At 61.7% G+C, this 57,438-nt stretch carries 45 protein-coding genes and 1 tRNA gene; 27 read left to right on the top strand and 19 right to left on the bottom strand.

The window, feature by feature from the left end; translation table 11 throughout:
* Window positions 1–4,989 (bottom strand): beta strand repeat-containing protein (locus tag AC1RS8_RS13575; protein ID WP_493162842.1); only part of this gene is annotated, 4,989 nt, incomplete at its 3' end.
* 89 nt (window positions 4,990–5,078) lie between these two features.
* Window positions 5,079–5,366 (bottom strand): PilZ domain-containing protein, encoded by a 288-nt coding sequence (locus AC1RS8_RS13570; protein WP_057715226.1) that lies wholly within the window; start codon window positions 5,364–5,366, stop codon window positions 5,079–5,081.
* Window positions 5,367–5,678: 312 nt separating this feature from the next.
* Here AC1RS8_RS13570 and AC1RS8_RS13565 point away from each other — a divergent pair, with 312 nt between their 5' ends.
* The 3 genes from AC1RS8_RS13565 to AC1RS8_RS13555 all read left to right on the top strand — a co-directional run bounded on the left by AC1RS8_RS13565 (window position 5,679) and on the right by AC1RS8_RS13555 (window position 9,488).
* Complete coding sequence (locus tag AC1RS8_RS13565; protein WP_493162840.1) at window positions 5,679–6,236, top strand: LuxR C-terminal-related transcriptional regulator; 558 nt, start codon at window positions 5,679–5,681, stop codon at window positions 6,234–6,236.
* A gap of 170 nt (window positions 6,237–6,406) precedes the next feature.
* Entirely contained in the window at window positions 6,407–8,215 is a 1,809-nt protein-coding gene (locus AC1RS8_RS13560; RefSeq protein WP_493162838.1) for a monovalent cation:proton antiporter-2 (CPA2) family protein, read from the top strand.
* A gap of 175 nt (window positions 8,216–8,390) precedes the next feature.
* Complete coding sequence (locus AC1RS8_RS13555; protein WP_489340466.1) at window positions 8,391–9,488, top strand: DNA alkylation repair protein; 1,098 nt, start codon at window positions 8,391–8,393, stop codon at window positions 9,486–9,488.
* 132 nt (window positions 9,489–9,620) lie between these two features.
* Here the strand turns inward: AC1RS8_RS13555 and AC1RS8_RS13550 are convergent, their stop codons facing one another.
* Window positions 9,621–10,523 carry a LysR family transcriptional regulator gene (locus AC1RS8_RS13550; protein WP_407515932.1) on the bottom strand — a complete coding sequence of 301 codons (903 nt, stop codon included), beginning with the start codon at window positions 10,521–10,523 and terminating at the stop codon, window positions 9,621–9,623.
* Window positions 10,524–10,655: 132 nt separating this feature from the next.
* On the opposite strand from AC1RS8_RS13550, the gene AC1RS8_RS13545 reads away from it, so the two are divergent.
* Both AC1RS8_RS13545 and AC1RS8_RS13540 read left to right on the top strand, forming a co-directional pair.
* A complete protein-coding gene (locus AC1RS8_RS13545) occupies window positions 10,656–12,302 on the top strand; it encodes a GMC family oxidoreductase (protein ID WP_489340465.1) in 1,647 nt (548 codons plus the stop codon).
* Window positions 12,303–12,519: 217 nt separating this feature from the next.
* Window positions 12,520–14,142: an MFS transporter gene (locus tag AC1RS8_RS13540; RefSeq protein WP_057715232.1), complete on the top strand. Its 1,623-nt coding sequence runs from the start codon at window positions 12,520–12,522 to the stop codon at window positions 14,140–14,142.
* 127 nt (window positions 14,143–14,269) lie between these two features.
* Here AC1RS8_RS13540 and AC1RS8_RS13535 read toward each other — a convergent pair whose 3' ends face one another.
* The 4 genes from AC1RS8_RS13535 to AC1RS8_RS13520 form a co-directional block, all read right to left on the bottom strand.
* Window positions 14,270–16,750, bottom strand: a complete 2,481-nt coding sequence (locus AC1RS8_RS13535) for a TonB-dependent siderophore receptor (RefSeq protein ID WP_489340463.1) — start codon at window positions 16,748–16,750, stop codon at window positions 14,270–14,272.
* A gap of 105 nt (window positions 16,751–16,855) precedes the next feature.
* Window positions 16,856–17,806, bottom strand: coding sequence for a FecR domain-containing protein (locus AC1RS8_RS13530; RefSeq protein WP_489340462.1), 951 nt, complete (start codon window positions 17,804–17,806; stop codon window positions 16,856–16,858).
* Window positions 17,803–18,324, bottom strand: a complete 522-nt coding sequence (locus AC1RS8_RS13525) for a sigma-70 family RNA polymerase sigma factor (RefSeq protein ID WP_057715235.1) — start codon at window positions 18,322–18,324, stop codon at window positions 17,803–17,805. The genes AC1RS8_RS13530 and AC1RS8_RS13525 overlap by 4 nt, the downstream gene beginning before the upstream one ends.
* 177 nt (window positions 18,325–18,501) lie before the next feature.
* Complete coding sequence (locus AC1RS8_RS13520; RefSeq protein WP_090454941.1) at window positions 18,502–18,870, bottom strand: DUF427 domain-containing protein; 369 nt, start codon at window positions 18,868–18,870, stop codon at window positions 18,502–18,504.
* A 255-nt stretch (window positions 18,871–19,125) separates the two neighbouring features.
* Here AC1RS8_RS13520 and AC1RS8_RS13515 point away from each other — a divergent pair, with 255 nt between their 5' ends.
* The 3 genes from AC1RS8_RS13515 to AC1RS8_RS13505 all read left to right on the top strand — a co-directional run bounded on the left by AC1RS8_RS13515 (window position 19,126) and on the right by AC1RS8_RS13505 (window position 22,501).
* Window positions 19,126–21,072 (top strand): DNA topoisomerase III, encoded by a 1,947-nt coding sequence (locus AC1RS8_RS13515; protein WP_057716625.1) that lies wholly within the window; start codon window positions 19,126–19,128, stop codon window positions 21,070–21,072.
* A 72-nt stretch (window positions 21,073–21,144) separates the two neighbouring features.
* Entirely contained in the window at window positions 21,145–21,648 is a 504-nt protein-coding gene (locus AC1RS8_RS13510) for a GNAT family N-acetyltransferase (protein ID WP_489340461.1), read from the top strand.
* A gap of 523 nt (window positions 21,649–22,171) precedes the next feature.
* The gene (locus AC1RS8_RS13505; protein WP_032829393.1) at window positions 22,172–22,501 is read left to right on the top strand and encodes a hypothetical protein; all 330 of its coding nucleotides are present in this window, start codon (window positions 22,172–22,174) and stop codon (window positions 22,499–22,501) included.
* 125 nt (window positions 22,502–22,626) lie between these two features.
* Here AC1RS8_RS13505 and AC1RS8_RS13500 read toward each other — a convergent pair whose 3' ends face one another.
* Window positions 22,627–24,129 (bottom strand): aldehyde dehydrogenase family protein, encoded by a 1,503-nt coding sequence (locus tag AC1RS8_RS13500; protein WP_489340460.1) that lies wholly within the window; start codon window positions 24,127–24,129, stop codon window positions 22,627–22,629.
* 285 nt (window positions 24,130–24,414) lie between these two features.
* Between AC1RS8_RS13500 and AC1RS8_RS13495 the strand changes: the two genes are divergently transcribed.
* The gene (locus tag AC1RS8_RS13495) at window positions 24,415–24,921 is read left to right on the top strand and encodes an HvfX family Cu-binding RiPP maturation protein (RefSeq protein WP_090454938.1); all 507 of its coding nucleotides are present in this window, start codon (window positions 24,415–24,417) and stop codon (window positions 24,919–24,921) included.
* Between the two features lie 68 nt (window positions 24,922–24,989).
* On the opposite strand, the gene AC1RS8_RS13490 is transcribed toward AC1RS8_RS13495, so the two are convergent.
* Window positions 24,990–25,964: a nitrilase-related carbon-nitrogen hydrolase gene (locus AC1RS8_RS13490; protein ID WP_489340459.1), complete on the bottom strand. Its 975-nt coding sequence runs from the start codon at window positions 25,962–25,964 to the stop codon at window positions 24,990–24,992.
* A 101-nt stretch (window positions 25,965–26,065) separates the two neighbouring features.
* A complete protein-coding gene (locus AC1RS8_RS13485) occupies window positions 26,066–26,998 on the bottom strand; it encodes a GlxA family transcriptional regulator (RefSeq protein ID WP_489340458.1) in 933 nt (310 codons plus the stop codon).
* Between the two features lie 158 nt (window positions 26,999–27,156).
* Here AC1RS8_RS13485 and AC1RS8_RS13480 point away from each other — a divergent pair, with 158 nt between their 5' ends.
* A complete protein-coding gene (locus tag AC1RS8_RS13480; RefSeq protein ID WP_218498282.1) occupies window positions 27,157–27,819 on the top strand; it encodes a glutathione S-transferase family protein in 663 nt (220 codons plus the stop codon).
* 106 nt (window positions 27,820–27,925) lie between these two features.
* Here AC1RS8_RS13480 and AC1RS8_RS13475 read toward each other — a convergent pair.
* Window positions 27,926–28,000, bottom strand: a tRNA-Gln gene (locus tag AC1RS8_RS13475).
* A 321-nt stretch (window positions 28,001–28,321) separates the two neighbouring features.
* Between AC1RS8_RS13475 and AC1RS8_RS13470 the strand changes: the two genes are divergently transcribed.
* On the top strand, window positions 28,322–28,750 hold the full coding sequence (locus AC1RS8_RS13470; protein WP_057715243.1) for a hypothetical protein: 429 nt from the start codon (window positions 28,322–28,324) through the stop codon (window positions 28,748–28,750).
* A gap of 104 nt (window positions 28,751–28,854) precedes the next feature.
* Here AC1RS8_RS13470 and AC1RS8_RS13465 read toward each other — a convergent pair whose 3' ends face one another.
* The 3 genes from AC1RS8_RS13465 to AC1RS8_RS13455 all read right to left on the bottom strand — a co-directional run bounded on the left by AC1RS8_RS13465 (window position 28,855) and on the right by AC1RS8_RS13455 (window position 32,326).
* On the bottom strand, window positions 28,855–30,843 hold the full coding sequence (locus AC1RS8_RS13465; RefSeq protein ID WP_057715244.1) for a peptidase U32 family protein: 1,989 nt from the start codon (window positions 30,841–30,843) through the stop codon (window positions 28,855–28,857).
* Between the two features lie 231 nt (window positions 30,844–31,074).
* Complete coding sequence (locus AC1RS8_RS13460; RefSeq protein WP_008021538.1) at window positions 31,075–31,455, bottom strand: RidA family protein; 381 nt, start codon at window positions 31,453–31,455, stop codon at window positions 31,075–31,077.
* Window positions 31,456–31,531: 76 nt separating this feature from the next.
* Complete coding sequence (locus AC1RS8_RS13455) at window positions 31,532–32,326, bottom strand: AraC family transcriptional regulator (protein WP_057715245.1); 795 nt, start codon at window positions 32,324–32,326, stop codon at window positions 31,532–31,534.
* A 187-nt stretch (window positions 32,327–32,513) separates the two neighbouring features.
* Between AC1RS8_RS13455 and AC1RS8_RS13450 the strand changes: the two genes are divergently transcribed.
* The 5 genes from AC1RS8_RS13450 (at window position 32,514) to AC1RS8_RS13430 (ending at window position 39,111) form a co-directional block, all read left to right on the top strand.
* Window positions 32,514–34,160, top strand: a complete 1,647-nt coding sequence (locus AC1RS8_RS13450; protein WP_489340456.1) for an APC family permease — start codon at window positions 32,514–32,516, stop codon at window positions 34,158–34,160.
* A gap of 45 nt (window positions 34,161–34,205) precedes the next feature.
* Window positions 34,206–35,132 carry a 4-hydroxyproline epimerase gene (locus AC1RS8_RS13445; RefSeq protein WP_489340455.1) on the top strand — a complete coding sequence of 309 codons (927 nt, stop codon included), beginning with the start codon at window positions 34,206–34,208 and terminating at the stop codon, window positions 35,130–35,132.
* A gap of 57 nt (window positions 35,133–35,189) precedes the next feature.
* Window positions 35,190–36,137 carry a dihydrodipicolinate synthase family protein gene (locus AC1RS8_RS13440; RefSeq protein WP_057715248.1) on the top strand — a complete coding sequence of 316 codons (948 nt, stop codon included), beginning with the start codon at window positions 35,190–35,192 and terminating at the stop codon, window positions 36,135–36,137.
* Between the two features lie 106 nt (window positions 36,138–36,243).
* Entirely contained in the window at window positions 36,244–37,821 is a 1,578-nt protein-coding gene (locus AC1RS8_RS13435; RefSeq protein ID WP_489340454.1) for an aldehyde dehydrogenase (NADP(+)), read from the top strand.
* A 3-nt stretch (window positions 37,822–37,824) separates the two neighbouring features.
* Window positions 37,825–39,111: an NAD(P)/FAD-dependent oxidoreductase gene (locus tag AC1RS8_RS13430; protein WP_489340453.1), complete on the top strand. Its 1,287-nt coding sequence runs from the start codon at window positions 37,825–37,827 to the stop codon at window positions 39,109–39,111.
* A 46-nt stretch (window positions 39,112–39,157) separates the two neighbouring features.
* Here AC1RS8_RS13430 and AC1RS8_RS13425 read toward each other — a convergent pair whose 3' ends face one another.
* Window positions 39,158–39,898, bottom strand: a complete 741-nt coding sequence (locus AC1RS8_RS13425; protein WP_489340452.1) for a TorF family putative porin — start codon at window positions 39,896–39,898, stop codon at window positions 39,158–39,160.
* Between the two features lie 85 nt (window positions 39,899–39,983).
* Entirely contained in the window at window positions 39,984–41,723 is a 1,740-nt protein-coding gene (locus AC1RS8_RS13420; protein ID WP_493162827.1) for an amidohydrolase, read from the bottom strand.
* Window positions 41,724–41,829: 106 nt separating this feature from the next.
* Between AC1RS8_RS13420 and AC1RS8_RS13415 the strand changes: the two genes are divergently transcribed.
* The gene (locus tag AC1RS8_RS13415) at window positions 41,830–42,744 is read left to right on the top strand and encodes a LysR family transcriptional regulator (RefSeq protein ID WP_057715253.1); all 915 of its coding nucleotides are present in this window, start codon (window positions 41,830–41,832) and stop codon (window positions 42,742–42,744) included.
* Window positions 42,745–42,777: 33 nt separating this feature from the next.
* On the opposite strand, the gene AC1RS8_RS13410 is transcribed toward AC1RS8_RS13415, so the two are convergent.
* On the bottom strand, window positions 42,778–43,401 hold the full coding sequence (locus tag AC1RS8_RS13410) for an NIPSNAP family protein (RefSeq protein ID WP_489340451.1): 624 nt from the start codon (window positions 43,399–43,401) through the stop codon (window positions 42,778–42,780).
* Between the two features lie 250 nt (window positions 43,402–43,651).
* Between AC1RS8_RS13410 and leuC the strand changes: the two genes are divergently transcribed.
* Together leuC and leuD are read left to right on the top strand one after the other, a co-directional pair.
* A complete protein-coding gene (gene leuC / locus AC1RS8_RS13405) occupies window positions 43,652–45,073 on the top strand; it encodes a 3-isopropylmalate dehydratase large subunit (RefSeq protein ID WP_090454929.1) in 1,422 nt (473 codons plus the stop codon).
* Between the two features lie 3 nt (window positions 45,074–45,076).
* Window positions 45,077–45,685, top strand: a complete 609-nt coding sequence (gene leuD, locus AC1RS8_RS13400) for a 3-isopropylmalate dehydratase small subunit (protein ID WP_489340450.1) — start codon at window positions 45,077–45,079, stop codon at window positions 45,683–45,685.
* A gap of 144 nt (window positions 45,686–45,829) precedes the next feature.
* Here leuD and AC1RS8_RS13395 read toward each other — a convergent pair whose 3' ends face one another.
* A complete protein-coding gene (locus AC1RS8_RS13395) occupies window positions 45,830–46,747 on the bottom strand; it encodes a LysR substrate-binding domain-containing protein (protein ID WP_057715257.1) in 918 nt (305 codons plus the stop codon).
* Window positions 46,748–46,875: 128 nt separating this feature from the next.
* Here AC1RS8_RS13395 and AC1RS8_RS13390 point away from each other — a divergent pair, with 128 nt between their 5' ends.
* Entirely contained in the window at window positions 46,876–48,222 is a 1,347-nt protein-coding gene (locus AC1RS8_RS13390; protein WP_489340449.1) for a 2-hydroxycarboxylate transporter family protein, read from the top strand.
* Window positions 48,223–48,275: 53 nt separating this feature from the next.
* Here the strand turns inward: AC1RS8_RS13390 and AC1RS8_RS13385 are convergent, their stop codons facing one another.
* The gene (locus tag AC1RS8_RS13385) at window positions 48,276–49,049 is read right to left on the bottom strand and encodes an AraC family transcriptional regulator (RefSeq protein WP_489340448.1); all 774 of its coding nucleotides are present in this window, start codon (window positions 49,047–49,049) and stop codon (window positions 48,276–48,278) included.
* Window positions 49,050–49,182: 133 nt separating this feature from the next.
* Between AC1RS8_RS13385 and AC1RS8_RS13380 the strand changes: the two genes are divergently transcribed.
* The 7 genes from AC1RS8_RS13380 to AC1RS8_RS13350 all read left to right on the top strand — a co-directional run bounded on the left by AC1RS8_RS13380 (window position 49,183) and on the right by AC1RS8_RS13350 (window position 57,296).
* Window positions 49,183–50,403, top strand: coding sequence for an MFS transporter (locus AC1RS8_RS13380; protein ID WP_489340447.1), 1,221 nt, complete (start codon window positions 49,183–49,185; stop codon window positions 50,401–50,403).
* Window positions 50,404–50,574: 171 nt separating this feature from the next.
* On the top strand, window positions 50,575–51,399 hold the full coding sequence (locus tag AC1RS8_RS13375; RefSeq protein ID WP_493162822.1) for a response regulator transcription factor: 825 nt from the start codon (window positions 50,575–50,577) through the stop codon (window positions 51,397–51,399).
* A 356-nt stretch (window positions 51,400–51,755) separates the two neighbouring features.
* Complete coding sequence (locus tag AC1RS8_RS13370; protein WP_057715262.1) at window positions 51,756–52,871, top strand: ABC transporter ATP-binding protein; 1,116 nt, start codon at window positions 51,756–51,758, stop codon at window positions 52,869–52,871.
* Between the two features lie 39 nt (window positions 52,872–52,910).
* Entirely contained in the window at window positions 52,911–54,053 is a 1,143-nt protein-coding gene (locus tag AC1RS8_RS13365) for an ABC transporter substrate-binding protein (RefSeq protein WP_489340445.1), read from the top strand.
* A gap of 31 nt (window positions 54,054–54,084) precedes the next feature.
* Window positions 54,085–55,002: an ABC transporter permease gene (locus tag AC1RS8_RS13360; protein WP_489340444.1), complete on the top strand. Its 918-nt coding sequence runs from the start codon at window positions 54,085–54,087 to the stop codon at window positions 55,000–55,002.
* Between the two features lies 1 nt (window position 55,003).
* Window positions 55,004–55,831, top strand: coding sequence for an ABC transporter permease (locus AC1RS8_RS13355; protein WP_489340443.1), 828 nt, complete (start codon window positions 55,004–55,006; stop codon window positions 55,829–55,831).
* On the top strand, window positions 55,824–57,296 hold the full coding sequence (locus tag AC1RS8_RS13350) for an aldehyde dehydrogenase family protein (protein WP_057715266.1): 1,473 nt from the start codon (window positions 55,824–55,826) through the stop codon (window positions 57,294–57,296). The genes AC1RS8_RS13355 and AC1RS8_RS13350 overlap by 8 nt, the downstream gene beginning before the upstream one ends.
* Window positions 57,297–57,438: the final 142 nt, after the last annotated feature.

The raw sequence follows: 57,438 nt of genomic DNA, 5'->3' as shown, positions 1-57,438 counted from the left end.
GGTGTTGGTTTGGGCGACGAAGGTTGCGGCGCTGTCGACGTCGCTGATGGTCAGGGTGCCGCTGGTGGAGATGTCGGCGGCGGCATTGGTCTCGGTCAGGTTGGCGATGTCGGCGGACAGTACGGCCGCATCGTTGGTGCCGAGGATGTGCACGGTGACCGAAGTGAGGGTGCCGTCGGCACTGCTCACCGCAAAGGTGTCGGTGTAGGTGGTGCCGGCGGCGAACTCGTTGTGGGCGGAGCTGGCGACGTAGGTCCAGGCACCGCCGGTGCCGACGGAGAACTGGCCGTAGCTGCCGGCGGTGTTGGTTTGGGCGACGAAGGTTGCGGCGCTGTCGACGTCGCTGATGGTCAGGGTGCCGCTGGTGGAGATGTCGGTGGCGGCATTGGTCTCGGTGAGGTTGGCGATGTCGGCGGACAGCACGGCCGCATCGTTGGTGCCGAGGATATGCACCGTGACCGAAGTGAGGGTGCCGTCGGCACTGCTCACCGCAAAGGTGTCGGTGTAGGTGGTACCGGCGGCGAACTCGTTGTGGGCGGAGCTGGCGACGTAGGTCCAGGCGCCGCCGGTGCCGACGGAGAACTGGCCGTAGCTGCCGGCGGTGTTGGTTTGCGCGACGAAGGTTGCGGCGCTGTCGACGTCGCTGATGGTCAGGGTGCCGGCGGTGGAAATGTCGACGGCGGCATTGGTCTCGGTGAGGTTGGCGATGTCGGCGGACAGCACGGCCGCATCGTTGGTGCCAAGGATATGCACGGTGACCGAAGTGAGGGTGCCATCGGCACTGCTCACTGCGAAGGTGTCGGTGTAGGTGGTGCCAGCGGCGAACTCGTTGTGGGCGGAGCTGGCGACGTAGGTCCAGGCACCGCCGGTGCCGATGGAGAACTGGCCGTAGCTGCCGGCGGTGTTGGTTTGCGCCTGGAAGCTTTCCGGGCTGTCGATATCGCTAATGGTCAGGCTGCCGCCGGTGGTCAGCGGAGCATTGGTTTCGCTTAGCGTAACGCTGGCCGAGGACAGCACGGCGGCGTCGTTGCTGCCAGTGACGGTGACGGTCACCAGCTGGGTGTCGACGCCGCCGAGGCCGTCGCTAACCTGCACGCTGAACACTTCGTTGTGACTCTCGCCCGCCTTCAGCGACTGCACCGCACTGGCGACACCATTGGTGCCGTTGGCCAGGGTGTAGGTCCACTGGCCGCTGTTGTCCACGGCGATCGAGCCATAGGTGCCGGTATTTGACCCGGCAATACTCCAGGTGGCGGTGGCATCGTGGTCGATGTCGACCGAGCTGAACTGGCCGCTGACGCTGAGCGTGCTGTCTTCCTGCACCGCGCCCGCATCATGGCCGGTCGCGAAGCTGAGAACTGGCGCGTCATTGCTGCCGGTGACGGTGACGGTCACCAGCTGGGTGTCGACGCCGCCGAGGCCATCGCTGACCTGCACGCTGAACACTTCGTTGTGACTCTCGCCCGCCTTCAGCGACTGCACTGCACTGGCGACACCATTGGCGCCATTGGCCAGCGTGTAGGTCCACTGGCCGCTGTTGTCCACGGCGATCGAGCCGTAGGTGCCGGCATTTGACCCGGCAATACTCCAAGTGGCGGTGGCATCGTGATCGATGTCGGCCGAGCTGAACTGGCCACTGACGCTGAGTGTGGTGTCTTCCTGCACCGCGCCGGCATCATGGCCGGTCGCGAAACTGAGCACCGGTGCGTCGTTGTTGCCGGTGATGGTGATAGTCACCAGCTGGGTGTCGACGCCACCGAGGCCATCGCTGACTTGCACCGTAAACACGTCATCATGACTCTCGCCCGCCTTCAGTGACTGCACCGCACTGGCGACACCATTGGTGCCATTGGCCAGGGTGTACGTCCACTGACCGGTGCTGTCCACGGCGATCGAGCCATAGGTTCCAGTTGGCGAGCCATTGATGCTCCAGCTGCTCGTGGCATCGTGGTCGATGTCGGTCGAGCTAAACTGGCCGCTGACGCTGAGGGTGGTGTCTTCCTGCACTGCGCCCGCATCATGGCCGGTCGCGAAGCTGAGCACCGGTGCGTCGTTGCTGCCGGTGACGGTGATGGTCACCAACTGGGTGTCGACGCCACCGAGGCCATCGCTGACCTGCACCGTAAACACGTCATCATGACTCTCGCCCGCCTTCAGCGACTGCACCGCACTGGCGACACCATTAGTGCCATTGGCCAGGGTGTAGGTCCACTGGCCGGTGCTGTCCACGGCGATCGAGCCGTAAGTGCCGGCTGGCGAGCCATTGATGGTCCAGGTCGCCGTGGCATCGTGGTCGATGTCGGCCGAACTGAACTGGCCGCTGACGCTGAGGATGCTGTCTTCCTGTACCGCGCCCGCATCATGGCCGGTCGCGAAACTGAGCACTGGCGCATCGTTGTTGCCGGTGACGGTGACGGTCACCAGCTGGGTGTCGACGCCGCCCAGGCCGTCGCTGACTTGCACGCTGAACACTTCGTTGTGACTCTCGCCCGCCTTCAGCGACTGCACCGCACTGGCGACACCATTGGTGCCGTTGGCCAGGGTGTAGGTCCACTGGCCGCTGTTGTCCACGGCGATCGAGCCAAAGGTGCCGGTGTTTGACCCGGCAATACTCCAAGTGGCGGTGGCATCGTGGTCGATGTCGACCGAGCTGAACTGGCCGCTGACGCTGAACGTGCTGTCTTCCTGCACCGCGCCCGCATCATGGCCGGTCGCGAAGCTGAGCACTGGCGCGTCGTTGCTGCCGGTGACGGTGACGGTCACCAGCTGGGTGTCCACGCCGCCGAGGCCGTCGCTGACCTGCACGCTGAACACTTCGTTGTGACTCTCGCCCGCCTTCAGTGACTGCACCGCACTGGCGACACCATTGGTGCCATTGGCCAGGGTGTAGGTCCACTGGCCATTGTTGTCCACGGCGATCGAGCCGTAGGCGCCGGCTGGCGAGCCATCGATGCTCCAGGTCGCCGTGGCATCGTGGTCGATGTCGGTCGAACTGAACTGGCCGCTGACGCTGAGCGTGCTGTCTTCCTGCACCGTGCCTGCATCATGGCCCGTCGCGAAACTGAGCACCGGTGCGTCGTTATTACCGGTGACGGTGATGGTCACCAACTGGGTGTCGACGCCACCGAGGCCATCGCTGACTTGCACGCTGAACACTTCGTTGTGACTCTCGCCCGCCTTCAGCGACTGCACCGCACTGGCGACACCATTGGTGCCATTGGCCAGGGTGTAGGTCCACTGGCCGGTGCTGTTCACGGCGATCGAGCCGTAGGCGCCGGTATTTGACCCGGCAATACTCCAGGTGGCGGTGGCATCGTGGTCGATGTCGGCCGAGCTGAACTGGCCACTCACGCTGAACGTGGTGTCTTCCTGCACCGCGCCGGCATCATGGCCGGTCGCGAAGCTGAGCACCGGTGCGTCGTTGGTGCCGGTCAGGGTAATCGTCACCGTCTGCGGTGCCGAAGCAGCGTTGTCCGTACCGCTGTCGTCGCTGGCTACCACGGTGTAGGAGAAGCTGATGGTTTCACCGGCGCTCAGGAAGTCCAGGTTCTGGCTGCTGCTGTAGTTCCAGCCGGCCTGATCCACCGAGAAACCGGCGACCAGCGCGGCGGCCTGCGCCGCGCCGAGGGTGCCGCCGCTCCAGACGAGGTCGTTGTTGGCGGTCTGGCTGACAGTCACGACGTCGTTGCTGTCCAGATCGGCGAAGCTCAGCGCTCCGCTGTCGCTCAGCGTGGCCGCGCCGTTGCCTTCGTTCATCGCCCCGGTCGTGTCGTCGATGGTCAGCGTCGGCTGGTCGTTGGTGCCGGTCAGGGTGATCGTCACATCCTTGGTCACCGTCGCCCCGAAGTCGTCGGTCAGCGTCACCGTGAACACTTCGGTCTTGGTCTGGCCCTCGGCCAGGTACTGCGCCGCGTTGTTGTTCAGCGTATAGGTCCAGCCCACGCTGCCCGCCGCGTCGCCCGTGCTCTCGTCGCTGACAATGGCCACCAGCGTACCCAGCGCACCGGACGGCGCGCTCACGCTGGCCACATGGGCGTCATCGGCCAGGTCCACGTCGCCAAAGGCGAAGCTGCCGCTGGCCACCGTGGTGCCGTCTTCGGTCACCGCCCCGCTTTCGATTTCTGCCGCCGTCACCGTCGGCGCGTCGTTGGTGCCGGTGATAGTGATGGTCACATTCTGCGTTACCGACGAACCCTGACCATCGCTGATGGTGACCAGGTAAGTTTCGGTTACTGTCTGTCCCTGGGCCAGGTACTGCGCCGCCGCATTGTCCAGGTTGTACGTCCATTGCACCGAACCGTTGGCCGCGTTCGCAGCTTCGCTTACCGGCGAGAGCATGAACGTACCAAGATGAGTAGCGTTGCCCCCCGCCGGCGCGAACGTCGCCATGTGCGTGTCATTGAGGTCGACGTCGTTAAAGACAATCGTGCCGCTGGCCGTCAGCGAGTCGGTCGTGCTCGCAGTGGTGTCGGCGTCTTCGGTTACCGTGCCGGCCTGCTCGCCGAGGCTGATCGTCACACCATCATTCACGCCCGAAAACTGCACCGTCGCGGTGGCCCAACTGAGCGTTCCGTTGCCGAGGCGCATCGCATAGGTAAAGCTGTCCGTCAGGAGCTCGCCAACAGCAAGTGCCTGGAGTTGTGCCTTGAAAGCAGAGGAGAAAGTAGCGGCGTCGTAGCCGACCTTCCCGTCCGAGGTGATCCAGATCTTTGCACCATTCTTACTGGTGTCAGAACTCGTCGCCTCAGCCCTCGCCGTATCCTGGGTCAGGAGGTCGGCCGGAGCATAAGCCTTGGTGGCAGTAGAAAAACTGTCCGCGTTGTCGAGTGACCAGAGTGTCTTCGCGTTGCCGCCAAGGTCATTGGACATGACGTCCCAATACATGACCCCCAGCAGATTTTCAGTGGTGTTAAGGACATCATCCTTCGCCTGCGGCGTGTTGGAAAACGAGGTAACGGTTCCGCCGCTTGTAGTTGTAGTGCTAGCCATGTCTTTCTCCCAAGAATGTCACCCTGAGCAAAAAACCGCTGTGGGCCACCAACAGCCGCAAGCCGATTCTTCCTCAACCCACGAACACTTCACTCCACCGGTACCAGCCGGCTGGCCAGTAGCTTCACGCCCACCCCGGCCCTGCCGCCCAGCGGTTCAATGCGCACGATTTGTCCTTGCGCCTTGAACTTCATGGGGCCGCCGGGCGTGTCGAGTTCGATCTCGAAGTCAATCAAGCTACCCACCTGCTGCTCGCTATCGGTTTCGAAATACAAACCGGAGGCGCTGATGTCACGGATGACACCCTGGCCCCCGCCGATCAGTTGCAGCGACAGGGTGACTTGTTCACGGGGCTCAATTCGGTGTGCGTCTCTCATGACTGCAGTCTAAAAACGGCCGCTGTTTATTACATGAGTGCGCTATCCCTTTTTTTCTGGGAGTCAATCACCCATAAAAACAGTGTTTTATGGGACAAATGTCATGGGAGGGGGGGACTGAAGCGCTATAGAAAAAAGCTACAGGCTGCAACGATTGCTATCATGATCAGCTAACACAACCCGCCTAAAGAGGCAGCGACCCGAATGCCAATTCAAGTCCTGTTAGTCGCTCTACCGCTCGTGGCCTGGGGCCTTGAGCGTCTGGTGGAAAGCGCTCAACCAAGGTTGGCGCTGGCGGGTTCGGTGGCGTCGGTGGCGCAATACCTGCTTTCGCTGCACCAATACGCGCCGGATGTGGTGGTGCTGGACCTGGACAGCGAGGGCTGTATCGAGTCACTGGCCGAATTGCACAGACAGACCAAAGCCAGGATTCTGGTCGTGACAGGGTCGAGCGACGTGACGCTGCATGACAGTGCGGTGCTGGCGGGCGCACGTGGCGTGGTGGATAAGCGGGAGTCGGCATCCGCATCGACATTGCTCAAAGCTATAGAAAAAGTGCATGACGGCGAGCTCTGGATTGACCGCAATGCGACCAGCCGTATATTCCTTGAACTGGCGCGCAAGAAAGTCGAGCGCGATATAGACCCGGAGCAACAAAAAATCGCCAAGCTAACGCGCCGCGAGCAGCAAACCATTGCATCGCTGGCCCGCGACCCCTCTGCCCCTGGCAAGTTGGTGGCCGAGAAACTGCACATCAGCGAACACACGCTGCGCAACCATTTGACATCGATCTACAGCAAGCTGGGCCTGACGAATCGCGTAGATCTGTACGCCTATGCACACAAGCATGGGCTTTCCACAGGCGACTGAGCCGATTCCTTCCAGATTGATCGAAAATCCGATCTACCCCACCCATCTCCTGCGAGACCGGCAAGATTCGCCATCAATCTGCGTGACAGACCACTGCCGCAGTGGATCTTCACGGAACCCAGCCTTTATCCTTGACGCCCCCCGCTGTCCCGAGTCCTGGAGTTTCGCCCATGCCCCATGAAGGCAACCTGCTACAAGCCGCTGTCGTATTTCTGATGGCGGCCGTACTCATCGTTCCATTAGCCAAGCGCCTGCAACTGGGGGCGGTTCTGGGTTATCTGTTTGCCGGGGTGATCATCGGCCCGTCGGTGCTGGGCCTGATCGACAACCCGCAAAGCGTCGCGAACATTTCCGAACTCGGCGTGGTGTTGCTGCTGTTCATCATCGGCCTGGAACTGTCACCGCGACGCTTGTGGGTGATGCGCAAATCAGTGTTCGGCGGGGGCTTGGCCCAAGTGCTGCTGACGGGTTCGGTGATCGGCGTGGTGGCGCTGTGGCTGTTTGGCCAGCCATTGAACACCGCGATCGTCCTGGGTCTGGGCCTGGCGCTGTCGTCCACGGCGTTCGGCCTGCAAAGCCTGGCTGAACGCAAGGAACTGACCAGCCCCCACGGGCGGCTGGCGTTCGCGATCCTGTTGTTTCAGGACATCGCCGCGATCCCCTTGATCGCCATGGTGCCGTTGCTGGCCGGTGGCGATCACAGCACCACCGCCAGCGAAAACCTGAACCACGGCCTGCAAGTGCTGGCCAGCATCGCCGTCGTGGTGATCGGCGGGCGCTATCTGCTGCGACCGGTGTTTCGCGTGGTGACCAAAACCGCGTTGCCAGAGGTCTCCACCGCCACGGCGTTGCTGGTGGTGATTGGCACAGCATGGCTGATGGAGCTGGTCGGGATTTCCATGGCCCTGGGGGCCTTCCTCGCCGGTCTGTTGCTGGCGGACTCCGAGTATCGCCATGAACTGGAAGCCCAGATCGAACCGTTCAAGGGCCTGTTACTCGGGCTGTTTTTCATCAGTGTCGGCATGGGGGCGAACCTGAGTTTGCTGCTGAGCATGCCGATGGCTGTGCTGGGCCTGACCCTGTTGCTGATCGCGATCAAACTGCCGCTGCTGTTTATTGTCGGTCGATTGGCCGGAGGCTTGAAGAACGTCAGCGCGATCCGCTTGGGTATCGTGCTGGCGGCCGGTGGTGAATTTGCCTTTGTGGTGTTCAAGATCGGGCGAGATCATGGGCTGTTCGCGGCAGAACTGTATGACTTGCTGGTGCTGACCATCACCCTGTCCATGGCCGTGACACCCTTGTTGCTGCTGCTCTGCGCACGGTTGGTCAGCCCGAAAGTGCAACCGGTGGAAGTGCCGGAGAAGTTCCGCGAAATCGACGCCGACGCGCCACGGGTGGTGATCGCCGGCATGGGGCGCATGGGCCAGATCGTTGCGCGGATTCTGCGCGCGCAGAACATCAAGTTCGTGGCCCTCGACACCTCGGTGGAAACCATCGAACTGTCTCGCAGTTTTGGTGGCGTGCCGGTGTTCTACGGCGACCCGATGCGCCCGGAAATCCTCAACGCGGCCAAGGTCGGGGAAGCCGAGTACTTCGTGATCGCCACCGACGACCCGGACACCAACATCAAGACCGCCGAGCTGGTGCGCAAGCTCTATCCGCATATGAAAATCATCGCCCGCGCCCGTAACCGTCAGCATGTGCACCGGCTGATGGACGTCGGCGCACACGCCGTGCGCGAAACCTTTTATTCGAGCCTGGAAATGAGCCGGCAAACCCTGATCGGGCTGGGATTGACCCAGGCTCAGGCGGATGCGCGGATCAAGCGCTTCAAGCAGCACGACGAAGTGGTGCTCGAAGCCCAGCATGCGGTGTATGACGACGCGGTGAAAGTGATGCAGACGGCGCAGGAAGCGCGGGCGGAACTGGCCAGGTTATTCGAGTCGGATCACCTGCAAGAGCAAGCAGGCAAGAATTGAGGTGGATTTGAGGGCCCCTTCGTCGGAACGCCGCCCGGAGCAAGCCCGCTCCCACATTGGATCTTGGGTGTTCACAAATATTGAGCCTGACAGAGCCCCCTTGTGGGAGCGGGCTTGCTCGCGAAGAACGATAACGCGGTGCATTGGATAAACAATCATTTCAAAGGAATCCACCATGACTGACCAACCTGCCCCCGCCCTCAAGGAAATCTTCAACAGCGAGCGTCTCCAGCACATCGCCACCGAAATAACGGCGGTGTATCCGGAATTCGAGGCCAGACGTTTCCTGAAGCTGGCCCGATCCGGGCTGGCAGACCTCAGTGTCATGCAACGCATGGCCCGGGTCAGCGAATGCCTGCACGCGGTGTTGCCGCTGGACTATGAAGCGTCGCTGCAGGTGCTGCGCGCCCTCGCCCCGCGCCTGAACAGCGGCTTCGTCAGCATGTGCCTGCCGCACTTTGTCGCCAGCTACGGAGCCAATGCGTTCGATCAGTCGATGGACGCACTGAAGTACTTCACCGCTTTTGGCTCTTCGGAGTTCGCAATCCGTCACTTTCTGCGCAGTGACCTCGAGCGCTCGCTCAAGCTGATGCATGCCTGGTCGCTGGATGACAACGAACATGTGCGGCGCCTGGCCAGTGAAGGATGCCGGCCACGCCTGCCCTGGTCATTCCGGCTGGAGCCCATCCAGGCCGATCCGACACTGGCCGCGAACATCCTCGACAACCTCAAGGCCGACACGAGCCTGTACGTACGCAAATCCGTGGCCAACCACCTCAACGACATCACCAAGGATCATCCCGACTGGGTGCTGGACCTGATCGAAGGCTGGTCGCTGGACAACCGGCACACCGCATGGATCGCCAAACACGCCCTGCGCAGCCTGATCAAACAGGGCAACCGGCGGGCACTGGCGATCATCGGCGCGGGCGGCAAGCCTGAAGTCGAGATCGTTGATGTAAAAGTCGAACCGCCGGTGATTGGCCTCGGAGAAAAAATCACCCTGTCGTTTGCCGTCAAATCCACCGTTCAAAGCAGCCAGCGCCTGGTAATCGACTACGCCATCGATTACGTCAAGGCTAACGGCAGCACCTCGGCGAAGGTGTTCAAGCTCAAGGCGCTGACGCTGCCGGGCAACGCCGTCGAAGCCGTCAGCCGTGGTCAGCAGATCAAAGAACTCACCACCCGCCGGCATTATGCGGGGCGCCATGCGGTGCACATCATGGTCAATGGTGAACGGCTGGCCAGCACGGCGTTCGAGATTCTTGCTTGAGCCCCAAGATGGATATTGGATGTGCTGCCGCCATCGCGAGCAAGCTCGCTCCCACATTGGTTTAGCTTCGTTCGCAAAATGTGTGACAACACAGCACCCTGTGGGAGCGAGCTTGCTCGCGATCGCGTCCGTTCAGGCACCGTAGGAGGTTGGCCCGAGCAACAACCCTTGCTCCCGCTCACACAACTCCACCACATAATCCCAAAGCACCCGCAGCCGCACCGATTTGTGCAGCTCCCGGCGGGTGCTGATCCAGTAGCTGCGCTGGATGCTTTCGTCCGGCAGCAGCGGCACCAGGTCCGGGTCGGCGCTGGCCATATAGCACGGCAGCACGGCGATCCCCAGGCCTGAGCGCGCCGCCTGTTGCTGGGCGATCACGCTGGTGCTGTGAAACACCACCCGAGGGTTGCGGCAGAAGCTGTTGAGGAACATCAGTTCCTGGCTGAACAGCAAATCATCGACATAGCCAATCCACGCATGACGCCCCAGGTCCTCCCGACTGCGCAACGGCGGTGAGCGATCGAGATAGTCCTGGCTGGCATACAACGCCAGGCGATAGTCAGTGAGTTTGCGGGTGACCAGCATGTCGGCGGCCGGGCGTTCGAGGTGGATGCTGATTTCCGCCTCGCGGTTGAGGATGCTGACAAAACGCGGCACCGCCACCAGTTCCACCTCCAGCCCCGGATAGCGCTCGAACAAACCGTTCATGCGACTGGCCAGGAACATGATGCCCAGCCCCTCCGTCACGCCGACGCGGATCTTGCCCAGCGGCGCGGTGGATTGGGTGATTTCCTCCTGTGCCAGCAGCGCCACGTTCTCCATCGCCTCGGCGTGTTTAAGCAACGCCTCGCCGGCCGGGGTCATCTCGTAACCCTGGGCATACTGGACGAACAACGCCGTACCGAGGCTTTTTTCGATGGCCTCGATGTGCCGCGCCACGGTGGCATGGGTGGTGTTCAAGCGACGGGCAGCCGTGAGCAAACGCCCGCTGCGCTGCAACTCGAGAAAAAACCGCAGGTCATTCCAGTCGAACATGAATCGTCCTTGTTCGTTGCCGTTCGGGATGCTGTTTAAAAACGCACAGCAGCTGCGCAAAAACTAACATTCTTTTGACGAAAGCTAACAACTAGGATGACAGACAACAAGAACAACAACACGAGGTCAGGGATGCAGGCTTCCCTAGATGAATTCGATTACATCGTGGTCGGGGCCGGGCCGGCCGGGTGTCTGCTGGCCAATCGACTGTCGGCCGATGCGCAACATCGCGTGTTGCTGCTCGAGGCCGGCGGCCGCGACAACTATGCGTGGATTCACATCCCCGTGGGTTACCTGTTCTGTATCGGCAACCCGCGCACCGACTGGTGCTTCAAGACCGAAGCGCAACCGGGCCTGCAAGGTCGCGCCCTGAGCTACCCGCGCGGCAAGGTGCTGGGGGGCTGCTCCTCCATCAACGGCATGATCTACATGCGCGGCCAGGCCGGCGACTACGACGGCTGGGCCGCCGACGGCAATCCTGGCTGGAGCTGGCGAGACGTATTGCCACTGTTCAAGCAGAGTGAAAATCACTTTGCCGGCGCCGCCGAGTTTCACGGCGCCGCGGGCGAATGGCGGGTCGAACGTCAGCGCCTGTCATGGCCGATTCTCGATGCGTTCCGCAGTGCCGCCGAGCAAAGCGGCATCGCCAGCATCGATGACTTCAACCAGGGCGATAACGAAGGTTGCGGTTATTTCCAGGTCAATCAGAAGGCCGGCATCCGCTGGAACGCGTCCAAGGCCTTTCTCAATCCCATTGGCCAACGTCCCAATCTCACCGTGCTGACCGGGGTCGAAGTCGACCGCGTGCTGCTGGACAATGGCCGCGCCTCGGCGGTCAGCGCCCGCTGGCAAGGCCAGGCAAAAACCTTCAAGGCGCGCAAGGAGATCGTCCTGTGTGCCGGCTCGATCGGTTCGCCCAGCATCCTGCAACGCTCCGGCATCGGCCCGCGTCCACTGCTTGAGCGGCTGGGCATTGGCGTCGCCCATGAGTTACCCGGCGTCGGTGGCAACCTGCAAGATCACCTGCAACTGCGGCTGATCTACAAGCTGGAAAATGCCCGTACCCTGAACCAGATCGCCGGCAGCCTGTGGGGCAAGATGGGCATGGGCCTGCGCTACCTGTATGACCGCAGCGGCCCGCTGTCCATGGCGCCGAGCCAGTTGGGCGCCTTTGCCCGCTCGGGGCCGGAGCAGACTTCAGCCAACCTCGAATACCACGTGCAGCCGCTGTCGCTGGAACGCTTTGGCGAACCGTTGCATGCCTTCCCGGCGTTCACCGCGTCGGTCTGCGATCTACGTCCGCAAAGCCGTGGCCGGGTGGAAATCCGCTCGGCCGATCCGCAAGAAGCTCCGCTGATCCAACCCAATTACCTCAGCCACCCGCAAGACCTGCGGGTCGCCGCCGATGCCATTCGCCTGACCCGGCGCATCGTCGCCGCCCCGGCCCTGCGTGCCTTCAATCCGGTGGAGTACCTGCCCGGCGACAGCCTGCAAAGCGAAGAACAGTTGCACGAAGCCGCCGCGCGGATCGGCACCACGATTTTCCATCCGGTGGGCACCTGCCGCATGGGCAATGACGCCGACGCCGTGGTCGATGCGCAACTCAAGGTCCATGGCATTCCCGGCCTGCGCATTGCCGATGCCTCGATCATGCCGCGCATCACCTCCGGCAACACCTGCTCGCCGACGCTGATGATTGCCGAGAAGGCTGCACAATTGATCCTCAACCCCGCCACAAGGAGCATCACACCGACAATGGAACTGATCGCACACCCCTGAATCCTTACGCGCCCCCCCTGTAGGAGCGAGCTCGCTCGCGAAGAACCTGAGAGCGCACGTGGGTGTCAGGTTTGCAGCGTTATCGTTGACGACCATCTCGAGCAGGCGCGCTCCTACAAGTAACGGATACACCCGATACATCGCAGTAGCGGCACCAGCCCACAAGGCCGGTGCCGGCAGTGGAACAACAAAAACAATCACTGTGAGGGATACCGGTATGTCAGAGAACGTTCAAACCCTGGAAGCCGTGCGTAGCGCGGGCACCAGTCAGGAAACCCAGAAAGTCATCTTTGCCTCGTCCCTCGGGACAGTCTTCGAGTGGTACGACTTTTTCCTCTATGGCGCCCTCGCGGCGGTGATCAGCAAGCAGTTTTTCGCCGGAGTCAACGACACCACGGCGTTTATCTTTGCGCTGATGGCCTTCGCCGCCGGCTTCATCGTGCGGCCGTTCGGCGCGCTGGTGTTCGGTCGGTTGGGGGACATGATCGGGCGCAAGTACACCTTCCTCGCCACCATCGTCCTCATGGGCCTGGCGACGTTCTGCGTCGGGCTGCTGCCGACCTACGCCAGCATCGGCATCGCCGCGCCGATCATCCTGGTGGTGCTGCGCATGCTCCAGGGCCTGGCCTTGGGCGGTGAATACGGCGGCGCCGCGACCTACGTCGCCGAGCACGCGCCCATCGGCAAGCGCGGCTTCCACACCAGCTGGATTCAATCCACCGCGACCCTGGGCCTGCTGCTGTCGCTGCTGGTGGTGCTGGGCTGCCGTTACTTCACCGGCGATCAGTTCGAAGTCTGGGGCTGGCGCATTCCGTTCCTGTTTTCCATCGTGCTGCTGGGCATCTCGACCTGGATTCGCCTGAGCCTGCATGAATCGCCGGCCTTCGTGAAAATGAAAGAAGAAGGCAAGTTGTGCAAACAGCCGATTCGCGACTCCTTCGGCAAGTGGGAAAACCTCAAGGTGGTGTTGATCGCCCTGTTCAGCATCAATGCCGGGCAAGCGGTGACCTTCTACGCCGCGCAATTCTATGTGCTGTTCTTCCTCACCCAGTTCCTGAAAATGGACCCGGCCGTGGCCAACGGTCTGCTGATCGTCAGCGTGACCATTGGCGCCCCTTTCTTCATTTTCTTTGGCTGGCTGTCGGACAAGGTTGGGCGTAAACCGGTGCTGATGATCGGCCTGCTGCTGGCCACCGCCCTGTACTTCCCGATCTTCAAGACCCTGGCCCACTACGCCAACCCGGCCATCGACCAGGCCAGCCGCCAGGCACCGATCACCGTGATGGCCGACCCGGCCACCTGCACCTTCCAGTTCGACCCGGTGGGCAAGGCAAAATTCGACAGCCCGTGCGACAAGGTCAAGACCTTCCTGGTCAAGCAGGGCCTGCCGTACCAGAGTGCTGTCGCACCGGCCGGCAGTGACGTGCAGGTGAGCGTCGGTGACGTGAAGATCGACGGGTTCGACGAAGCCGCCCTGCGCGGTGCCGTGACCCTCGCCGGTTACCCGCAACAGGCGGACATGCAGCAGATCAACAAGCCGATGATCGTGGCGCTGATCGTCGCGCTGATCATCATCTCCGCGATGTGCTACGGCCCGCTGGCGGCGTTGATGGTCGAACTGTTCCCGACCCGCATCCGCTACACCTCGATGTCCCTGCCCTACCACATCGGCAACGGCTGGTTCGGCGGCTTCCTGCCGACCGTGTCGTTCGCGTTGGTGGTGTACACCGGGGACATCTTCTACGGGCTGTGGTATCCGGTGGTGATCACCGGGGTGAGCCTGGTGGTGGGGATGATTTGCCTGCGTGAGACGCGCAACGTCGATCTCGATAAAAACTGACCTGACCTGTCATTGTAGGAGCGAGCCTGCTCGCGATGGACTCGAAAGCGCCGCGTTTAACCACTAAACACGCGTTTTCGTTAACGACCATCGCGGGCAGGCTCGCTCCTGCAGGGGTTTTGCAGCGTCAGAAACGGGCCTTGACCGATACCATGAAGTTGCGTGGATCACCGTAGTAATTACCAAACGTCTCGGTACCAATGGTGGCGTAGTAACGCTTGTCGAACAGGTTGTTGCCGTTGAGCGCAACAGACCAGGTGTCGTCGATGCGATAGCCTATGCGACCGTTCCAGACGGCATAACCCGACTGGCTGATCTTTTTTGCACTGTTGGGTGAAACCCGAAAGTTATCGCTCTGCGCGTTGACGCCGGCACCAATGCTGAACCTTTCAAGAGACCCGCTCAGGGTGTAGTCGCCCCACATGCGCAATACATGCCGAGGCACATAGCTGTTGAACGCAGCGCCGTTCAGACTCGTGTCGATGTCATCCAGGGTCTTGGTCTGGGTGTAGGTGTAACCCGCCAGCAATTGCAATCGCTCAATGACTTCACCGCTGATTTCCGCCTCGAAGCCCTGGGCCCTGACCTTGCCGGCATTGACGTAGCAATAGCCGTCAGAGGATGGGCAAGACGAGTTGTAGTCGGTTTGCGCCTGGTCTTTCTGGATCGTGCGAAACAGATTGAAAGAGCTGTTCAAGCGACCGTCGAACCACGCCCCCTTGATCCCCAGTTCATAGCTCTGGCCCACCAGAGGCTTGAGGGTCGAGCCGTCTTCGGCCCGCAAGTTACCCTGGGGCGTGAAGATTTCCGCATAGCTGGTATAGGCCGTGAGGTTTTCATTGAGGTCAAGCAACAGCCCGGCAAAAGGTGTGACCTGCCCCGTTTCCTTGGTGCTGGCGTGTTCGGACGTACCCGACCTGATGAACACCGAATCGGTATTGGAGCTGTACCAGCTCACGCGGCTGCCAACGACGAAGGTCAACGGTTCCGCCAGTTTCAGGCGCAAGGTCGAGTAAGCCCCCTTCTGTTTGGTCACGCTATCGACCGGACCGCCACGAGACGAGTTGTCGATGAAGAAACTGTCGTCCGGCTCCGGAATATGTTTGTCGGGATTGAACACATTTTGCCGTTGCGGCAGAAACGCCACCGAGTAGAAGTCGTCCTTGTTCGAACGACTGGCATTGAAACCCACCACCAGTTCGTGTTGCAGGCCGAACCCATCGAACTTGCCATCCACGTAGGCGTCGAGGCCGTAGTCGACTTGATCGTAGTCGTACATGCTGCCCAGCACACCGGTGGTATCCACGCCAGGCGTTACCGCCCCGGAGGCGAACGCGTATTTGATGTCCTGGGTGTTTTTTGTGTAAACGCTGGCGACTTTCAATGCCCAGTCTTCGTTGATCTGGTGTTTGAGATCGCTGAAGACCGTGGTGCGTTTACTGCGCCAGGTGTTCCACGACGGATCGAGGCAGGTTGAACGACTGAGCTTGAGGTCGCTGCCATCCTTGTAGCGCGGCAACCCGCCCCAGCACGGGTTGGCGTCGACATCTTCATAGGCCAGGCCCACCCCGAGCGTGGTGTCCGGGCTCAAGTCGACATCGAGCGCGCCGTAATACACCTGGTCCTTGCGACTGGCATCGTCGATAAAGTAATGCCGGCTCTGCTCCGCAATCACGGCGCGGCCGCGCAGGGTGCCCGAATCGTTCAGTGGGCCGCCGGTGTCGACCTGTGCGCGATAGTTGTCGTAACTGCCGCCCGACAAGGTGATCTCGGTGTGAGGCGTCGCTTGCCCGCGTTTGCGCACGAAGTTCACACCGCCCGCCGTGCCGCCCGCGCCTTTCATCATGCCGGCGGCACCGCGCAGGATTTCTACCCGGTCGTAATACGCCATGTCCCCGCTGAAACTGTCGGCCTGAACGTAGAGGTTGCCCATGTCCAGTGGCACGCCGTCGTACTGGTACTGGCCGGACATGCGGAAACCGCGCGAGTAAAAGTATTTGCCGCCCATGGTCGAGTCGTAGACGGTGATGCCCGGGGTCTTCTCCATCACTTGATCGATGGTGTTGAGGTTCTGGTCATCGAGCATCTTGCGGGTCATCACCGTCACCGATTGCGGTGTTTCCCGCAGGGAGTGTTCGCCTTTGCCGATAGTGATCGCCCCGGTGGTGTACGACCCGCTGTTCTCGGTCGTCGCGCCCAGTTCCTGTCCATTGATGTTGGTGGCGCCCAGTTCCAGCGCCGAACCGGACACAGGCGCTGCCCGCAGGATGTAAGTACCGTTGCCCTGGGGCTCGGCTTGCAGGCCGCTGCCACCGAGTATGCGTGCAAAGCCTTCACTGACACCGAAAGAGCCTTTCAGCCCGGGGGAACTGAAACCGTCGGTTTGCCGCGCATCGAACGAAATGGCCGCGCCTGCCGCGCTGGCAAAACGACTGAGGACTTCAGTCAGGCTGCCGCCGGCGATATCGAAGGATTGAACCGAACGCTGTTGTTGCGCCGGCACCGGCGCGGCGTATGTTGCAGCAGACCATGAACCGGTTGTCGTAGCCGCCAATAATCCAAACTTCACCGCGGTCGCCAGACGACCAGACTGGTACACCCGAAACATGCTTACCCTCCCCCAAACGATCAATAAAAACTCATTGGGGGATGAGCCGAACGATGCGCATGAATAGTGCAATGGTGCAGAAATTATTTTTATCGGCGTCGCGGATTAGCCCGTAGCACCACCGGAAACATTGACCCAATAGCGGCTGTAGCGGGTGACACGCAACGACAAACCACTCTCCAGCGCTGCCAGCGCCACGTCTGTGTCGTCAATCGGAAAAGAACCGGAAACCTTCAGGTCGGCGATGCTCGAATCGCAGCGCAGAACACCCCTGCGATAGCGCGAAAGATCGGCCAGCAACTCGACCAAGGGGCGATTGATCGCGATAATGCTGCCCTGGCGCCACGCCCCGACCGAGGCATCGCTCGATTGCATTGCACCCAACCCGGCAGGACCGAAGGCCATGCGTTGACCAGCCTCCAGCCGTGCCTTCGATGGTGACACGCTCACCTCTACGGCCTTTTCCAGCACCGCCACTTCGCTGCCGCGTGCCTGGGAGCGGACGATAAACCGCGTGCCCAACGCCCGGACCTCGCCATCTCGAGTGACAACCTTGAACGGCCGCTGCGCCGGGTCGACGGCGGTCGAAACGAGAATTTCCCCCGCCAGCAACTCCAGCACCCGCTGCCGGCCATCGAAACGCAGGTTGACCGACGTCTGGGTGTTGAGCAGCAGCGAGCTGCCATCGGCCAGGCGAAATTCCCGGCGCTCGCCGACAGCTGTGCGGTAGTCGGCGAACAGGTCCCGGGTTACCTCACTGCGCCAGCCCAACCACCCGAGGGAGCCCGCCGACGCCAGCACCAGCACACTGCGCAGCACCTGGCGACGGGACCGATCGGCTCCGCGCAAGGCCGGCGCAGCCAGTGCACCCGGAACCCGAGCCATCTGCTCACCGACCTCGGTCATGCGCTGCCAGGCCTGGTGATGCCCAGGATCAGCCGTCAGCCAGGCGCGCCAGGCCACCTGATCGGCATCCGTTGCAACACCGGAGTGAAGCCGCGCGTACCACTGCGCGGCGCTGCTGATCGCTTGCAGTTCGGCGGGCGACAGGCTCATGCGAGCTGCAACTGGATTTGCATCAGACAGCAATGCTCCATGGCCTTGGCCATGTGGTTGTTTACCGTACGCACGCTGACGCCCAGGCGCTCGGCGATCTGTGGGTAGGTCAGGCCATCGAACTGCGAGAGGATGAAACTCTGCTTGATCTTCGGCCCCAGTCCTTGCAGCAACCGATCAATCTCCATCAGTGCTTGCAGCAAAATCGCCTGTTCCTCCAGCGATGGCTGTTGCCGTTCGGGAGTGGCGGCCAACGCTTCAAGATAGGATTGCTCCAGCGAGCGGCGGCGAAACAGATCAATCAACAACCCCTTGGCGATCATCGACAGATAAGGCCGCGGCTCGCGGATCTCCAGTGCGCTGCGTGCCTTGATCACCCGGACAAAGGTGTCCTGCGCCAGGTCCGCGGCATCGAACGCGTTCCCCAGACGCTTGCGCAGCCAGCCATGGAGCCAACCGTGATGGTCGCAATACAGGTCGTTGACGGCGCTGCGCAGGGATAAATCATTGGCGGACATGAGAGTGGAATAATTCGCGAGTGATAATGACTCGCATTGTCATATTTGTAACAGCTGATTGGCAATAGCCATGGGGGGCAATCCAGAATGTCCAAGTGAGTAGAAGGACATTCCGGAATTTGCCGATCAGGGGGATAACCGTTGAATCGTGACTGTCTTATCGCTTGAAAACGACAATCAAACCTCGGCATCAAGCAGCTCGAACTTCACTTGATCCGGGTAGAACGCCACGTACTCTCGAATCTGTTCGACAGATATCTTGGGGTTTTCGTAACTCCACACCGCGTTGGCGCTTTCATGCCCCGGCACCTGCAGGCTGAAATAGCTGGCATCGCCCTTGTAGGGGCAATAACTGGTGTGGTCGGTGCGGGCGAAATACTTCTCGTCGATGTCCTCTCGCGGCACGTAGTACACCGGCGGGTAGTTGGCCTCCAGCAACACCAGGGCCCGCGCCGAGGCGGCCACTTGAATGCCGTGAAACTTTACCAACAGACAGCCAGGCTGCTCGGCGATGGTGATGACAGGGCTAGGACCGGAGCTTTTCATGGAAAACGTTCCTCATGACGGTAATGGACCTGCAAATCGATGTGGCAGCGTGGCTTGCCCGCGATGGGCTGCGCAGCAGCCCCAAAACCTGAAACCACGATTTATCAGGTATAACCCAAGTTTTACCCTCGCGACTGCTTCGCAGCCGAACGGGAGCGACACACAAACCTGTACATCCATACAGATAAAGATTGCTCCATCGTTCATCAAGCGCCATTCTGTGCATCTCTGGCACATTGATCGACGATGGTGGTTATGCGGCTGTACCTCTGTGAAAAACCTTCCCAGGCCAAAGACATTGCAGCAGTGCTCGGCGCCCGGCGCCGGGGCGATGGCTGTTGGCTGGGAACGGACGTCACGGTGACCTGGTGCATCGGCCACTTGCTGGAAACCGCACCGCCGGATGCCTACGACGCGCGCTACAAGCGCTGGGTGCTGGCCGACCTGCCGATCATTCCCGAAAAATGGAAAATGACCGTCAAGCCGCGCACCGCCAGCCAGTACAAGGCGGTCAAGCGCCTGCTCGGTGAAGCGTCCGAACTGATCATTGCCACGGACGCCGACCGCGAGGGCGAGATGATCGCCCGGGAACTGGTGGAGCATTGCCGCTATCGCGGGCCGATCCGCCGGCTCTGGTTGTCGGCGCTGGACGATGCGTCCATCCGCAAGGCCCTCGCGGCCCTCAAACCGGGGAACGAGACCTTCAGCCTCTATCACTCGGCCCTGGGGCGTTCCCGGGCCGACTGGCTGATCGGCATGAACATGAGTCGGCTGTTCACCCTGCTGGGGCGCCAGTCTGGCTATCAAGGTGTGTTGCCGGTCGGCCGGGTGCAAACGCCGACCTTGCGCCTGGTGGTGGATCGCGATCGCAGCATCGCCGACTTTGTGCCCGTCCCCTATTGGGCCATCGACGTGCAACTGCTGCACAACGGCACCGCGTTCACGGCGCAATGGCGCGCGGCATCCGAGCTTTGCGACGACCAGGACCGCTGTCTGAATCAGGCATTGGCGCAACAAGCTGCGGCCGCCATGAGCGGCGCGGCCAGTGCGCGGGTGATCAAACTGCGCACCGAACGGATGCGCGAAGTGGCCCCGCTGCCGTTCGACCTGGGTACCCTGCAGGAGGTCTGCTCAAAGAAACTCGGCCTCGGCGCCCAGGAAACCCTCGACATTGCCCAGGCGCTGTACGAGACCCACAAAGTCATTACCTATCCGCGCAGTGATTGCGGCTACTTGCCCCTGAGTCAGCACAGCGAGGCAACGGCCATTCTGGCGGCATTGCGTCAGGCCGATCCGGCGTTGAACGCCTTGCACGATCACCTTGATCCGCAACGGCGCTCACGGGCCTGGAACGATGCCAAGGTCAGCGCTCACCACGGCATCATCCCCACGGCTGCGGCGAAGAACCTCGAACGTCTGGCGGGCAAACAGCGTGCGGTCTACACCCTGATCCGCGCCCGATACCTGGCGCAGTTCCTGCCCAATCACGAATACGACCGCACCCAGGCCGATTTCGACTGCGCCGGCGAGGCCTTGCGCGCTGTCGGCAAGCAGATCATCGAGCCGGGCTGGAAACGCGCCCTGCCCGAAGCACTGGCTCCGGCCAAGGGGCGCGAAGCCCCGGCACCGCAGACTCTGCCCAACCTGGCCGAAGGCATCGACTGCGCAGTGGCCGGCGTGCAATTCAAGGACCTCTGGACGCAACCGCCAAAGCCGTTTACGGAAGGCGACCTGATCAAGGCCATGAAGAATGTCGCCAAACTGGTGCAAGACCCGCTGCTCAAGCAAAAGCTCAAGGACACCACCGGCATCGGCACCGAAGCGACGCGTGCGTCGATCATTCAGGGCCTGCTCGACCGTGGTTATCTGGTCAAGAACGGCAAGGCCCTGGCCGCCACGCCGGCCGCGTTCAGCCTGATCGACGCCGTACCCCGGGCCATCGCCGATCCGGGCACCACGGCGATCTGGGAGCAGGCGTTGGACATGGTGCAAAGCGGGGAAATGAGCCTGGAGGAGTTCGTCACCAAACAGGCGGCGTGGATGAGCAAGCAGGTCAGTCGCTGTGCCGGCCTGAGCCTGACCATCAGCGGTCCACCGCCCGGCGGGCGCGCCGCAACTCCATGGAAGAAAAAGCGCAAGAGCGCCCCGCGCAAACCATCGAGTGGTACCAGGCGCGGGGCAAAGCCGGCAAGCAAAACCTGAACCCGACACCGAATCTTGTGGCCAACCATAATGAAGGGTGTATCTGCCCCGACGTAACTGGAGCCAACCCGTATGCCTTCGATAGAACTGCACGCCGCCCAACGCGATGAACTGGAAACCATCGAGAACCTGATGCAGTTCTATACCTACGACTTCAGCGAATGGTTACCGCTGAAACTCGGCGAATACGGTTTCTTCAACATCCTGCCCATGCCCGACTACTGGCGAAACCCGGCTACCCGACCATTCCTGATCAAGGTCGACGGTGAATTGGCCGGCTTCGTGACCGTGGATAACCAAGTCCATCTACCCGGCGCCGACTACAACATCGGCTATCTGTTTGTCGGTCGACGTTTCCGTGGCCAGGGTGTCGCGCGATTTGTCGTTTCCACCCTCTTGAGTCAATTCCCCGGTCAATGGCAGATTTTCCACATCGAGGCGAATCAACCGGCGCGCCTGTTCTGGGCCGCCGTGATGCCGGGGCTCAACGTTACCGGGCTCACCTTGCACCAGCAGGTGGTTGACCGCTATCCCAGCACTTTTTACCGCTTTGAGTGTCCGCCTTTGTCGTCCTGACCGACACACCTTCGACTCCACCCGCTAATTCCCAACAGCTTTGTCCGACAATATGTAGTGACTAAAAATATTCACTACAAAACCGTTGACGCCTCCGATTTGCCCTTGCATGATGCAGACGTCTCCCCGATCGGGAGTACAGGCAACACGTTTGAGCAAGCTCGTCTGACCGCCGAGCTGTTTTTCCCGGATACACGCTGCCCACAAGGCAGATTGAAGAAGCTGACCTGGCCTGAACGTCCAGTACAAGGGCGAGAAGTCTTGGCGAGCAATCCTCATGAAGCTTGTGGCCGACCCTGAAAATGTCGGCAGTGGCCTTAAGGTTTTCGCCGCTTCTCTTCGTTGTGACGCTATTGCGTAGCAGTTATTCAACACGACTACATGCAACAGACGCAGGACCCCGCCCGATAAGGCGGTCGAACGCTGACGTCCTGGTTTCGGTGCCAGGGATCAACTAACCGATGGGCTACCTGTATTAGCGAATCAACTTTGAAAGATCACCAATTGGTCAAGGGGCTTTATGATGAATCTGAACAATCAACCAACTATCGATGAACTGGCTCGTATCTTCGCTGCAAAGAAAGACAGCCACGACAACCATATTCTCTGGATCAGCAAGTGTGGCCAGGTTCATATCGACTGCCTGTCGCCGCACGCCCATGAAGCAGAGTTCGACCAGAACAACCAGAACCTGCTCGCCCGACTGAAGATGTACCGTCGCGGCCAGGGCTATGTCGGCAAGAAGGCCGCTGCCGACAAGGACTTCATCGGTAATGTTCTGCAAACCCTGAAACAGGCCTGGGCCTCGATGCAGAACCAGAACGAAGTTCGGGTGATTGACCGGTTCTACTGATTAAGATGAGTCATAACTGACTTATTGATAAACAAGGCCTGCTCCCGATAAGGAGCAGGCTTTTTTATGTTGGAATAAACATCAACTGTGGGAGCGGGCTTGCAGCGGTAACAAGTTCCGCCATCTCAGCGTTTGACGCCCAGATCGATTTGGGTCATGCGACTACGAATGGTAAACACTCCATCACCCGAGAGAATCGCACTGCGAGCAAACAGGCGCCCGCTCTCCCAGTTCGAAAGCCCCAGTTCCGGCTTGTTCAACGCGTACTGGCCGTCGACCCAGCGGGTGATGCCGTTGCCGACAAAAGGCGCGTTGACCGCGTTGTAGAAACGCTCCTGAGCCTCGGCACTTTCACTGATCAATGACACGGTGAATTGCGGGCTGTAGCGATTAAACAAGGTAATGGCATCGTCCAGGTTGTCGACGATCTTCAAGCTGATTTCCGGGGTTTCTTCCCACTCCCATTCACGGCCCAATTGATCTTCCGGCAACGGCTCGGCCTGCGCCTCGCTCTGATAGCCTTCGGCACGGTATACCTGGACCGTTGCAGCCAGCCAGTCTTGCGGCAGGTGCGACTCGCTGCCTTCAACGATATGCAGCTTGCAGCCCTGGCCCCGTGCGGTGCCGGCCTGCTTGAGTGCGTCGAGGAACAGCGGCACCAGTTCAGCGGCGCGGTCGCGGTGAATCAGGCAGACGTTCAGGGTGTTGCAGACCTTGCGGTCCAGGGAGTTGCGCACCACGGCGGCAAAGCGCGGGGCGTCGGCATCGGTGTTGGCGATCAACCAGGCGCCACCGGTGCCGTGCAGGCTGACCGCCGTGCCAGCCTGCTGCGCGATGCTCCCCAACTGGCTGACGGCGCGACCCGAACCACGGGCCACTGCCAATGACAGGCGTCGGTCAGCGAACATCGCCCAACCGGCGGCGTGGTTGACACTTTCTACCAGCGACACGGCACCGGCCGGCAAACCGGCGTCGCTCAGCGCAGGGTTCAGTGCATGGGTGACGATCGCCTGGGCGGTGCCCAACGCATCACTGCCGATGCGCAGCACGGCGGTGTTGCCGGTGCGCAACACACCGGCCGCGTCGGCAAACACATTCGGCCGGCCTTCGAAGACGAACGCGACGATGCCCAGCGGCGAGACCACTTGCTCGACTTTCCAGCCATCGTGCTCGACGCAACTGATCACCTTGCCACGGCTGGCCGGTGCATCGCGCCAGGCGCGCAGGCCGGCGATCATGTCGCGACGCATGCGCTCATCGGCCAGCAACCGGGTGGTCGAACGACCGCGCGCCTTGGCCCGCTCGATGTCGGCCAGGTTGGCGGCTTCGATCAAGGCCCAGCATTGCGCGGTTTCCAGGCGTTGGGCAAACAGGTCGAAGAAGGCGCTGATGGCTTGATCGGACACTGCCGACAGCGCGGTGAATGCCGCCTGGGCGCGCTCGATCGCGACGTTGGCCGCTTGCTGGTCCGCCACGGGAATCAGCAGCAACTCGCCGCTGACCTGCTCCACCAGCAGGTGGTCACCGGGCTGGAAGCGTTGCGCCAGTTCGGGGCTGACGACAGTGACACGATTACCGGCGAAAGGGATTGGCGTGCCAGCGACTAGACGTTCGAGCGCAAGAGACATGAAGCGGTTTCACCATGCAGGGGGCGGCCAGAAAATGTATAGCAATTTCCCTGTGGGAGCGAGCCTGCTCGCTCCCACAGGGGGTAAGCGATGGCCGTTTACGTATCTCAGTGTATACAGCCCCACCCCAGACACACCCCGCACTCAAAACCCCGCCACAACGACACACCGCAGATACACCCCTTTGATGAAATACGCCTGTCGATTGGCCAAGCCGATCAAAGCGCTCAACTCTCGGGGGTATGCCGTTGCCCCGCCGCCCTGACCTGAAAGAGAACTACGCCCATGAACACCTCCGTTTCTTCGGCTGTCAAAGGCCTGCACCTTAACCTCGACCGCGCCGGCGACTGGGTTGCCCCCCTGGCGCTGCGGGTGTTCCTCGCCTGGGAATTCTTCGAGTCCGGCCTGGAAAAATTCAACGGCCAGAACTGGTTCGCCGATATCCAGGAGCGCTTCCCGTTTCCGTTCGACCACCTTCCAGCGACGCTGAACTGGGAACTGTCGATGTGGGCCGAACTGATCTTCGCCCTGACCTTGCTGGTGGGCCTGGGCACACGTTTTTCGGCGCTGAGCCTGATGGTGGTGACCCTCGTCGCAACCGCCGCTGTCCATTGGCCCGCCGACTGGCACAGTCTCAGTGAACTCGCCCAAGGCTATGCCATCAGCAACAAGGGTTACGGCAACTTCAAGCTGCCTTTGATCTATCTTGTGGCCCTCACGCCGCTGTTGCTGTCGGGTGGCGGTAAGCTCGGCATCGATGCGCTGCTGGCGCGTTGCTTCTGGCGACGCTGAAACGACAGCTGCAACGCCGACAAACAAAAAGGGGACTTCCATGAAGTCCCCTGTTTTTTTCCCCGGAACTAACCCATCACCTCTTCCAGCCCGGTCTGTTCCGCCAGCTCTGGATGCGCGCTGCGCTCATGCACATGGGATTGCGGCGTGCGGTCAATCAGCAAGCTCAGCAGTTCCGGGCGGCTGTAGTGTCCACGGGAATCCATCATGCGCTTGCGCTTGTCGATCAGGCCCATGTCGAGGTCGGCGATCACCTCGCCCTCACCTTCATGCAACGAACCCAGCACCGAGCCATCCGGGCTGATGATCGCGGTGTAGCAACCGCCGGAGATCGGACCGATGGCGCAACCGGTGTCGGCCATGATCTGCGCCTGTTGCTCGGGGTACAGCCACGCCGTGGAGTTGACCACAAAGCACGCGGCCTCCAGAGCATGCTGACGAATGCTGACTTCCATTTGCGAGGCGAACAGCGGACCTGCAAACGACCCCGGGTACATGGCCGCATGGATCTGTTCGCCATCGGCCATCAAGGCATAACGGGCCAGCGGGTTGAAATGCTCCCAGCAGGCCAGTTGCCCGATGCGCCCTACCGCGCTGTCGACGGCCCGCAGGCCGGAACCGTCGCCCATGCCCCAGATCATGCGCTCGTGGTAGGTCGGGGAAATCTTGCGGCGACGCTGGATCAGCGAGCCGTCGGCATCGAACAGCAACTGCGTGTTGTACAACGTGCCACCATCGCGCTCGTTGACGCCGATGGACACGACCATCCCCGCTTGCCTGGCCGCAGCGCCGATGGCATCGGTGGCGTGCGAAGGCACGGTGACCGCCTGGTCCAGCAGCTTGAGGTGTTCGGCGGCCATTTCGAATGGCGACTGCACGTAGGAAAAGTACGGGTAGTACGGCACCACGGTTTCCGGGAATACGGCGAATTGCACACCCTGCTCGCCGAGTTCGAGAATCTTCTGCACCACTTTGTCGACGGTGCCTTCTCGGCTGTAAAGAACAGGGCTGATTTGTACGGCGGCGGCTTTGACGAGGGTCATGGCGGTGATCTCATTGAGGAAAAGGTTTCAACGAGATAAATATTACGTAAATAATATTAAGACCTGAATGTCGTATACACCACCTTTCAGGACATCACGATTCAGCCCCGACTGGCACGCTGAATCACCTGCGGCGGCTGCCCGAACGCACGAATAAAAGCGCGGCGCATCCGCTCCCGGTCACCAAAGCCGGTGTCCGTCGCTACCGCATCGATAGAGTGCCGTCCGGTTTCCATCATCAACCGGGCCGACTCCACCCTCAGGTTTTCGATGGCCTTGGCCGGAGACTGGCCGGTTTCGGCATGAAACACCCGGCTGAATTGCCGAGGGCTGAGATTGGCCGCACTGGCCAGCTCCTCGACCGACAGCGCGGACTTGAGATTCTGCCTGGCGTAATTCAGCGCGGCCTGTATGCGATCGGTCTTGGGGGCCAGCTCCAGCATCACCGAAAACTGCGACTGCCCGCCGGAACGCCGGTGATACACCACCAATTGCCGCGCTACCTTGCGTGCAACGTCGACGCCCAGATCGTTCTCCACCAGGGCCAGCGCCAGATCGACGCATGCGCTCATGCCGGCAGCCGTCCAGACGTTGCCGTCGTTGATGAAGATCCGGTCTTCCTCGACCTTCACGTTCGGGTACGCCTTGCGAAACGCCGACACATGCGCCCAGTGGGTGGTCGCCCGCCGACCATCAAGCAAACCGGCCTGGGCCAAGGCAATCGCCCCCGTGCAAATCGAACCCAGACGCCGGGTGCCGTGGCTGGCGCGGCGCAGAAACTCCAACATGCCCGGCGTGGTCGGGCGGATCAGATTGTCGCCCAGGACCAGCAGCGTATCGAACGCGCGCTGGTCGAACGCTTCGGTCTGCACTGCAAAACCGGCGGACGTTTGCACCAGGCCACCCGGCTCGGACAGCAATGCAATGCGGTACAACGGCTCGTCGCCGGCGCTATTGGCCAACTCGAAGGCGGCACACATGGCCAGGCCCAGAACCTGGAAGCCGGGGTAAACAATGAGTCCGATCTGGTGCATGGCGATATGACCCTAAACGTGGCATGCCTGATGTTCAGGCCAGAAGACTTGTACTCTAACCCGAACAGCAGGCGCCGGGCATCAGGGCGGAGCACCTCGCGCATTGGCCGATAGCGACGGATAATCAGGTGGCTTCCATCTCACCGAGGAATTGCAGGATGTCACTGACTCTTTATTTCCATCCGCTCTCGTCGTTCTGCCACAAAGCGCTGATCGCTCTCTATGAACTGGGAATCGAGTTTGAAAAAAGGGTCATAGACCTGGGCAACGAGGCTGACCGGGCCGAGCTTCAAGCGCTGTGGCCGATCGGCAAGTTTCCGGTGCTGCGCGATCACGCCCGGCAAAAGGATGTGCCGGAGTCGAGTGTGATCATTGAGTACCTGGACCGGCTTCATCCCGGCCAGGTGCATCTGGTTCCGGACGACTGGGAAACCGCGCTGGAGGTGCGTCTGTGGGATCGTTTTTTCGACCTGCACATCCAGGTGCCGATGCAGAAGATCGTCGCTGACAGAATCAATGCCGCAAACGGCGACCTGACCCGCGAACGCGCCGCGCTAATGACGGCGTACGGCATGCTTGAACGTCAGCTGGCGGCAAGAACCTGGGTCGCCAGCCCCGCGTTCAGCATGGCCGACTGTGCCGCCGCCCCGGCACTGTTCTACGCCAGCACCCTCGTACCCTTTCCCGGCGATCATCGCCACTTGAGTGCTTATTTCGACAGGTTGACCCAAAGGTCCTCGGTCAAGCGGGTCATCGACGAGGCAAGGCCGTATTTTTCCTGGTACCCGTTTGCCGAGGCCATCCCGGAGCGCTTTCGGTAGTGACGCCAGCGCGACCGGGGAACGGGAGGCAAAAACCAACGAATCGACGAGTCGACGAATAATAACCGTCGGTCGAGTGTTATCTGATTATGCAGGAATAAAAAAATGGCAGGGGCGGCTGGATTCGAACCAACGCATGGCAGGATCAAAACCTGCTGCCTTACCGCTTGGCGACGCCCCTGTATCTGTTGCGATGAGTGCCTGGCACTCGCTTTCTTGAGTGGCAACAAGACCTGTTGCCTGCTCTCGCGGCTGGTTCCCTGAGGGCCGCTGCAAGAGTGGGCGCAAATTTACCAACTTTTTCCTCGTCTGGGAAGCCCAAACAAAAAAAATTGTTCATTAAAACAGGCGCTTAGTGTTGAGCCGGATCTCGGGGATTTATCGGCGCACATTCAGCCCGAACAGCTCTGCTACGCTTTTCTTTACTCGAATTGAATCGGGAATCGTTTATGCAACACCCTTCCCTTGCCATTTGAGGGCGCCAAAAGTGAAAGGCAAATTAATGGGGGCCGCTGCAACCCTTCTGGTACTCGGGACCGCGGTTTATGGGTTGAACACCTGGGAACACATCCAGAACCAGCGACAGGAAGCGGTCTGCAAGGCCGCCCGGGAGCACCTGAATGACCTGGAAACCCAAGCGCGAGCCTTGGCCTCCGGGTTGACGGTCGAAGCCTATGCCGAAGCCGAAAAAGCCGAGGCCGGCCAGTTGGTCCTGGCACTCGATACCGCCAGGAATGAAGCCGAGGTCGATGCCGTCATCGACAAGCACGCCGCTGCCATCGAGGCGCAGATAACGGCCGAGGAGGCTGAGGTCCAGTCCCGAGGCGAACAACCCTTCCTCGGTCAGGAACTGAAAAGGCAACGCATCCCGACCGACGTCAAACAGGAATTCAAACGAGCTGAAAAGGCCGTCGCCGATACCTGTAAATAGTGTCGACCGCCAGCTCCAGGTTTATCGTCAGCGTCTGGAATTCAGCAAAAGAGGTTTCAGGCTGGAACAGGTGAGCGCGCCGTTGCGGCGCACTCACCGGTCACTCAGTGCGGTGCGCGCGGGATGGTCTTGAGCAGGTCTTCGGGGCTGATGTGCCCCACCACGCTGCCCGGTTGCGGCAGGTTGAGGATGTGGCCTTTCATCTTGCCGATGATGTGCATTTCACAAGGCTTGCAGTCGAACTTCAACGTCAGCACTTCATCGCCGTGTATCAGCTGCATCGGTGCAACTTTGGTGCGCACGCCAGTCACGCCCTTGGCCTGTTTCGGGCACAGGTTGAAGGAGAAACGCAGGCAGTGCTTGGTGATCATCACCGGCACCTCGCCGGTTTCCTCGTGGGCCTCGTAGGCCGCGTCGATCAGCTTGACGCCGTGGCGGTGATAGAAGTCGCGGGCCTTCTGGTTGTAGACGTTGGCCAGGAAGGACAGGTGCGACTCCGGGTACACCGGCGGCGGCGTGGTCTCGGCCTTACGGCTGCCACGCGGGTGGGCGGCGATCCGCGCTTCGGTCAAGGCGTCGATCACTTCACGGCGCAGGGCCTTGAGCTGCGAGTTGGGGATGAAGTACGCCTGCGGCGCGTCGAGCTTGATGTCGATGGCGTGGTACTGCGTGGTACCCAGTTGGCCGAGCAGATCCTGCAATTGCTCCAGCGCCTGCTCCGGCTTGTTGGCGGCACCGAACGGGCCAGCCAGGGTGACGCTGGCGCTGATGCCCTCTTCGCTGGTAGCGGTCAGTTCCAGCTGCTCTTCACGCAGGCGAGCGACCCAGTTCAGGGCAATGCGACGCTCGGCGGAGGTCTTTTGCAGCGCCTGTTGCCAGTTGTGATCAAGGTTGCGATTCAGCGGATGATTGGGGCGCAGCTTGTACATCCCCTCCGGCATCTCGTTGGGCTCGACGCGATAGCGATAACGTTTCTCGCCGTCCTCCTCGAATTCGCCTTTGGGTTCGGCGATGTTGGCGCGGAAACCCACCACTTCCCGCTTGACCAGCACGTTGAGGCCGTCGCCGTTGGACAGCGGCTCGTGCGTCACGACCTGCATGTCACGCTTGGCGACTTTCTCGACCACACCCACCGGCAGACCGGTGAAGGTCGGCGAATCAAAGGCGCCAATGTCGATCTTGCGGTCAGTGACGAAATAATCGGTGCTGCCACGGTGGAAGGTTTTTTCCGGGTCGGGCAGGAAGAAGTGCGCGGTGCGGCCGCTGGAGGCACGGGCCAGGTCCGGGCGGTCTTCGAGCACGGCGTCGAGGCGCTGACGATAGTAGGCGGTGATGTTTTTCACATAGCCCATGTCCTTGTAGCGGCCTTCAATCTTGAACGAGCGCACGCCGGCCTCGACCAGGGCGCGGATGTTGGCGCTCTGGTTGTTGTCCTTCATCGACAGCAGGTGCTTTTCGTAGGCGATCACCCCACCCTTTTCGTCCTTGAGGGTGTACGGCAGACGGCAGGCCTGGGAGCAGTCGCCACGGTTGGCGCTGCGCCCGGTTTGCGCGTGGGAAATGTTGCACTGGCCGGAAAACGCCACGCACAACGCACCATGGATAAAGAACTCGATGGCTGCGTCGGTTTCGTCGGCGATGGCGCGGATCTCCTGGAGATTCAGCTCGCGGGCCAGCACCAGTTGCGAGAAACCGGCCTGATCGAGGAACTTCGCTCGCTCCAGGGTGCGGATGTCAGTCTGGGTACTGGCGTGCAGCTCGATCGGCGGAATGTCCAGCTCCATCACCCCCAGGTCCTGGACGATCAGCGCATCGACGCCGGCGTCGTACAACTGATGGATCAGCTTGCGGGCCGGTTCCAGTTCGTTGTCGTGCAGGATGGTATTGATGGTGGTGAACACCCGGGCGTGGTAGCGACGGGCGAACTCCACCAATTGGGCGATATCACTCACTTCGTTGCAGGCATTGTGGCGGGCGCCGAAGCTCGGGCCACCGATGTAGATGGCATCGGCGCCATGCAGGATGGCCTCGCGGGCGATGGCGACATCGCGGGCAGGGCTGAGCAATTCCAGGTGATGTTTGGGCAAAGACATAGTTTTTTTAGTCAGGCTTGTCACGGTCGAGGCGTGCATTGTAGCGGCGAAACGCCTGACCGGCACCCGTATGCTGCCGGGTGGTGCTTCGAGCAGGCCTGGCATGCCTCATCCCCTGTGGGAGCGGGCTTGCTCGCGAAAGCGCTGGGTCAGTCAACACTTGTGCCAGCTGACACGCCGTCTTCGCGAGCAAGCCCGCTCCCACAGGGTTTTGTGTATGTCTGACTGAGATCAGGCCTTGGCCGCCATCGCGGTCACTTCCACGCGCATGCCTTCCACCGCCAACGAGGCAACCCCGACAGCAGCGCGCACTGGCCAGGGTTTGGCGAAGTAGCGCTTGTAGACCTCGTTGAACGCGGCGCGGTCGGCCATGTCGGTGAGGTAGATGGTCAGGTGCATCACGCGGTCCATGGAACTGCCGGCTCGCTCCAGCGCGACCTTCAGCGCTTGCAGGGTGCATTCGCTTTGCAGGGTGATGTCGCCCAGTTCCAGGCTGCCGTCGGCGCGGGTGGGGATCTGGGTGGAGACCAGCACGCCGCCGAAACCGACAACGTCGGAGGAAATCGAATCCGCATCGGGATCAGGGGTGAAGGTCAGGTCGTGGTTTGCCATGAGGACTCTCTTGCTTGAGGTGGTGAGGCAGGCGCCTTTTGCGCGGCCAGTTTACAGGGCCATTGGCGGCGCGTCGCTAATCCAGACCGGACGGCTGCTGGTGACCGGTGGCCTGCCGGTACTGGCGCGGGGTGAAACCGGTCAATGCCTTGAACTGCCGGGTGAACGCACTGTGGTCGGTATAGCCGCATTGCAGGGCGACCTCGGTGATCGGCATATCGGTGTGGAGCAGTCGATGCGCGTGTTCCAGGCGAACCTTCTGGATCATCTGCCGTGGCGTCAGGTGAAACACGCGCTTGCAGTAGCGTTCCAGTTGCGCCACGGAAATACCGGCGATGCGCGTCAACTCGCCCAGGGTGACGCGACGGTTGAAATGCGCGCGAATGTGCTCGTCCACTGCCGCCAGGCGCTGGTACGCCGGGTGCGTGTCACTGGCCGATTGCAGGTCGACCGAGATGCCCGCCAGACCGATGATTTCATTGCGGCGGTTATACAACGGTCGTTTATGGGTCAGGCACCAGCCGGGTTCCCGGCTGCCGTACAGATGCAGCTCCAGCTGGTCTTCCAGCACCAGCCCCTGCTCCAGCACCCGCCGGTCCTGCTCGGTGTAACCAGGCCCCAGTTGCTCCGGGAATACCTCGGCGCTGGTTTTCCCCAGCAGCGGTTTTAGCTGCTTCAAACCACAGCGCTGCACCAGCGTGCGGTTGGCCATGACATAGCGCGCCTGGACATCCTTGATAAAGATCGCCGCATTCGGAATGACATCCAGCATGGGCAGCAAAAGCGCGACACCTGCCAGCAGTTGCTCGATGGATTCGGGGCGGTTCGAGTCGTCGCCCTGGCACAACAGCGCAAACGCATCCTGAGTCATCAACCGGTCCCTCGCAAAAATCAGACATTTCCCATTGTGCTGATTTCGTCATCGACACCCAAGGAAAACATCAATCGCGGGCACGCCGCCAAGTTCACTCTATGGCCACCGCCCTCCTCGGCAAAACCGACCGGGGCGTCTTGAAGTGCACACCTGCCTATCCAATAACTCACAAGAAGGCGATGCCATGTCAGGCCAAGGCAAGTTCAAAAAACAACTTTCGTTGATAGACCTTACGTTTATCGGACTGGGGGCCATCTTCGGTTCCGGCTGGTTGTTCGCAGCCAGTCACGTGTCCGCCATCGCGGGGCCGGCGGGGATCTTTTCCTGGCTGCTGGGCGGTTTTGCGGTGCTGCTGCTGGGCATCGTCTACTGTGAACTTGGCGCAGCGCTGCCCCGGGCCGGCGGTGTGGTTCGCTACCCGGTTTACTCCCACGGCCCGTTGCTGGGTTACCTGATGGGCTTCATCACGCTGATCGCGTTTTCCAGCCTGGTGGCCATCGAGGTGGTCGCCGCGCGCCAGTATGCCGCTGCGTGGTTTCCCGCATTGACCCAGTCCGGTTCCAGCAATCCAACGGCGATTGGCTGGCTGGTCCAGTTCGGCCTGCTGTGCCTGTTCTTCATGCTCAACTACTACAGCGTGAAAACGTTCGCCAAGGCCAACAACTTGATCAGCATGTTCAAGTTCATCGTACCGCTGCTGGTGATCGGCGTGCTGTTCACCTTCTTCAAACCGGAGAACTTCCAGTCCCAGGGTTTCATGCCGTTCGGGCTGTCAGGTGTCGAGATGGCGGTGTCCGCCGGTGGCATTATCTTCGCCTACCTGGGGCTGACACCGATCATCTCGGTGGCCAGCGAAGTGAAGAATCCACAACGCACCATCCCGATTGCACTGATCCTCTCCGTACTGCTGTCCACCGCCATCTATGTGTTGTTGCAAGTGGCGTTCCTCGGCGGCGTGCCCACCGAAATGCTCGCCAACGGTTGGGCCGGCGTGGCCAAGGAACTGGCCCTGCCCTACCGCGACATCGCCCTGGCATTGGGTGTGGGCTGGTTGGCTTATCTGGTGGTGGCCGACGCGGTGATCTCTCCCAGCGGTTGCGGCAACATCTACATGAACGCGACACCGCGAGTGATCTACGGCTGGGCGCAGACCGGCACCTTCTTCAAGGTCTTCACCCGCATTGACGAAAAGTCCGGCATCCCGCGTCCGGCGCTGTGGCTGACCTTCGCCCTGTCGGTGTTCTGGACCCTGCCCTTCCCCTCCTGGGAAGCGCTGATCAACGTGGTCTCCGCCGCGCTGGTATTGAGCTACGCCGTCGCCCCGGTGTCCGTGGCTGCCCTGCGCCGCAATGCGCCCGACATGCCGCGCCCGTTCAAGGTCAAGCGCATGGGTGTCCTCGGCCCGGTGTCGTTCATCATCGCCGCGCTGATCGTCTACTGGTCTGGCTGGAGCACTGTGTCCTGGTTGCTCGGCCTGCAAATCCTGATGTTCGTGGTGTACCTGCTGTGCGGACGTTTCGTGCCGACCCAACACCTGAGCCTGGCCCAACAAGTGCGTTCTTCGGCGTGGCTGATCGGCTTCTATGCCGTGACCATCGTGCTGTCCTGGCTCGGCAGCTTCGGCGGCATGGGCGTACTCACCCATCCCTTCGACACAGTGGTCGTGGCGGCCTGCGCGATGGGCATCTACTACTGGGGCGCGGCCACTGGGGTGCCGGCGCATCTGGTTCGCCTGGAAGACGAGGACGGAGAAAGCCAAGCCGATCCTGCTCACACCGGCACGACCACAGGCCAGCGTCCGATTGGTGTATCCGCCCAGACCTCTCGCTGAAATTCAGGCCAGCAAAGCCTGCGTGTTCCTCAAATGGAAAGGTTTATGAAAAAAGTACATGTCATTGATTCCCACACCGGCGGCGAGCCGACTCGCCTGGTGATGTCGGGCCTGCCCCAGTTGCCCGGCCGGACCATGGCCGAGAAGCGCGATGCCCTGCGCGAGCAGCATGACCAATGGCGTCGCGCCTGCCTGCTGGAGCCCCGTGGCAACGATGTTCTGGTGGGGGCGCTGTATTGCGAACCGGTGTCGCCGGATGCCACTTGCGGTGTGATCTTCTTCAACAACGCCGGCTACCTCGGCATGTGCGGTCACGGCACCATCGGCCTGGTCAACTCGCTGCATTACCTGGGGCATATCCAGCCCGGCGAGCACAAGATCGATACGCCGGTCGGCCCCGTCAGCGCCACGCTGCATGAGGACGGCAACGTCACCCTGCGCAATGTGCCCGCCTACCGCTACCGCCAACAGGTGCCGGTCGAAGTGCCGGGGCATGGCCGCGTGTACGGCGACATCGCCTGGGGCGGCAACTGGTTTTTCCTGGTGTCCGATCACGGTCAGGCCTTGCAGATGGACAACGTCGAGTTCCTCACCGAGTACACCTGGGCAATGCTCAAGGCCCTCGAGGCCCAGGGCATCCACGGTGAAGACGGCGCGCTGATCGACCACATCGAACTGTTTGCCGACGACGATCACGCCGACAGCCGCAACTTCGTCATGTGCCCGGGCAAGGCCTACGACCGCTCGCCCTGCGGGACCGGTACCAGCGCAAAACTGGCGTGCCTGGCGGCCGACGGGAAACTGGCCGCCGGTGAACGCTGGGTCCAGGCCAGCATCACCGCCAGCCAATTTGTCGGCAGCTACGAACGGGAAGGCGAACACATCATCCCTTTCATCACCGGCCGCGCCTACATGACCGCCGACAGCACCTTGCTGATCGACGAACAGGACCCCTTTGCGTGGGGCATTTGAGCCCCACGCCTTTTCCCTGACCAAACCTGAATGAACGCCTCAAGGAGTGACAACAAAATGAGCGACAACATTTTCACTGGCTGCATCCCTGCACTGATGACCCCATGCACCGCCGAGCGCAAGCCGGACTTCGACGCGCTGGTGGCCAAGGGTCGCGAGCTGATCGACATTGGCATGAGCGCCGTGGTGTATTGCGGTTCCATGGGCGACTGGCCGCTGCTGACCGAAGCCGAGCGTCAGGAAGGCGTGGCGCGCCTGGTGGCCGCCGGTGTTCCGACCATCGTCGGCACCGGTGCCGTCAACAGCCGCGAAGCGGTGTCCCATGCGGCACACGCGGCCAAAGTCGGTGCCCATGGCTTGATGGTCATCCCTCGCGTGCTGTCTCGCGGCGCTTCGGCCACCGCGCAAAAAGCCCATTTCGCCGCGATCCTCAAAGCCGCTCCAGGCCTGCCGGCGGTGATCTACAACAGCCCTTACTACGGCTTCGCCACCCGTGCCGACCTGTTCTTCGAACTGCGCCGCGAGTACCCGAACCTAATCGGCTTCAAGGAGTTCGGCGGTGCCGCCGACCTGCGCTACGCCGCCGAACACATCACCTCCAAGGACGATGACGTGACCCTGATGGTCGGTGTCGACACCCAGGTGGTCCATGGCTTCGTCAACTGCAACGCCACCGGCGCCATCACCGGCATCGGCAACGCGCTGCCGCGCGAAGTGTTGCGCCTGGTGGCCTTGAGCAAACAAGCGGCCAAGGGCGATGCCAAGGCGCGTCGTCAGGCGCGGGAACTGGAATCGGCACTGGCGGTGCTGTCGTCCTTCGATGAGGGTTGCGACCTGGTGCTCTACTACAAGCACCTGATGGTGCTCAATGGCGACAAGGAATACACCCTGCACTTCAACGAGACCGATGCGCTCAGCGATGCCCAGCGTCGTTATGCCGAGAACCAGTACGCGCTGTTCCGCCAGTGGTACGAGCAGTGGTCGGCCGAGCAGAACTTCGCCTGATATTCAGCCTGTACAGCGGCGTGCCAAGGTGCGCCGCCTTTATTTTCGCCCACGGCGGTACGGCGTTTTTTTCGCAACGCCCCCCCTCTTTGTTTCAGGAAAGACCATGACTCTGACAGGCAACATGTTGATCGGCCAGCAGGCCATCCCCGGCAACCGCGAAGCGATCCGCGGCATCGATCCCGCCACGGATCTCCCCCTTGAACCGGCCTATCACGGTGGCAGCGGCGAACACGTCGAACAGGCCTGCGCCCTGGCGTGGAGTGCCCTGGACAGCTACCGCGCGACGTCCCTGGAGGCCCGCGCCGAATTCCTCGAAACCATCGCCAGCGAAATCGAAGCCCTCGGCGATGAATTGATCGACCGCGCCGTGGCCGAGACCGGCCTGCCACGCCCGCGTATCCAGGGTGAACGGGGCCGCACTTGCCAGCAGCTGCGCACCTTTGCCCGCACCGTGCGTGCCGGTGAGTGGCTGGATGTACGGGTCGACAGCGCGCTGCCGCAGCGTCAGCCCCTGCCCCGCCCGGACCTGCGTCAGCGTCAGGTGCCGCTCGGCCCGGTGGCGGTGTTCGGCGCCAGCAACTTTCCCCTGGCCTTCTCCGTCGCCGGCGGTGACACCGCGTCGGCGCTGGCCGCCGGTTGCCCGGTGATCGTCAAGGCCCATGGCGCGCACCCCGGCACCAGCGAGTTGGTGGGCCGAGCCCTGGCCCGTGCGGTCAAACTGTGCGGGCTGCACGAAGGCGTGTTTTCGCTGTTGTTCGGCTCCGGCCGCGAAGTGGGCATCGCCCTGGTCACCGATCCGCGCATCAAGGCCGTGGGTTTCACCGGCTCGCGCAGCGGTGGCATCGCCTTGTGCAACGCGGCCCAGGCGCGTCCCGAGCCGATCCCGGTGTATGCGGAAATGAGCTCGATCAACCCGGTCTTGCTGTTCCCGGCAGCCCTGCAATCGCGAGCCGAAGCCCTGGCGCAAGGCTTCGTCGCGTCCCTCACCCAAGGCGCCGGCCAGTTCTGCACCAACCCAGGTCTGGTGATTGCCCGCCAGGGCCCGGACCTAGAGCGCTTCATCCAGTCGGCCGCGCAACTGCTACAGCGCAGCCCGGCGCAGACCATGCTCACCCCCGGCATTTTCAAGGCCTACGAGGCCGGCGTCGGCGCGCTGGCCGAGCATGCCCACGCTGATACAGTGGCCGTCGGCTTGAAGGGCGAAACCCCGAACCAGTGCCAGGCCCACCTGTTCGTCACCCAGGCCAGTGAATTTCTCGTCGACCCGGCGTTGCAGGCAGAAATGTTCGGCGCCGCGTCGCTGATCGTGCAATGCGCCAACGACGAGCAAATCCGCCAGGTCATCGAACACCTGGAAGGCCAGTTGACCGCCACCCTGCACCTGGACGATGCCGACGTGGAAAGCGCCAGGGCGTTGTTGCCGATCCTCGAGCGCAAGGCCGGGCGCCTGTTGGTCAATGGCTGGCCGACCGGGGTCGAGGTGTGCGATGCCATGGTCCATGGCGGCCCGTTCCCGGCGACGTCCGATGCGCGCACCACCTCGGTCGGCACCGCCGCCATCCTGCGTTTCCTGCGCCCGGTCTGCTATCAGGACTTCCCCGACGCCCTGTTGCCGGCCGCGCTCAAGCACGGCAACCCATTGCAGTTGCGTCGCCTGCTCGACGGCCAGAGAGAAGCCTAGGCCATGTCCAACGACTCCCTTTTCAACAGCCCCAATACAGTGTCGGACGTTGCCGTGATCGGCGCCGGGATCATCGGCGTCGCCTGCGCCCTGCGCCTGGCGCGCCAGGGCCGGCGGGTGGTGGTCATCGATCAGCAGGAGCCCGGTCGTGGCGCCTCGTTCGGCAATGCCGGGCACCTGGCCACCGAGCAGGTGTTCCCCATCGCCGACCTATCGATCCTCAAACGCCTGCCCGCCATGCTCATGGACCCGATGGGCCCGCTGCGCCTGGACTGGAAATACATGCCCCGGGCCCTGCCCTGGTTCGCACGCCTGTTGCTCAACCTGCGACCGGCGCCGTTCCAGCGCACCGTGGCCGGCATCCGCGCGCTCAATGAAAGCAGCCTGGGGGCCTGGCACCGGTTGCTGGAGACCATCGAACGTCCCCAGTTGCTGAAGGAAGACGGCTCGTTGCTGGTGTTCGAGCGCGCCGACTCGCAACAGGCCATCGAAGCGCTACAGGCGCGCATGCGCCAGCAGCAAGTGCCGGTGGATTTCTGGCGGGCCAAGGCGGTACGCGATGCGGCGCCGCAACTCAGCGAGCAGCTCCGGGGCGGATTGTTCTTCCCGCGCACCGGGCATTTTCTCGATCCCTTCCAGGTGGTCGGTGAACTGGTGCACGCGGCCAAAAGCAGCGGCGTGCAGTTCCTCAAGCAGCGGGTCGAGGGTGGGCAATTGAATGAAAGCGGCGTGTCGTTGATCACCAATCGAGGACGCGTCAGCAGTCGACACGTGCTGGTTGCCTGTGGCGCCCATTCCGCCAAGCTCACCGCTGCATTGACCGGCAAGAAGGTGCCGCTGGACACCGAGCGCGGCTATCACCTGATGCTGCCCCACGAGCACGAACGCTTGCCGTTTGCCGTCACTTCACTGGAGCGCAAGTTCATCATGACGCCGATGGCAGACGGGCTGCGCCTGGCCGGCACCGTCGAGTTCGCCGGTCTCGACTGCCCACCGACCATGGAACGCGCCTGGCAGTTGCACCGCCTGAGCAAAGGCCTGTTCAAACGCGACCTGAGTGCCGAAGCCGCCACGCCGTGGATGGGTTTCCGGCCGTCCTTGCCCGACTCCCTGCCGATCATCGACCGGGTGTGCGACGGCAGGGTCCTGCTCGCCTTCGGTCATCAGCATCTGGGGTTGACCCAGGCGGCGGTCACGGCGGAAATGATCGCGCAAATGGCCTCGCCCTTGACTGGCACCCAGCCCCACAGCCTGCCGGCGACTGCGCCGTACAGGCTGGATCGTTTCTGAATGAACCCACCGAAAACCTTCTGATCAGGACGCTAGCGCACCTCGATCAGAAGGTCTTGCTGGCGCTGACCACAACGGTGGCGGTGCACACGTCGCCATAGCCGTAGTAGCTAGTGCACTCGTGCGCGGAAAGACCGGTGTCGATGTAGGCCACCGCCCAGTCGACGCCCACGGCGCTATGGGTCAGCCGAGCCTCCCACTCGTGATAGTCGCCGCGGGCATCGCCGTTACCGGCAATGAACACGTCATCCTTGAAATCGAATCGGCCATAGCGCACCTCCAGTCCCGTGTCCGCCGGTAGCGCGTAGCTGTAGCCCAGCCAGGTGTAGAGGGTGTCCTGGTCCTTGCCCACGAAAGTCTGCAAATCGTTGGAGTAGTAACTGGCGAACTTGAAGCCATAGGCTTTGACGATGGCGTAGACCTCGCTCTGGTTGAAGTCCGATTGCCTGGCGTAGGTGTACTTGAGGTAGCCCAGGTCGAGACTGACGTCATCGGTGATCTGCTTGAAGAAGCCCGCGTAGAAATCCTGCTCCAACCGGGTTTTATAGTTCAGGCCGAAATCGACATTGGAGGTCCAGACCCCGGCGTAGGCGCCGCTGCTGTGCAGCAGTGTGGCGTCCAGTTGCGCCGCCGGGTCGCCCAGAGTCAGCGACAAGCCACGGCTGCGGTAGTCGCTGACCACCGCCGGTTTGAGCATCAGTTGAAAGTCATCGTTCAGCGTAATGGCGTGGGCGGCCAGCGGCAAAAAAGTGCAGGCGACAAACAGGGTCAATGCAGGGCGATGCATGTTTCAGGTCCTTTCTTATTATTGAGTTGGCAAGGCTTCGCCCTCCCCTTGCCGACTGGGCAAAGGGTGGGCGAACAGAGGGGAGTTACGGGCGGCTGTAGACTTCGCGGCCGGCGAAGTAAGTCTTGAGCACTTGGGTGTCGGCCAGTTGCGTTTCCGGCGCACTGAACACATCGCGATCGACAACGATCATGTCGGCTTGCTTGCCAGGGGTCAGCGTACCGATCTGCTGCTCCAGGCCAATGGTTTTCGCGGCGTTGCGGGTGTAGGCGTTGAACATGGTTTCGCGGTCGATGGCTTCTGCCTGGTTCAGCACACCCTTGGGGCCTTTACGGCTGATGGCTTGCCCGATCGCTTTCCACGGATCCGGTGTCGACACCGGCCAGTCGCTGGCCCCGGAAATGGTCGCGCCGTTCTTGAGCAACGAACGCGCCGGGTACATGAACTGAAATTGCATGGCATTGATGTAAGGCTGCAGCAAGTCGATGCTCAGCTCGTCTGCCGATGCCCAGTAAAGCTGCATCGATGCGATGACGTTGAGCGGCTTGAACCGGGTGAATTCCTTGGGGTTGACCATCTGCAAGTGGGTGACGGAGTGGGCCACGTTGTTGTGCCCTTCGCGACGCGCCTGCTCGATGCCATTGAGGGATTCACGCACCGCACGATCACCGATGGCATGCACATGCACCAGCCAGCCGCGGGCATCGGCAGCGCCCACCAATTCGCCGAAGTGCGCCGGGTCGATCAGCAATTCGCCGCCCTTGAGCGAGTTCTTGTAGGGCGACAGCAACGAGGCGGTTTGTGCCGGAAACTCGGCCACACCATCGGCAAACACCTTGATGCCGGGTAGGCTTAGATTGTCGACATCGGCAAACTGCTGGCGGACCTGCTCCATGACCTCAAGGTCGGCGGGTTTGCTCTTGGGGTTGACGACCATCAAGGCCGCCACGTGCATACGCAGTTCGCCCTTGTCCGCCAACGCCTTGTAGGCCGGCAGCACCCCGACATTTTTCACCGTGGGCTTGAAGTCGAACAACGCATCCCCGGGCACCGCGTTGGCCGCAGGGTCCATCAGGGCCGTCACGCCCAGGCTGTGGTAAAGATCGCGGGCAGCTTCGGCTGCGCCGATCAATTGCTCAAGGCTGGCGGGCGGCAGCTGCGACATCACCGCCGACAGACCGGCATCGGCGACGAAGCCATTGGGAGTGTTGTCGTCATGGTGGCCGATGGTCGCCACCGCTTCGCCAGTGAGTGCCTTGACCCGCTCGGCATCGATACCGGCGCGTTTGAGCAGGGCCTTGTTGGCCCAACCGGTGTGGTAATCCCAACCGACGAACAATATCGGCGTGCCTGCCCACTCGCCCTGGTTGAAGCGCTTTTCAAACTCCGCCACCTGACTCCAGTAGGTCGAGGGTGTTCCACCGACGACCAGGATGTCGCCATGCCGTGCCTTGCCGTTGTCGCGCCACTCGCGCAAGCGCTGCTCCAGTTCGTCGAACGGCAGCATTTGTGTCTCAAGGTCGGCGGACTTGAGCTTCATCCCACCAAACACCGCGTGGCTGTGGGTGTCAATAAGGCCGGGCATCAACACCTTGCCCTGCAAGTCGATGACTTGCGTGCCGGGGTCCTTGAGGGCCAGCACCTCGGCGTCGCTGCCGACCTTGACGACTTTTCCGTCCTCCACGGCCACTGCCTGTTGCAGGGCCTTGCCTTGCTCGGCGGTAAAGACTTTGCCGTTATGCAAAATCAGATCGGCGGTCGCCATGCTTTCCATAGAGGAAAGACCAATAGCCATGGCCAATGCCGACTGGAGTATTCGCTTCATCGTCCCGCACCTTTTTCTTGTAAGAATGCCGAGAGACTAGCGAACCGGGCGGCAGTAAAGAATACTCGGCCCACGCAACACATACTTTCCAAACAGGAAACACTGCATGGACCAACTCAGCGCCATCGCGATGTTTGTCGAAACCGCCGACCAGGGCAGTTTCACCCGCGCCGCCTCGCAATTGGGCAAGACCACCTCGGCCCTGACCCGGGCCATCACCCACCTGGAGGAGGAATTGGGCACGCGCCTGTTCGAGCGTTCCACGCGACGCATCGCGCTGACCGAGGCCGGGGAGATTTTCCTCGCCAGTTCGCGGCAAGTGCTCACGCAACTGCAGCAAGCCCGAGAGGACATCGACCAGTTGCAGCGGGAAATGTATGGCCTGCTGCGCGTGACCGCCCCACCCTCCTTCGCGCCGGCCTTTCTCAATGCGGTGTGCTGTCGATTTCTCGAGCGCTACCCGCAGATGCGCCTGGACGTGGTGCTGAGCGATGAGTTCGTCGACCTGGTCGAAGGCCGGTTCGACCTGGCGGTGCGAGACGGCCCGGTGGAACTGCCCGACCTGATCACCCGCCCACTGACCGCCAACCGCATCCTCTTGTGCGCCAGCCCCCGCTACTTGCAACGCAACCCGCTGGAGGTTCAACCCCACACGTTCAATCAACATGATTGGCTGCTGTTTCGTCATCCCGCCCTCAACCCGCATTACTGGTGGTTGGAGCACGAAGGCGAACGCAAACGAATCCCCCAGCCGATACCCCGGCTGAGCAGCGACAACTATGACTTCCTGTTCGGCGCCCTGCTGGCCGGCCGGGGTTTGCAGTTCTGCCCGCAGTGGAGCGCCGCGCCCTACCTCAGGCGCGGCGAACTGGTGCAACTGCTACCGGACGCCGACCTCGACCCTGAGCAGTTCGGCCGGAAAATCCATGTGATTTACCCAGCGCACCGACGCCACACGCGCAAGCATCAGGCGTTCATCGAGTGCCTGAACGAGTACCTGGACGAGCAGGCGTTGCATTGAGGCGGGCATCCGGCCAGTCAAACCGTACTTTGGTCATTGCAAGGGCGAGAACGTTGCAGGCAGGTAGATCGTCGAGCGCATGTCGCGCAGTTGCGGGCCGGAATTTTCCGGCGGCCAGACGCCGTCGGCAACCGCCTGGGTGCGCACCTGCAAGCGTTGTTCAAGGGTGGTCCATGGCCAGATGTGCAGATAGCGCGGCAGCGCACCGTCGGTGGCGTAAAACGCCGCGTACACTGGCGAATACTGCTCGGCGGTCCGCGCTTCGATGGCTTTGCTCCAGCCGTCGAGGGTGGGCTGCAAGCCGCTGCTGATCAGGTCGTAGACGCGTAACTCATAGAACGGACCGTACTGGCCTGCGCTCAAGGGTTCGAGGAAGGGAAACAGCGTGTAGTTTTCGATGCGCAGATCGCAGATGAATTCGTTGATGCCAAACGCCCCACCCCCCAGCAGGAAACGCTCGCGCTCGGCTTGCCTCAGGTGTTCGTCGGCGTAGCCACGCAGCACGGCGATCTGGTTCAACTGGCCGATCTCCGAAGCCCAGCAGCCTATCAACGTGCCGCCGACTTTCGGGTCGTCCAGCGCCGCCTCGATCTGCGCCAACGCTTGCGCAACCGTGCGCACCCGCACGGTAAAAGTGATCAGTTCAAATAAACGCATAACAACTCCGCCCACCGGTTTGCCAAAAGCACACAGCCTAGGGCAGCCGCCACCAGCGGGATATTGAGACGAACCCCATAGGCAAAGGTATTTGCCGCAGTGTTCTAGGTAGTTTCTTTACGTTGAGCAGCGCCCGGTAATTCACAGATCGTGTTCAATGCCTTCACTTAATGGCGCTTGATGCAGGAATGGCGACGAATATGCTGTGGGTACATCTCCGTGATCTCGCATGACAACAAGAGCCCACTCCATGCACAGCCCCAGAACGCTCTACCAAAAACACATCGACAGCCACACCGTATGCGCCCTCGACGATCAGGGCCACGTGCTTTTGTACATCGACCGCCAGGTCGCCAACGAATACACCAGCCCGCAAGCCTTCAGTGGCATGCGCGAAGCCGGTCGCAAAGCCTGGCGCCCGGGCGCGACCCTGGCGGTCGTCGACCACGTCAATCCCACGGCACCGACACGCACTGCCGCCATGCCGGACGCTGGCGGCGCTCGTCAGGTGTCTTACTTCGAAGAAAACTGCCGCGACTTCGGTATCGAACTGTTCGACGTGCTGGACAAGCGCCAGGGCATCGAGCACGTCGTGGCCCCCGAACAAGGCTTTATCCTGCCCGGCATGGTCGTTGCCGCCGGCGACAGCCACACCACTACCTACGGTGCCCTCGGTGCCTTCGGTTTCGGCATTGGCACTTCGGAAATCGAACACCTGCTGGCCTCGCAAACCCTGGTCTACAAGCGCCTGAAGACAATGCGCGTGACGGTTAACGGTGTACTCGGTACGGGCGTGACGTCCAAGGACATCATCATGGCCCTGATCGAAAAAATCGGCGCTTCCGGTGCCACCGGCTATGCCATCGAGTTCGCCGGCCCGGCGATCAGCGACCTCAGCGTCGAAGCGCGCATGACCATCTGCAACATGGCCGTCGAAGCGGGCGCCCGAGGCGCGTTCATGGCACCGGATGACAAGGTCTTTGCGTATCTGCAACACAAACCCCGTGCCCCCCAAGGCCAACTGTGGGAACAGGCCGTCGCAAAATGGCGCGGCCTGCACAGCGACGAAGGTGCGGTGTTCGATCGCGAAGTCACCCTGGATGTCGCGGCGCTCGAACCCATGGTCACCTGGGGCACCAGCCCCGATCAGGCCGCATCGGTGGGCGGGCATGTGCCGGACCCGGCCGCGCAACCTGACTTGATCCTGCGTCAGGGCATGCAACGCGCCCTGAACTACATGGGCCTGACACCGGGCATGCCGCTCAGCGACGTGGTGATCAGCCACGCCTTCATCGGCTCATGCACCAACGCGCGCATCGAAGACTTGCGCGATGTCGCCCGCGTCGTGCGCGGCAAACGGGTGGCAGCCCACGTGCGGGCCATGATTGTTCCCGGTTCGACCCTGGTGCGTGATCAGGCCGAAGACGAAGGGCTGGCGCAGATCTTCCTCGACGCCGGGTTTGAATGGCGCCAGTCGGGCTGTTCGATGTGCCTGGCGATGAATGACGACGTGCTCGCCCCCGGTGATCGCTGCGCCTCAAGCACCAACCGCAACTTCGAAGGCCGCCAAGGCGCCGGTGCGCGCACCCATTTGATGAGCCCGGCCATGGTCGCCGCCGCAGCGATTACCGGGCACCTGACCGACGTGCGCACCTTCGCGCTGGAGGCTTGAACCATGCAATCTTTCGATTTCGTCAGCGGCAGCGCCGCCCCGCTCCTGGCCTCCAACATCGACACCGACGTGATCATGCCCAAGCAGTTCCTCAAAGGGATTGATCGCAAGGGGCTGGACAAGGGTCTGTTCTTTGACTTGAGGTTCCTTGAGTCCGGCGAACCCGATCCCGGGTTCATCCTCAACCAACCGGCCTGGAGCGAGGCTGCGTTCCTGGTGGTGGGTCCCAATTTCGGCTGTGGTTCGAGCCGCGAACATGCGGTCTGGGGGCTGAAACAGGTCGGCATACGCGCCCTGATCGGCACCAGCTTCGCCGGTATTTTCTACGACAATTGCCAACGCAATGGCGTGTTGGCAATCCAGCTGACCGAGGTTCAACTCAATCAGATTGCCGCGTTGACCAGCAACCCGGCAACGGCTCGAATCAGCGTCAATCTGCCGGAACAAACCATCGAACTGGCAGACGGCAACGTGATCCCGTTCGGGATCGATGAACTGCGCAAGCAATCATTGCTGCTGGGGCTGGATGCCATTGGAACCACGTTGCAACGCGCCGAACAGATTCGCCGTTTCGAGGCCCGGCATCTGGCGGAAAATCCCTGGTTGGGCTGATGCAAAACCCCGGCGGCGGATCTAATGCTCTGTAGGAGCGAGCTCGCTCGCGATGGACTCAACGGCACCGCGTTTAACCAGTAAACACGCGTTATCGTTAACGACCATCGCGAGCGAGCTCGCTCCTACAGAGATGCCGGTGGTTTATTCAACCGAAAGATGACGAAAGTATTCCTCGAGAAACTCGACGCAAACCCGCAGCTTGGCCGACTGGCTCAACCGCGTCGGGTACACCGCCCAGACGTTGGCGCTCTGGGTGTAATCGTGCAGCACCTGCACCAGTCGCCCCTGCTCCAGCATCGGCTTCACATCCCACATCGAGCGCAACAGGATCCCGCCGCCACTCAGGGCCCACTGCAACACGATCTCACCGTTGTTGGACGATAACGGCCCGCTGACGCGTACCGATTCTTCCTGCCCGTCCTTCGTCAGGCTCCACACGCCGAACGCGTTGTTGCGTTCCTTGAGCACCAGGCAATCGTGGTCTTTCAAGTCCGCCAGCGATTGCGGCACACCCCTGCGCTCCAGGTATTCGGGCGTCGCACACAGCACCCGCCGGTTGCTCACCAGTTTGCGTCCCAGGTGCTGGCCCGGCAGGTCATCACCCACGCGGATTTCCAGATCGAAGCCCTCGCCGACGATGTCGACCACGCGATCAAACACGTCCAGGCGCAATTCAAGCCTGGGATAGGTTTGCGACAGCTCGCAGATCGCCGGTGCCACATGGTTGCGCCCGAAACCGAAGCTGCTGCAGATGTGCAGCGAACCCATCGGCTGTTGCCGCGCCTGGGATATTTCGCCGACGAAGTCATCGAAGTCACCCAGCAACTTCTCCGCCCACACCCGCACCCGCTCGCCGTCGTCAGTCAGCGCGATGCGCCGTGTGGTGCGGTGCAGCAGCCGAGTCGAGAGCGTGGTTTCCAGCACGGAGATGCGTTTGCTGATGTACGCCGGGGAATACCCCAGCTCCTCGGCAGCGCTGGCGAAGCCGTTTTTTCGAACGACGGTGAGGAACACCTTGAGGTCTTCAGGCAAGGGAAATTGATCACGATTCGTGTTCATACGCCTCATACTTTCGCTGTTTATTGCGTTATTAGCGAAGGATACCATCGATCTACCGAGTGGCAATCCATCCCCGGCCAACCGTGGTTTCTGAATCCTCGATAAAAACAACATGAGGAAAGCGCGACATGAACAAGCCCTATGAACAATCCCTGAAAATCGAAACCGCCTCCGACGGCGGATTTGTGCAACGCCTGCGCAGCCTGTGCGCCTACGAAATCGGCGTCATCCCGCTGCCGATCTTTCTCGGCATCGCGGTCATCGTTTATCTCTCGGCACATCTGGGCTTCCTGCCCAAGAACATAATCGGCGGGCTCGCCGTCATCATGACCATGGGCGTGTTTTTCGGCCAAATGGGCTCGCGCCTGCCGATCCTCAAGGAAATCGGCGGCGGTGCCATCCTGTGCCTGATGCTGCCATCGATCCTGGTGTTCTACGGCTTCTTCGGACCGGCGACGATCGACGCCACCAAAATGCTGATGAAGGAAGCCAACTTCCTTTACTTCGTGATCGCCAGCCTGGTGGTCGGCAGCATTCTGGGCATGAGCCGTTTCATTCTGGTTCAGGGCATGCTGCGGATGTTCATTCCCTTGCTCGTCGGCACCCTGGCCGCCGTTGCCAGCGGGTTGATCGTTGGCAAGTTGGTCGGCTACAGCTTCCACCACACGTTCTTTTTCATCATCGTGCCAATCATTGGCGGCGGGATCGGCGAAGGGATACTGCCCCTGTCGCTGGCCTACTCGGCAATCCTCGGCGGCACCCCGGATATCTACGTGGCTCAACTGGCGCCCGCCGCCGTGGTCGGCAACATCGTGGCGATCATCTGTGCCGGTTACCTGGCGCGCCTGGCCCTCAAGCGCCCGACCATCAATGGCGAAGGCTCGCTGATTCGCGCCAAGGACGAGAATGACCAATTCCTGGTCAAGGAAGACACAGGCACTATTGTCGACTTCCGCGTCATGGGTGCAGGGGTGCTGGTAATCTGCGCGTTCTTCGTCCTCGGCGGCCTACTGGAAAAAGTCGTGGGCATTCCCGGCCCGGTGATGATGATCCTCGCGGCGGTGCTGTTTAAGTACCTTCGGGTGCTGCCGGAAAAACTCGAGAAAGGCGCCAACAGCTTTTACAAACTGGTGTCATCGGCGTTCATCTGGCCGGTGATGATCGGCCTGGGCATGCTCTACGTGCCGCTGGACAGTGTGGTGAAAGTGTTCTCGGTCGGCTACGTGCTGGTATGCGTCTCGGTGGTGGTGTCGATGACCGTAGCCGGCTTCTTCATCGGCAACCTGATGAAGATGTACCCCATCGAATCGGCCATCGTGACCTGCTGTCACAGCGGCCTGGGCGGCACCGGAGACGTGGCGATCCTGTCGGCTTCCAACCGCATGTCGCTGATGCCGTTCGCGCAGATCTCCACGCGCATTGGCGGTGCCTCGACGGTGATTCTGGCGACGATACTGTTGCGGCTTTTTGTTTGACGCGGTGCCGGTGACCCAAGGGTGTTCTCTTGTGCAAGAGAACACCCTTTCCATCACTTGAAAAAATCGCTCGGCGTCTTGCCGAACTGCTTCTTGAACATGGTCGTGAATGCGCTTGGGCTGTCGTATCCCAGCTCCCCGGCGATGTCGATGATCTTCTCCCCGACGGCTATCCGTTCCAGCGCCAACAGCAGTCGCGCTTGCTGGCGCCATTGGCCGAAAGTCATGCCGGTTTCCTTGCGAAACCTGCGCTGGATGGTTTTGGCGTCGAGGCTCAACCGGGCGCTCCAGTCCGACAACGTCGAGCCATCCCCAGGGTCACGCTGCAACGCATTACAGATCAGGTTGATACGTTGGTCGGCGGGCTGCGGCAGGTTCAATGGCAAGGTCGGCAGGATCGTCAGCTCATCCAGGATCAGCCGCAGCACCCGGGCTTCCCGCGAGTCCGGATTGCAGGCGAAGTCGAAATCGACCGAGACCTTGATCAGCTCGCTCAGCAACGCGGAAACACTCACCGCCCGGGTTTCGGCGGGCAGATCCAGGCTCGGGTCAGGGCGCACGAAAACGCTGCGCATCTTGATCGCCCCCACACAACGAATCGAGTGCACTTCACCGCTCGGCATCCAGATGCCACGGCTCGGCGGCACCGTCCATTGGCTGGTGGCGGCGTGCACCACCATCACGCCTTCGATGGCATAGATCAGTTGATGCTTTTCATGGGAGTGCGGCGGGATGAACCAGTTTTCCGGGTAGTCGGTCGCACTGCTGCGTACGCTCCAGCCGCCCTGGTCGATCTCCGCGAGAAATGTCTGCAATGGTTTGATCATGACGCCCTTTTTGCGATGGTCCACGCCCGAGTTGCGCGAGACGGGCGCCGTTGAGGCCCCTAGGATAACGCCGAACCCTGAAATTGGCTGCGCCTTGCGTTCGCAGTTCGCGTTTTTATCCGGAAACTCGCCCATGTCGACCACTACCCTGAGCTCTCCCTCACCCACCGCTTCGGTGGCTAGCCAGGCCAGCCCCCTGGTCATGCGCGTCATCGGCGCCTGTGCGCTGGCGCACCTGATCAACGACCTGATCCAGGCCGTGCTGCCGTCGATCTACCCGATGCTCAAGGCCAGTTATGGCCTGAGTTTCACCCAGGTCGGCCTGATCACCCTGACCTTCCAGCTCACCGCCTCGCTGCTGCAACCGTGGATCGGTTTCTACACCGACCGTCATCCCAAACCGTGGCTGTTGCCGGCCGGCATGGTCTGCACCCTGATCGGTATTCTGATGCTGTCGATGGTCGGCAGCTTCCCGGCCATTCTCGTGGCCTCGGCGCTGGTGGGCGTAGGTTCGTCGACCTTTCACCCGGAGACCTCGCGGGTGGCGCGCCTGGCTTCGGGCGGTCGCTACGGCCTGGCGCAGTCGACCTTCCAGGTCGGTGGCAACGCCGGTAGCGCCTTCGGCCCATTGCTGGCCGCCGCGATCATCATTCCGTACGGCCAGGGCAACGTCGCCTGGTTCGGCCTGTTCGCGGTGTTTGCCATCCTCGTGCAATACGGCCTGAGCCGCTGGTACCGCAATCACCTGAACCTGTTCAAGCTCAAGCAAGGCAGCAAGGCCACCCATGGCCTGTCAAAGCGGCGGGTGACGTTCGCCCTGGTGGTGTTGGCGCTGCTGGTGTTTTCCAAATACTTCTACATGGCCAGCTTCACCAGTTACTTCACCTTCTACCTGATCGAGAAGTTCGACCTGTCGGTGGCCAGTTCGCAGCTGTACCTGTTCCTGTTTCTTGGCGCCGTCGCGGCGGGCACGTTCTTTGGTGGCCCGATCGGCGACCGGATCGGCCGCAAGCAGGTGATCTGGTTTTCCATCCTCGGCGCCGCGCCGTTCACCCTCGCCCTGCCCTACGTCGACCTGTTCTGGACCGGCGTGCTGAGTATGCTCATCGGCTTCATCCTCGCCTCGGCGTTCTCGGCCATCGTGGTCTTCGCCCAGGAACTGGTGCCCGGCAACGTCGGCATGATCGCCGGGGTGTTCTTCGGCCTGATGTTCGGTTTCGGCGGGATCGGTGCCGCGCTGCTGGGGCACCTGGCGGACATCCATGGCATCGAGTACGTGTACACGCTGTGTTCGTTCCTGCCGTTGCTGGGGATTCTGACGATCCTGTTGCCTTCGACCCGGAGTGCTCTCTAAAGGATTCAGCCGATCATTTTTGATACCTGCCCTGTAGCACTCGGTAACACCAAGCCCTGTTGCGGTGCGTCTTCGCCACGACGCACCGCCAACCGCCGCGCTTCACACGGGCAATACCGCCATGGCGTACTTTGTGCATCCAAAGGCCATCCTCTTCTGCCTGTAGCCGCCATGCGCCCCAAGGAACTGAAACTCTGGACCACCGGTGTCGCCCACCTGCTCGACCTGCCTGCCGGGCATGGGCGGTTGTCGGGGCTGAGCCATTGGCTTCGGCAAATCTGCCCGGTCGATCATTTCGTGTTGTTTGTCTACGAAGGCAATCACCGGCCACTGGCGTTGTTCGATACGTTCTCGGCGGACAAGCGGGCGGTGTATGTCGACGACTATCAGTGCGGGCCTTACCTGCTGGATCCCTTCTACCTGGCTTGTACACGCGGGCAGGCGCCGGGGTTGTGGCGTCTGCGCCAGTTCGCCCCCGACCACTTCTACCTCGGCGAGTACTTCCTGACCTATTACCAGCAAACCGGACTGGCCGAGGAAGTGGCGTTCTTCGTCGACCTCGGCGGTGGCGCCATGGCGGTGTTGTCGCTGATGCGCTCCAGCGCCAGCCGTGCATTCAGCCGGGACGAAATGCAACTGGTCGAGTGCGCGCAAGCGGTGGTCGAGCAGGTCATCAATGAGGCCTGGCGCTTGCGTCAGGCTCAGGAACCGCGACCGGCGCAGGACCTGGACTTCAAGATCCGCGAAGCCTTCGACCAGTTCGGTGCGCACATCCTTACCGGACGCGAGCAGGAAATCGTTCAACTGTTGCTGCGCGGCCACTCCAGCACCTCGGTGGCCGAACAACTGAACATCAGCCCCGGCACGGTGAAGATTCACCGCAAGAACATCTACGCCAAGCTGGGCATCGGCAGCCAGTCGGAGTTGCTGGGGTTGTTTATTCGAGAGCTGACGGAGGATCCGTTGCAGGCCCCCGGCCTCAAGCTGCAAGCCTGATCCCTGTCGGCTAGCAGCCCCCCTGTGGGAGCGAGCTTGCTCGCGATTGCGGCCTTACATTCAACATCCATGTGTCTGACACACCGCCATCGCGAGCAAGCTCGCTCCCACAATGGTCGGCGGTGTAAACAAAATTTGTATTCACCTCAAATCCCTGTAGGAGCGAGCCTGCTCGCGATGGTCGTTAACGAATACGCGTGATGACTGGCTGAACGCAGTGCTCTTGGGTCCATCGCGAGCAAGCTCGCTCCTACGACAATCCGCTTCTATCCCCCAAGGGATATATACACCGCAAAACCCCGATTGCTAGTTTGGCCCCCAACGCACTGATTCATCACTGCAAGGGAGCCCGTCTCGTGAACAACACCCCGCCAAGCGATATCGAATTCTGCAATGTGGTCAAACGCTATGGCGAGGTGCAGGCCGTCGGCGGTCTGAATTTCGCGGTGCGCCGTGGCTCGTTTCATTCCTTCCTCGGCGGCTCGGGCTGCGGCAAGACCACCACCCTGCGCATGATCGCCGGCTTCGAACAGCCCACCAGCGGCGAGGTCCGCTTGGCCGGCAAGAGCGTTGCCGGCGTGCCGGCCTTCGAGCGACCGGTGAACATGGTGTTCCAGCATTACGCGCTGTTCCCGCACCTGACCGTGGCGCAGAACATTGCCTACGGCCTGCGCTATCGCACCCCGCGCCCTGACAAAAAACAGCAACTGCGCATGGCCGATGAGGCGCTGGAGATGGTACGCCTGAGCGGCTTCGGCCAGCGCAAGCCGAGCGAGCTTTCCGGCGGCCAGCAGCAGCGTGTCGCCCTCGCCCGCGCCTTGGTCAACAAGCCGACGGTGTTGCTGCTCGACGAGCCACTGGCCGCGCTGGACCGCAAGCTGCGCAAGGAGATGCAATCGGAATTGCTGCGCTTGCAACGCGAGGTCGGCATCACCTTCGTGCTGGTCACCCACGACCAGGAAGAAGCCCTGTCGATGAGTGACAGCATCAGCGTGATGCACAACGGTTCGATCATCCAGACCGCCACTCCGGAACAACTCTATGAAGCCCCGGCCAGCCGCTACGTGGCGGATTTTATCGGTGAGTCCAATCTGTTCGACGGCACCGTGCGCCAGCTCAACGGCAACTCCGTGGTGCTGCGCACCGAGCAAGGGCTGGAACTGACCAGCCCCCTCACCCCCACCGGCAAAGCCCTGAGCGCCAACACCGCCGGTTGCATTGCGGTGCGCCCGGAGCTGATCAGCATCGCCGGGGCCAACGCCGAGATGACCCGGGAAGTGAAGCTGTCGGGCTGCGTCGAAGATCGCATTTACCTGGGCAATTCCACCGAGTACCGCGTGCGCACTCAGGCCTTTGGCGTGGTTTGCGTACGGGTTCCGCGCCAGCAGGATCACGGCGCCAATGCATTCGAACACGGCGCGGCAGTGCGCGTCGGCTGGGATCACGCCAATGGCCTGGCCATGGCGTTGTAAATCATCGATTCGTTTCATCAACCGGATGTGGAGCGTGCTATGGACCAGAAGACTTTTATAAAAACCCTGCGCAGCTGGCAGAACGGCTCGATCAGCCGCCGTGAGTTCCTTGGCCGCACGGGCCTTGGGATCGCCGCCGCCGTGGTCGCGACCAACATGCCCGGCCTGCTGACCTCCACCGCAGAAGCCGCCGAGCAAACCAAGCTCGGTGATCGCCTGTCGCTGGCGACCTGGCCGAACTACCACAGCCAGGAAAACCTCGACGCCTTCGGCAAGACCACAGGCGCCCGGGTGTCGATGAGCGTGTTTGGTTCCAACGAGGAAATGCTCGCCAAATTGCAGGCCGGCGGCAGCGGCTGGGACGTGCTGGTGCCGACCAACTACACCATCAGCACCTACGTCGGCCTGGGCCTGATCGAGCCGCTGGACCTGTCGCGCATCCCCAACTTCGACGCCTCGGCGTTCCAGCAAAAGTTCATGGCCCAGGGCACGGTGGACGGCAAGGTCTACGCGGTACCGAAAAACTGGGGCACCACCGGCATGCTCTACGACGCCGGCAAACTGAAGAACGGCCCAGCCAGCTGGAAGGAATTCTGGACCGCCGCCCAAGGCCCGGCCAGTGGCCGGACGATGGTCCACGACTACCAGTTGACCGCCATCGGCAACGCTCTGAAAAGCTTCGGCTACAGCTTCAACTCCCTGGACCCGAAAGAACTGGCCGATGCCGAAAAGCTGCTGATCGAGGTCAAGCCACACCTGTTCGCGATCAACTCCGACATCCAGCCGTCGATGCGCAGCGGCGATGCCTGGCTGGCGATGTCCTGGACCGGAGATGCTTCGCAACTGCACCGCGACAATGCGCAAATGCAGTTCGAACTGGGCAAGGAAGGCGGCGAGTTGTGGAGCGACTTCTTCGCGATTCCCAAAAGCTCGGAGCACAAGGATGCCGCCTACGCGTTCATCAACTACCTGCTCGATCCGCAGCACAACAAGCTGGAAGTGCTGAGCCACGGCTACCCGAGCGGCGACAAACGTGTCGACGCGCTGCTGCCTGTGGCGATGCTCGACGATCCGATCATGTACCCGGCCGCCGAGGCCCTGAGCCCGCTGGAGTTCGGTGCCGCCGCGACGCTGACCAGCCCGGCGCGCGCCGAACTGATGGCGCGATTCAAGTCCGCCTGATCGCTTGACCATGGCCAATGAGGAGTCACCCATGAATGCCGCCGCCCACCCGCAAACGGTGCAGCCGGGCCATGCCCTGTCGGTCGAGGTTCGCCAACGGCGCAGCCTCGGCCGGCGCATTACCCTGCTGATGCTCTTGCCTTCGACCCTGTGGTTCCTGCTGCAGTTGTTGATGCCGCTGGTGATCATCCTGGTCTTCAGTTTCGGCGAGCGCAGCGCCGTGGGCGGTTACGCCGGTGGCTTCACACTGGCCAACTACCTGAACCTCGGTTCTCGCGGCGCGGCGTTCAGCAACACGCTGATGCTGGCGCCGCTGGGCACCCTGGTGTGCCTGGTGGCGGCTTATCCATTGGCGTACTTCCTTGCGGTCAAGGTCACAAGGAACCGCTCGCTGTTGCTGACCCTGGTGATCGTGCCGTTCTGGACCAGTTTCCTGATCCGCACCTATGCGTGGATTTTCATCCTCAGCGGCAAGGGCATCCCGGCGCTGCTGGCCAGCCTGGGCCTAGAGGATGTGCGGTTGATCAACACGCCGTGGGCGGTGCTGATCGGCATCGTCTACGGCTACCTGCCACTGATGGTGTTCCCGATCTACGTCAGCCTGGAAAAACTCGACAAGCGCCTGCTCGAAGCCTCGGCGGACCTCGGTGCCAGCGCCTTCGAAAGTTTCCGGCGCATCACCCTGCCCTTGTCCGCGCCGGGGATCATCACCGGGGTGATGCTGGTGTTCATCCTGTTGATGGGCGAGTTCCTGATCCCGGCCATTCTCGGTGGCGGCAAGGTGTTCTTTGTCGGCAACGCGCTGGTCGACCTGTTCCTGCAATCGCGCAACTGGCCGTTCGGCAGTGCGCTGGCCATGACGTTGGTGGCGATGATGCTGCTGATCATCGGCGTGTATCTGAAACTGGTGGCGCGCTACGGCGGCCGCCCTGCCGACGGAGGCCTGTGACATGTGGCTGCGCAGCTATTCAACCTCGCTGTACCTGTTTCTCTACGCGCCGATTGCCTTGATCGTGCTGTTCAGCTTCAACGCCGGGCGCAGTGGCCTGGCGTTCCAGTGCTGCTCGGTGCAATGGTTCGGCACCGCGTTCGGCAACCCGTTCATCATGGAAGCCCTGGGCAACAGCGCGCTGATCGCGTTCAGTTCGGCGGTGATCGCCACGCTGTTCGGCACCCTGGCGGTGTTCGGCTTGCAGCGCTGCGGCGCCAAGGTACGGATGCTGTTCGATGCGCTGACCTATTGCGCGATCATCGTGCCGGGCATCGTCATCGGCATCTCGACGCTGATTGCCTTCATCAGCCTGTTCGACCTGATCAACCCGTTGCTGGCGACCTGGTTGCCGACGGTACCGAAGTTGAACATGGGGTTCTTCACCGTGATCGCCGCGCATTCGCTTTTCACCATGGCACTGGTGATGGTGATCGTGCGCAGCCGCGTCGATTCCCTGGACAAGGCCTTGCTGGAAGCCTCCGCGGACCTGTACGCGCCACCGATGGACACCTTCTGGCGGGTGACCCTGCCGCAGATCAGCCCCGCGATCATGGCCGGGTTCCTGTTGGCGTTCACCTTCAGCTTCGACGATTTCATCATCGCGTTCTTCGTTGCCGGTTCCGAAACGACGTTGCCGATCTACATCTTTTCCTCCATCCGCCGTGGCGTGACGCCGGAGATCAACGCAATTTCCACGGTAATCATCTGCGTGTCGCTGGCCCTGCTGTTCACTTCCCGCCATCTGCAAAACCGCCGCACCGGCGTCCAGGAGTCGCACCATGCGTGATCAGCTCTATATCAACGGCGAATGGGTCAGCCCGGACCTGGGCGGCTATCTGGACGTGATTGATCCGGCTACCGAACAGGCCTTCCACCGCGTGGCGGCGGGCACCGAAGAAGACGTCGATCATGCCGTGCGTGCGGCCCGGCGTGCCTTCGACAATGGCTGGGGCCAGACCAGCGGCGCCGAGCGCGGGCAATGGCTGGAGGCGCTGGCCGATGAACTGGAAAGTGGCCAGCAGGCGCTGGCGGAACTGGAAGTGCGCGACAACGGCAAACCCTTGCCCGAAGCGCAGTGGGACATTGGTGACGCCATCGCCTGTTTTCGCTACTACGCCGGGTTGGCCCGCGAACTGGATCAGCAACAGGATCAGCCGCTGGCCTTGCCGGACGCGCGTTTCTGCTGCCGCATCCGCCACGAGCCGATTGGCGTGGCCGGGCAGATCATTCCCTGGAACTACCCGCTGCTGATGGCCGCGTGGAAGGTTGCGCCGGCTTTGGCAGCCGGGGCCACTGTGGTGTTGAAGCCGTCGGAACTGACGCCGCTGACCGCCCTGGAACTGGCCGCTGCCGCCGATCGTATCGGCTTGCCCGCCGGGGTCTTGAACCTGGTCACCGGCCTAGGCGCCGATGCCGGCAGCCCGCTCACCGAGCATCCGGGGGTGGACAAACTGGCCTTCACCGGCAGCGTGCCCACCGGCGCGAAAATCATGTCGGCGGCGGCCCGCGACATCAAGAACATCAGCCTGGAACTGGGCGGCAAGTCTGCCTTTATCGTGTTCGATGACGCCGATGTCGAAGCCGCCGTGGAGTGGATTTTGTTCGGGATTTTCTGGAACCAGGGCCAGGTGTGCAGCGCCACGTCTCGTCTGCTGGTGCAGGAAACCATCGCTGCGCGCCTGATCGAACGGCTGGTGGAGGAAACCCGCAAGATCAGCATTGGCCCAGGCATGCAGCCCGGCGTGCTGCTCGGTCCGCTGGTCAGCCAGGGCCAGTACGACAAGGTGCTCGGCTTCATCGACCAGGGACTGGCCAGTGGCGCCCGTTTGCTCACGGGCGGACGGCGACCGGCGCACTTGCGCGAAGGTTACTTCGTCGAGCCAGCGATTTTCGACGAGCCTGGCCACAGCAGTATTTTGTGGCGCGAAGAAGTGTTCGGCCCGGTGCTGTGCATCAAGCGCTTCAAGACCGAAGAGCAAGCGCTGCAGATGGCCAACGCCAGTCGCTTCGGCCTGGCCGCTGCCGTGATGAGCGCGGACTTGCAGCGCACCGCCCGGGTCGCCAACCAGTTGCGTGCAGGGATCGTCTGGGTCAACTGCTCGCAACCGACCTTCGTCGAAGCCCCCTGGGGCGGCATGAAACACAGCGGCATCGGCCGCGAACTGGGCCAATGGGGGTTACACAATTACCTGGAGGTCAAACAGGTAACCGAGTACGTCAGCGACCAGCCTTGGGGGTGGTACTTGAAGTAAACAGGTCACACGGTGGGAGCCAGCTTGCTCGCGATAGAAGTGGGTCAGTCAATATCTCTGTTGAATGTGCCGGCCTCTTCGCGGGCAAGCCCGCTCCCACAGGGATTGTGGCCAGCCGCAGGATTGGTGTTCACTGAAGATC

The organism is Pseudomonas sp. GW821-FHT12A04 (assembly GCF_058807755.1).
The sequence above is the reverse complement of the archived record's forward strand: the minus strand, read 5'-3'. Positions and strand labels throughout refer to the sequence as shown.

Excerpts from the sequence above, each read along its gene's own strand:
- AC1RS8_RS13540 (WP_057715232.1), top strand. The coding sequence starts at position 12,520 with ATGTCAGAGAACGTTCAAACCCTGGAAGCCGTGCGTAGCGCGGGCACC.
- AC1RS8_RS13455 (WP_057715245.1), bottom strand. The coding sequence starts at position 32,326 with ATGACTCAGGATGCGTTTGCGCTGTTGTGCCAGGGCGACGACTCGAAC.
- AC1RS8_RS13450 (WP_489340456.1), top strand. The coding sequence starts at position 32,514 with ATGTCAGGCCAAGGCAAGTTCAAAAAACAACTTTCGTTGATAGACCTT.
- AC1RS8_RS13515 (WP_057716625.1), top strand. The coding sequence starts at position 19,126 with ATGCGGCTGTACCTCTGTGAAAAACCTTCCCAGGCCAAAGACATTGCA.
- AC1RS8_RS13525 (WP_057715235.1), bottom strand. The coding sequence starts at position 18,324 with ATGTCCGCCAATGATTTATCCCTGCGCAGCGCCGTCAACGACCTGTAT.
- AC1RS8_RS13375 (WP_493162822.1), top strand. The coding sequence starts at position 50,575 with ATGCGCCCCAAGGAACTGAAACTCTGGACCACCGGTGTCGCCCACCTG.
- AC1RS8_RS13535 (WP_489340463.1), bottom strand. The coding sequence starts at position 16,750 with ATGTTTCGGGTGTACCAGTCTGGTCGTCTGGCGACCGCGGTGAAGTTT.
- AC1RS8_RS13355 (WP_489340443.1), top strand. The coding sequence starts at position 55,004 with ATGTGGCTGCGCAGCTATTCAACCTCGCTGTACCTGTTTCTCTACGCG.
- leuC (WP_090454929.1), top strand. The coding sequence starts at position 43,652 with ATGCACAGCCCCAGAACGCTCTACCAAAAACACATCGACAGCCACACC.
- AC1RS8_RS13545 (WP_489340465.1), top strand. The coding sequence starts at position 10,656 with ATGCAGGCTTCCCTAGATGAATTCGATTACATCGTGGTCGGGGCCGGG.
- AC1RS8_RS13510 (WP_489340461.1), top strand. The coding sequence starts at position 21,145 with ATGCCTTCGATAGAACTGCACGCCGCCCAACGCGATGAACTGGAAACC.
- AC1RS8_RS13365 (WP_489340445.1), top strand. The coding sequence starts at position 52,911 with ATGGACCAGAAGACTTTTATAAAAACCCTGCGCAGCTGGCAGAACGGC.
- AC1RS8_RS13530 (WP_489340462.1), bottom strand. The coding sequence starts at position 17,806 with ATGAGCCTGTCGCCCGCCGAACTGCAAGCGATCAGCAGCGCCGCGCAG.
- AC1RS8_RS13395 (WP_057715257.1), bottom strand. The coding sequence starts at position 46,747 with ATGAACACGAATCGTGATCAATTTCCCTTGCCTGAAGACCTCAAGGTG.
- AC1RS8_RS13445 (WP_489340455.1), top strand. The coding sequence starts at position 34,206 with ATGAAAAAAGTACATGTCATTGATTCCCACACCGGCGGCGAGCCGACT.
- AC1RS8_RS13490 (WP_489340459.1), bottom strand. The coding sequence starts at position 25,964 with ATGACCCTCGTCAAAGCCGCCGCCGTACAAATCAGCCCTGTTCTTTAC.
- AC1RS8_RS13425 (WP_489340452.1), bottom strand. The coding sequence starts at position 39,898 with ATGCATCGCCCTGCATTGACCCTGTTTGTCGCCTGCACTTTTTTGCCG.
- AC1RS8_RS13410 (WP_489340451.1), bottom strand. The coding sequence starts at position 43,401 with ATGCGTTTATTTGAACTGATCACTTTTACCGTGCGGGTGCGCACGGTT.
- leuD (WP_489340450.1), top strand. The coding sequence starts at position 45,077 with ATGCAATCTTTCGATTTCGTCAGCGGCAGCGCCGCCCCGCTCCTGGCC.
- AC1RS8_RS13385 (WP_489340448.1), bottom strand. The coding sequence starts at position 49,049 with ATGATCAAACCATTGCAGACATTTCTCGCGGAGATCGACCAGGGCGGC.
- AC1RS8_RS13415 (WP_057715253.1), top strand. The coding sequence starts at position 41,830 with ATGGACCAACTCAGCGCCATCGCGATGTTTGTCGAAACCGCCGACCAG.
- AC1RS8_RS13470 (WP_057715243.1), top strand. The coding sequence starts at position 28,322 with ATGGGGGCCGCTGCAACCCTTCTGGTACTCGGGACCGCGGTTTATGGG.
- AC1RS8_RS13570 (WP_057715226.1), bottom strand. The coding sequence starts at position 5,366 with ATGAGAGACGCACACCGAATTGAGCCCCGTGAACAAGTCACCCTGTCG.
- AC1RS8_RS13350 (WP_057715266.1), top strand. The coding sequence starts at position 55,824 with ATGCGTGATCAGCTCTATATCAACGGCGAATGGGTCAGCCCGGACCTG.
- AC1RS8_RS13430 (WP_489340453.1), top strand. The coding sequence starts at position 37,825 with ATGTCCAACGACTCCCTTTTCAACAGCCCCAATACAGTGTCGGACGTT.
- AC1RS8_RS13555 (WP_489340466.1), top strand. The coding sequence starts at position 8,391 with ATGACTGACCAACCTGCCCCCGCCCTCAAGGAAATCTTCAACAGCGAG.
- AC1RS8_RS13500 (WP_489340460.1), bottom strand. The coding sequence starts at position 24,129 with ATGTCTCTTGCGCTCGAACGTCTAGTCGCTGGCACGCCAATCCCTTTC.
- AC1RS8_RS13495 (WP_090454938.1), top strand. The coding sequence starts at position 24,415 with ATGAACACCTCCGTTTCTTCGGCTGTCAAAGGCCTGCACCTTAACCTC.
- AC1RS8_RS13360 (WP_489340444.1), top strand. The coding sequence starts at position 54,085 with ATGAATGCCGCCGCCCACCCGCAAACGGTGCAGCCGGGCCATGCCCTG.
- AC1RS8_RS13505 (WP_032829393.1), top strand. The coding sequence starts at position 22,172 with ATGAATCTGAACAATCAACCAACTATCGATGAACTGGCTCGTATCTTC.
- AC1RS8_RS13460 (WP_008021538.1), bottom strand. The coding sequence starts at position 31,455 with ATGGCAAACCACGACCTGACCTTCACCCCTGATCCCGATGCGGATTCG.
- AC1RS8_RS13560 (WP_493162838.1), top strand. The coding sequence starts at position 6,407 with ATGCCCCATGAAGGCAACCTGCTACAAGCCGCTGTCGTATTTCTGATG.
- AC1RS8_RS13390 (WP_489340449.1), top strand. The coding sequence starts at position 46,876 with ATGAACAAGCCCTATGAACAATCCCTGAAAATCGAAACCGCCTCCGAC.
- AC1RS8_RS13435 (WP_489340454.1), top strand. The coding sequence starts at position 36,244 with ATGACTCTGACAGGCAACATGTTGATCGGCCAGCAGGCCATCCCCGGC.
- AC1RS8_RS13440 (WP_057715248.1), top strand. The coding sequence starts at position 35,190 with ATGAGCGACAACATTTTCACTGGCTGCATCCCTGCACTGATGACCCCA.
- AC1RS8_RS13380 (WP_489340447.1), top strand. The coding sequence starts at position 49,183 with ATGTCGACCACTACCCTGAGCTCTCCCTCACCCACCGCTTCGGTGGCT.
- AC1RS8_RS13550 (WP_407515932.1), bottom strand. The coding sequence starts at position 10,523 with ATGTTCGACTGGAATGACCTGCGGTTTTTTCTCGAGTTGCAGCGCAGC.
- AC1RS8_RS13520 (WP_090454941.1), bottom strand. The coding sequence starts at position 18,870 with ATGAAAAGCTCCGGTCCTAGCCCTGTCATCACCATCGCCGAGCAGCCT.
- AC1RS8_RS13485 (WP_489340458.1), bottom strand. The coding sequence starts at position 26,998 with ATGCACCAGATCGGACTCATTGTTTACCCCGGCTTCCAGGTTCTGGGC.
- AC1RS8_RS13465 (WP_057715244.1), bottom strand. The coding sequence starts at position 30,843 with ATGTCTTTGCCCAAACATCACCTGGAATTGCTCAGCCCTGCCCGCGAT.
- AC1RS8_RS13420 (WP_493162827.1), bottom strand. The coding sequence starts at position 41,723 with ATGAAGCGAATACTCCAGTCGGCATTGGCCATGGCTATTGGTCTTTCC.
- AC1RS8_RS13480 (WP_218498282.1), top strand. The coding sequence starts at position 27,157 with ATGTCACTGACTCTTTATTTCCATCCGCTCTCGTCGTTCTGCCACAAA.